54 protein-coding genes, 2 tRNA genes and 1 pseudogene (2 of these 57 only partly in view) are annotated in these 55,978 nt (G+C 58.3%); 40 read left to right on the top strand and 17 right to left on the bottom strand.

Annotated features, from left to right (window positions below; all coding sequences use genetic code 11):
- A protein-coding gene (locus ACO07N_RS17020) for a helix-turn-helix domain-containing protein (RefSeq protein ID WP_421982161.1) crosses the window boundary here: on the bottom strand, nt 1–120 show its 5' end (the start). The gene continues 840 nt to the left of window position 1, outside the view; the window shows 120 of its 960 coding nt (coding positions 1–120); it begins with the start codon at nt 118–120; its stop codon lies off the left edge, out of view.
- A gap of 383 nt (nt 121–503) precedes the next feature.
- Between ACO07N_RS17020 and ACO07N_RS17025 the strand changes: the two genes are divergently transcribed.
- The 9 genes from ACO07N_RS17025 to ACO07N_RS17065 all read left to right on the top strand — a co-directional run bounded on the left by ACO07N_RS17025 (nt 504) and on the right by ACO07N_RS17065 (nt 9,849).
- Nucleotides 504–2,069, top strand: a complete 1,566-nt coding sequence (locus ACO07N_RS17025) for an arylsulfatase (RefSeq protein ID WP_421982162.1) — start codon at nt 504–506, stop codon at nt 2,067–2,069.
- A 127-nt stretch (nt 2,070–2,196) separates the two neighbouring features.
- Nucleotides 2,197–2,394 carry a hypothetical protein gene (locus ACO07N_RS17030; protein ID WP_421982163.1) on the top strand — a complete coding sequence of 66 codons (198 nt, stop codon included), beginning with the start codon at nt 2,197–2,199 and terminating at the stop codon, nt 2,392–2,394.
- Entirely contained in the window at nt 2,391–3,842 is a 1,452-nt protein-coding gene (locus ACO07N_RS17035; protein ID WP_421982164.1) for a DUF1254 domain-containing protein, read from the top strand. Before ACO07N_RS17030 ends, ACO07N_RS17035 begins: the two co-directional genes overlap by 4 nt.
- 131 nt (nt 3,843–3,973) lie before the next feature.
- A complete protein-coding gene (locus tag ACO07N_RS17040; protein ID WP_421982165.1) occupies nt 3,974–6,265 on the top strand; it encodes an arylsulfatase in 2,292 nt (763 codons plus the stop codon).
- A 124-nt stretch (nt 6,266–6,389) separates the two neighbouring features.
- The gene (locus tag ACO07N_RS17045) at nt 6,390–6,764 is read left to right on the top strand and encodes a DUF3302 domain-containing protein (protein ID WP_421982166.1); all 375 of its coding nucleotides are present in this window, start codon (nt 6,390–6,392) and stop codon (nt 6,762–6,764) included.
- Complete coding sequence (locus ACO07N_RS17050) at nt 6,761–7,714, top strand: HlyD family secretion protein (protein ID WP_421982167.1); 954 nt, start codon at nt 6,761–6,763, stop codon at nt 7,712–7,714. Before ACO07N_RS17045 ends, ACO07N_RS17050 begins: the two co-directional genes overlap by 4 nt.
- 26 nt (nt 7,715–7,740) lie before the next feature.
- The gene (locus ACO07N_RS17055) at nt 7,741–8,598 is read left to right on the top strand and encodes a hypothetical protein (protein WP_421982168.1); all 858 of its coding nucleotides are present in this window, start codon (nt 7,741–7,743) and stop codon (nt 8,596–8,598) included.
- Nucleotides 8,599–8,760: 162 nt separating this feature from the next.
- Nucleotides 8,761–9,324 (top strand): HdeD family acid-resistance protein, encoded by a 564-nt coding sequence (locus ACO07N_RS17060; RefSeq protein ID WP_421982169.1) that lies wholly within the window; start codon nt 8,761–8,763, stop codon nt 9,322–9,324.
- A 78-nt stretch (nt 9,325–9,402) separates the two neighbouring features.
- The gene (locus ACO07N_RS17065) at nt 9,403–9,849 is read left to right on the top strand and encodes a hypothetical protein (RefSeq protein WP_421982170.1); all 447 of its coding nucleotides are present in this window, start codon (nt 9,403–9,405) and stop codon (nt 9,847–9,849) included.
- Here the strand turns inward: ACO07N_RS17065 and ACO07N_RS17070 are convergent.
- Both ACO07N_RS17070 and ACO07N_RS17075 read right to left on the bottom strand, forming a co-directional pair.
- On the bottom strand, nt 9,846–10,337 hold the full coding sequence (locus ACO07N_RS17070; protein ID WP_421982171.1) for a phage holin family protein: 492 nt from the start codon (nt 10,335–10,337) through the stop codon (nt 9,846–9,848). The genes ACO07N_RS17065 and ACO07N_RS17070 overlap by 4 nt on opposite strands.
- Nucleotides 10,338–10,346: 9 nt before the next feature.
- Nucleotides 10,347–10,655: a hypothetical protein gene (locus ACO07N_RS17075; RefSeq protein ID WP_421982172.1), complete on the bottom strand. Its 309-nt coding sequence runs from the start codon at nt 10,653–10,655 to the stop codon at nt 10,347–10,349.
- Nucleotides 10,656–10,800: 145 nt separating this feature from the next.
- Here ACO07N_RS17075 and ACO07N_RS17080 point away from each other — a divergent pair, with 145 nt between their 5' ends.
- From ACO07N_RS17080 to ACO07N_RS17105, 6 genes and pseudogenes are all read left to right on the top strand, one after another.
- Nucleotides 10,801–12,009 (top strand): AI-2E family transporter, encoded by a 1,209-nt coding sequence (locus tag ACO07N_RS17080; protein WP_421982173.1) that lies wholly within the window; start codon nt 10,801–10,803, stop codon nt 12,007–12,009.
- 18 nt (nt 12,010–12,027) lie between these two features.
- Complete coding sequence (locus ACO07N_RS17085) at nt 12,028–12,216, top strand: hypothetical protein (protein ID WP_421982174.1); 189 nt, start codon at nt 12,028–12,030, stop codon at nt 12,214–12,216.
- Nucleotides 12,217–12,242: 26 nt separating this feature from the next.
- Nucleotides 12,243–14,192, top strand: a complete 1,950-nt coding sequence (locus ACO07N_RS17090) for a multiheme c-type cytochrome (RefSeq protein ID WP_421982175.1) — start codon at nt 12,243–12,245, stop codon at nt 14,190–14,192.
- Nucleotides 14,193–14,796: 604 nt separating this feature from the next.
- A complete protein-coding gene (locus ACO07N_RS17095) occupies nt 14,797–15,033 on the top strand; it encodes a hypothetical protein (RefSeq protein ID WP_421982176.1) in 237 nt (78 codons plus the stop codon).
- A 152-nt stretch (nt 15,034–15,185) separates the two neighbouring features.
- A pseudogene (locus ACO07N_RS17100) lies at nt 15,186–15,861 on the top strand (transposase); the annotation flags it as partial.
- Nucleotides 15,862–15,927: 66 nt separating this feature from the next.
- The gene (locus tag ACO07N_RS17105) at nt 15,928–16,926 is read left to right on the top strand and encodes a DUF4105 domain-containing protein (RefSeq protein ID WP_421982177.1); all 999 of its coding nucleotides are present in this window, start codon (nt 15,928–15,930) and stop codon (nt 16,924–16,926) included.
- Between the two features lie 391 nt (nt 16,927–17,317).
- On the opposite strand, the gene ACO07N_RS17110 is transcribed toward ACO07N_RS17105, so the two are convergent.
- A complete protein-coding gene (locus ACO07N_RS17110; protein ID WP_421982178.1) occupies nt 17,318–17,533 on the bottom strand; it encodes a helix-turn-helix domain-containing protein in 216 nt (71 codons plus the stop codon).
- A 10-nt stretch (nt 17,534–17,543) separates the two neighbouring features.
- Here ACO07N_RS17110 and ACO07N_RS17115 point away from each other — a divergent pair, with 10 nt between their 5' ends.
- The gene (locus ACO07N_RS17115; protein WP_421982179.1) at nt 17,544–18,236 is read left to right on the top strand and encodes a hypothetical protein; all 693 of its coding nucleotides are present in this window, start codon (nt 17,544–17,546) and stop codon (nt 18,234–18,236) included.
- 250 nt (nt 18,237–18,486) lie between these two features.
- Here ACO07N_RS17115 and ACO07N_RS17120 read toward each other — a convergent pair whose 3' ends face one another.
- From ACO07N_RS17120 to ACO07N_RS17130, 3 genes are all read right to left on the bottom strand, one after another.
- Nucleotides 18,487–19,665, bottom strand: a complete 1,179-nt coding sequence (locus ACO07N_RS17120; protein WP_421982180.1) for a MalY/PatB family protein — start codon at nt 19,663–19,665, stop codon at nt 18,487–18,489.
- 43 nt (nt 19,666–19,708) lie between these two features.
- Nucleotides 19,709–20,746: a succinylglutamate desuccinylase/aspartoacylase family protein gene (locus ACO07N_RS17125; RefSeq protein WP_421982181.1), complete on the bottom strand. Its 1,038-nt coding sequence runs from the start codon at nt 20,744–20,746 to the stop codon at nt 19,709–19,711.
- 695 nt (nt 20,747–21,441) lie between these two features.
- Nucleotides 21,442–21,518: transfer RNA gene (locus ACO07N_RS17130), tRNA-Pro, on the bottom strand.
- Nucleotides 21,519–21,855: 337 nt separating this feature from the next.
- On the opposite strand from ACO07N_RS17130, the gene ACO07N_RS17135 reads away from it, so the two are divergent.
- Nucleotides 21,856–21,930, top strand: a tRNA-Gln gene (locus tag ACO07N_RS17135).
- A gap of 58 nt (nt 21,931–21,988) precedes the next feature.
- Here the strand turns inward: ACO07N_RS17135 and ACO07N_RS17140 are convergent.
- Together ACO07N_RS17140 and ACO07N_RS17145 are read right to left on the bottom strand one after the other, a co-directional pair.
- Nucleotides 21,989–22,495 carry a PilZ domain-containing protein gene (locus ACO07N_RS17140; RefSeq protein WP_421982182.1) on the bottom strand — a complete coding sequence of 169 codons (507 nt, stop codon included), beginning with the start codon at nt 22,493–22,495 and terminating at the stop codon, nt 21,989–21,991.
- Between the two features lie 113 nt (nt 22,496–22,608).
- On the bottom strand, nt 22,609–23,103 hold the full coding sequence (locus ACO07N_RS17145; RefSeq protein ID WP_421982183.1) for a PilZ domain-containing protein: 495 nt from the start codon (nt 23,101–23,103) through the stop codon (nt 22,609–22,611).
- A gap of 594 nt (nt 23,104–23,697) precedes the next feature.
- On the opposite strand from ACO07N_RS17145, the gene cysQ reads away from it, so the two are divergent.
- The 4 genes from cysQ to ACO07N_RS17165 all read left to right on the top strand — a co-directional run bounded on the left by cysQ (nt 23,698) and on the right by ACO07N_RS17165 (nt 28,653).
- Nucleotides 23,698–24,534, top strand: coding sequence for a 3'(2'),5'-bisphosphate nucleotidase CysQ (cysQ, locus tag ACO07N_RS17150; protein WP_421982184.1), 837 nt, complete (start codon nt 23,698–23,700; stop codon nt 24,532–24,534).
- A 73-nt stretch (nt 24,535–24,607) separates the two neighbouring features.
- Complete coding sequence (cysD, locus tag ACO07N_RS17155; RefSeq protein WP_421982185.1) at nt 24,608–25,537, top strand: sulfate adenylyltransferase subunit CysD; 930 nt, start codon at nt 24,608–24,610, stop codon at nt 25,535–25,537.
- 1 nt (nt 25,538) lies between these two features.
- Nucleotides 25,539–27,446: a sulfate adenylyltransferase subunit CysN gene (gene cysN / locus ACO07N_RS17160; RefSeq protein WP_421982186.1), complete on the top strand. Its 1,908-nt coding sequence runs from the start codon at nt 25,539–25,541 to the stop codon at nt 27,444–27,446.
- 193 nt (nt 27,447–27,639) lie between these two features.
- Nucleotides 27,640–28,653 carry a GDP-mannose 4,6-dehydratase gene (locus ACO07N_RS17165; RefSeq protein WP_421982187.1) on the top strand — a complete coding sequence of 338 codons (1,014 nt, stop codon included), beginning with the start codon at nt 27,640–27,642 and terminating at the stop codon, nt 28,651–28,653.
- Nucleotides 28,654–28,656: 3 nt separating this feature from the next.
- Here the strand turns inward: ACO07N_RS17165 and ACO07N_RS17170 are convergent, their stop codons facing one another.
- Nucleotides 28,657–29,133, bottom strand: coding sequence for a YbaK/EbsC family protein (locus ACO07N_RS17170; protein WP_421982188.1), 477 nt, complete (start codon nt 29,131–29,133; stop codon nt 28,657–28,659).
- A gap of 243 nt (nt 29,134–29,376) precedes the next feature.
- Here ACO07N_RS17170 and ACO07N_RS17175 point away from each other — a divergent pair, with 243 nt between their 5' ends.
- Nucleotides 29,377–29,565, top strand: a complete 189-nt coding sequence (locus ACO07N_RS17175; RefSeq protein WP_421982189.1) for a hypothetical protein — start codon at nt 29,377–29,379, stop codon at nt 29,563–29,565.
- A 101-nt stretch (nt 29,566–29,666) separates the two neighbouring features.
- Here ACO07N_RS17175 and ACO07N_RS17180 read toward each other — a convergent pair whose 3' ends face one another.
- Nucleotides 29,667–30,827, bottom strand: coding sequence for an NAD(P)/FAD-dependent oxidoreductase (locus tag ACO07N_RS17180; protein WP_421982190.1), 1,161 nt, complete (start codon nt 30,825–30,827; stop codon nt 29,667–29,669).
- Nucleotides 30,828–30,907: 80 nt separating this feature from the next.
- Between ACO07N_RS17180 and mnmD the strand changes: the two genes are divergently transcribed.
- Nucleotides 30,908–31,672 (top strand): tRNA (5-methylaminomethyl-2-thiouridine)(34)-methyltransferase MnmD, encoded by a 765-nt coding sequence (gene mnmD, locus ACO07N_RS17185; RefSeq protein WP_421982191.1) that lies wholly within the window; start codon nt 30,908–30,910, stop codon nt 31,670–31,672.
- Nucleotides 31,673–31,678: 6 nt separating this feature from the next.
- On the opposite strand, the gene ACO07N_RS17190 is transcribed toward mnmD, so the two are convergent.
- On the bottom strand, nt 31,679–32,554 hold the full coding sequence (locus ACO07N_RS17190; RefSeq protein WP_421982192.1) for a LysR substrate-binding domain-containing protein: 876 nt from the start codon (nt 32,552–32,554) through the stop codon (nt 31,679–31,681).
- A gap of 148 nt (nt 32,555–32,702) precedes the next feature.
- Between ACO07N_RS17190 and bla the strand changes: the two genes are divergently transcribed.
- Entirely contained in the window at nt 32,703–33,584 is an 882-nt protein-coding gene (gene bla, locus ACO07N_RS17195; RefSeq protein ID WP_421982193.1) for a class A beta-lactamase, read from the top strand.
- Nucleotides 33,585–33,632: 48 nt separating this feature from the next.
- Here the strand turns inward: bla and ACO07N_RS17200 are convergent, their stop codons facing one another.
- On the bottom strand, nt 33,633–34,586 hold the full coding sequence (locus ACO07N_RS17200) for a 2-hydroxyacid dehydrogenase (RefSeq protein ID WP_421982194.1): 954 nt from the start codon (nt 34,584–34,586) through the stop codon (nt 33,633–33,635).
- A gap of 307 nt (nt 34,587–34,893) precedes the next feature.
- Between ACO07N_RS17200 and ettA the strand changes: the two genes are divergently transcribed.
- From ettA to ACO07N_RS17220, 4 genes are all read left to right on the top strand, one after another.
- Nucleotides 34,894–36,543 (top strand): energy-dependent translational throttle protein EttA, encoded by a 1,650-nt coding sequence (gene ettA / locus ACO07N_RS17205; RefSeq protein ID WP_421982195.1) that lies wholly within the window; start codon nt 34,894–34,896, stop codon nt 36,541–36,543.
- Nucleotides 36,544–36,607: 64 nt separating this feature from the next.
- Nucleotides 36,608–37,573, top strand: coding sequence for an endonuclease/exonuclease/phosphatase family protein (locus ACO07N_RS17210; protein ID WP_421982196.1), 966 nt, complete (start codon nt 36,608–36,610; stop codon nt 37,571–37,573).
- Nucleotides 37,574–37,601: 28 nt separating this feature from the next.
- Nucleotides 37,602–37,979, top strand: coding sequence for a hypothetical protein (locus ACO07N_RS17215; protein WP_421982197.1), 378 nt, complete (start codon nt 37,602–37,604; stop codon nt 37,977–37,979).
- 58 nt (nt 37,980–38,037) lie between these two features.
- Nucleotides 38,038–38,865, top strand: coding sequence for an IS5 family transposase (locus ACO07N_RS17220; RefSeq protein ID WP_421979445.1), 828 nt, complete (start codon nt 38,038–38,040; stop codon nt 38,863–38,865).
- Nucleotides 38,866–39,216: 351 nt separating this feature from the next.
- On the opposite strand, the gene ACO07N_RS17225 is transcribed toward ACO07N_RS17220, so the two are convergent.
- Nucleotides 39,217–39,531 (bottom strand): DUF2834 domain-containing protein, encoded by a 315-nt coding sequence (locus tag ACO07N_RS17225; RefSeq protein ID WP_421982198.1) that lies wholly within the window; start codon nt 39,529–39,531, stop codon nt 39,217–39,219.
- 194 nt (nt 39,532–39,725) lie between these two features.
- Between ACO07N_RS17225 and ACO07N_RS17230 the strand changes: the two genes are divergently transcribed.
- From ACO07N_RS17230 to ACO07N_RS17250, 5 genes are all read left to right on the top strand, one after another.
- A complete protein-coding gene (locus ACO07N_RS17230; RefSeq protein ID WP_421982199.1) occupies nt 39,726–40,883 on the top strand; it encodes a hypothetical protein in 1,158 nt (385 codons plus the stop codon).
- Nucleotides 40,871–41,824, top strand: coding sequence for an FUSC family protein (locus ACO07N_RS17235; RefSeq protein ID WP_421984443.1), 954 nt, complete (start codon nt 40,871–40,873; stop codon nt 41,822–41,824). The genes ACO07N_RS17230 and ACO07N_RS17235 overlap by 13 nt, the downstream gene beginning before the upstream one ends.
- A 161-nt stretch (nt 41,825–41,985) precedes the next feature.
- On the top strand, nt 41,986–42,813 hold the full coding sequence (locus tag ACO07N_RS17240) for a hypothetical protein (protein ID WP_421982200.1): 828 nt from the start codon (nt 41,986–41,988) through the stop codon (nt 42,811–42,813).
- 430 nt (nt 42,814–43,243) lie between these two features.
- Nucleotides 43,244–43,861, top strand: coding sequence for an MOSC domain-containing protein (locus tag ACO07N_RS17245; RefSeq protein WP_421982201.1), 618 nt, complete (start codon nt 43,244–43,246; stop codon nt 43,859–43,861).
- A 46-nt stretch (nt 43,862–43,907) separates the two neighbouring features.
- Nucleotides 43,908–44,300 (top strand): RidA family protein, encoded by a 393-nt coding sequence (locus ACO07N_RS17250; protein WP_421982202.1) that lies wholly within the window; start codon nt 43,908–43,910, stop codon nt 44,298–44,300.
- 13 nt (nt 44,301–44,313) lie between these two features.
- On the opposite strand, the gene ACO07N_RS17255 is transcribed toward ACO07N_RS17250, so the two are convergent.
- Nucleotides 44,314–44,631, bottom strand: coding sequence for a DUF2293 domain-containing protein (locus ACO07N_RS17255; RefSeq protein WP_421982203.1), 318 nt, complete (start codon nt 44,629–44,631; stop codon nt 44,314–44,316).
- Between the two features lie 45 nt (nt 44,632–44,676).
- Complete coding sequence (locus tag ACO07N_RS17260) at nt 44,677–46,674, bottom strand: putative bifunctional diguanylate cyclase/phosphodiesterase (RefSeq protein ID WP_421982204.1); 1,998 nt, start codon at nt 46,672–46,674, stop codon at nt 44,677–44,679.
- Nucleotides 46,675–47,037: 363 nt separating this feature from the next.
- Here ACO07N_RS17260 and ACO07N_RS17265 point away from each other — a divergent pair, with 363 nt between their 5' ends.
- Nucleotides 47,038–47,682 (top strand): helix-turn-helix transcriptional regulator, encoded by a 645-nt coding sequence (locus tag ACO07N_RS17265; RefSeq protein WP_421982205.1) that lies wholly within the window; start codon nt 47,038–47,040, stop codon nt 47,680–47,682.
- A 119-nt stretch (nt 47,683–47,801) separates the two neighbouring features.
- Nucleotides 47,802–49,682: an ABC transporter ATP-binding protein gene (locus tag ACO07N_RS17270; protein WP_421982206.1), complete on the top strand. Its 1,881-nt coding sequence runs from the start codon at nt 47,802–47,804 to the stop codon at nt 49,680–49,682.
- 41 nt (nt 49,683–49,723) lie between these two features.
- Here ACO07N_RS17270 and ACO07N_RS17275 read toward each other — a convergent pair whose 3' ends face one another.
- Nucleotides 49,724–50,824: a hypothetical protein gene (locus ACO07N_RS17275; protein WP_421982207.1), complete on the bottom strand. Its 1,101-nt coding sequence runs from the start codon at nt 50,822–50,824 to the stop codon at nt 49,724–49,726.
- 290 nt (nt 50,825–51,114) lie between these two features.
- Between ACO07N_RS17275 and ACO07N_RS17280 the strand changes: the two genes are divergently transcribed.
- The 5 genes from ACO07N_RS17280 to ACO07N_RS17300 form a co-directional block, all read left to right on the top strand.
- Nucleotides 51,115–51,960, top strand: coding sequence for a helix-turn-helix domain-containing protein (locus tag ACO07N_RS17280; protein WP_421982208.1), 846 nt, complete (start codon nt 51,115–51,117; stop codon nt 51,958–51,960).
- 265 nt (nt 51,961–52,225) lie between these two features.
- Nucleotides 52,226–52,732 carry a hypothetical protein gene (locus ACO07N_RS17285; RefSeq protein WP_421982209.1) on the top strand — a complete coding sequence of 169 codons (507 nt, stop codon included), beginning with the start codon at nt 52,226–52,228 and terminating at the stop codon, nt 52,730–52,732.
- Between the two features lie 153 nt (nt 52,733–52,885).
- A complete protein-coding gene (locus ACO07N_RS17290) occupies nt 52,886–53,569 on the top strand; it encodes a PspA/IM30 family protein (RefSeq protein WP_421982210.1) in 684 nt (227 codons plus the stop codon).
- 2 nt (nt 53,570–53,571) lie between these two features.
- Nucleotides 53,572–54,330 carry a YqiJ family protein gene (locus ACO07N_RS17295; protein WP_421982211.1) on the top strand — a complete coding sequence of 253 codons (759 nt, stop codon included), beginning with the start codon at nt 53,572–53,574 and terminating at the stop codon, nt 54,328–54,330.
- 52 nt (nt 54,331–54,382) lie between these two features.
- Nucleotides 54,383–55,978, top strand: the 5' portion of a protein-coding gene (locus tag ACO07N_RS17300) for a flotillin family protein (protein WP_421982212.1). It continues 285 nt past the right edge of the window; the window shows 1,596 of its 1,881 coding nt (coding positions 1–1,596); the start codon lies at nt 54,383–54,385; its stop codon lies beyond the right edge, outside the window.

A 55,978-nucleotide genomic window follows, 5' to 3' on the forward strand; every position in this document is an offset into this window, starting at 1 on the left:
TCCTGAAAATTCACCAGGTGTCATTTTGTAATATTGCTGGTCCCAACCGGCAGATGCTTCCTCTAAATCTTCGAAATCATGCGTCTCGAATGAGACTGTCTGCACCAATTCTTTCGTCATGCCGATTGCCCCCTCTACTGATCGCCATGTGCATCAACGCTAAGCCTAGACCTTCCAATAGCACGCTGATGCACTTTTGGGATGTCGAATGAGCATAGGCACACCATCCACGGGATGCTTTGATTAAGCTCAAGAAAATTGAGGCAAACGCAAGCCTAAGTTCCATCAGGGAGTTGGAGTGGATCGCTACACCAGAGCGGACTTAGGCAACATCGGAGGGATTGAATGCAAAAACTAAAAATATTGCATTCGTTCTCGCACTGGCGGCCAGATGATTTGGCGAAACTGAACTGACATTAGAACTTTCATAGGGGCGGCGGCGGAAGCCGCCGTTTGCCTCGAAAATCCAAGGCTTCCCTGAAGTCCATAATGGAGGAAACACGATGCGATTGAAGAAGCTTATTCTCGCCGGCGCGTTCTCGCTGCTGTCGGCGTCGGTTTCAGCTCAGACTGACAAACCGAACATACTGGTAATCTGGGGCGATGATATCGGTGTGCACAATGTAAGCGCCTACAACCACGGCATCATGGGCTATCAAACGCCGAATATCGACCGGCTGGCACAAGAAGGCGCGATGTTCACTGATGCCTATGCGCAGCAAAGCTGTACGGCGGGCCGCGCTGCTTTTGCCATGGGGCAGCACCCTTTCCGAACCGGAATGCTGACCATCGGCATGCCGGGTTCAGAGCACGGCATTCCCGATTGGACACCAACCATTGCCGACATGCTGAAGGATCATGGATACATGACCGCCCAGCATGGCAAGAACCACTTTGGTGACCGGGATCACCACCTGCCAACAAACCATGGCTTCGATCAGTTTTTCGGCAACCTTTATCACTTGAATGCCGAGGAGGAGCCGGAAGGTTACTACTATCCGAAGGACCCGGCATTCCGGGAACGGTTTGGTCCGCGTGGTGTCTTGAAGACGACTGCCGATGGCCAGATCGAAGATACCGGACCCATGACCAAAAAGCGCATGGAAACGGCCGATGAGGAATTCATGGCTGCGTCCCTGGAGTTCATCGAGCGCGCCCATGAACAGGGCAAACCGTTCTTTGTCTGGCACAATTCTACCCGGATGCACGTTTGGACCCACCTGAAGCCCGAAGCGGTGGGCCGCACGGGGATTGGTCTTTATCCCGACGGTATGGCCGAACATGATGATCAGATCGGTACGCTTCTCGACAAGCTTGACGAGCTCGGGATCGCCGACAACACCATCGTGGTCTACTCCACCGACAACGGTGCGGAGACAGTGACTTGGCCAGACGGCGGGACGACCCCCTTCCACGGTGAAAAGGGTACGACCTGGGAAGGTGGCTTCCGCGTTCCGCTGCTGGTGAAATGGCCGGGCGTTATCGAACCGGGCACCAAATACAACGACATCATTAGCCATGAAGACTGGATGCCGACCCTGGCAGCCGCTGTTGGCGAGCCGGAGCTCGGCGAAAAACTCAAGATGGGTCACACCATGAACGGCAAGGAGTGGCGGGTTCATCTCGATGGCCACAATTTCCTTCCCTATTTCAAGGGTGAAGCTGAAAAAGGTCCGCGCGACACGATTTTCTATTTTGACCAGCCGGGCAACTTGAACGCGGTTCGGGTCAACGACTGGAAAGCGCATTTCGCGGTTTTGCAAGGGGATATCACCACGGCCATTCGCTTCGAGCCGTCCTGGCCGCGTCTGGTGAACTTGCGCGCAGATCCCTACGAAAAGGCCGGCCTTGAATCCAAGATGTACCTGGAATGGTACGTGCCGAACATGTTCACCTTTGTGCCCGTTCAGGCCCGCATCAAGGAATTTATCGCCAGCATCCCTGAATACCCGTTCCAAAAGGGCTCCACGCTGTCGGCTGCGGGCATCAATTACAGCCTCTTTGAAAAGCAGGACGCGCTGCGCCGGTTGCAACAGCTGGAAACAATCATGCCGCCGAACCGGCAGTAGGATGAGTTCGCCAAGGCGGTTCCAGACCGCCTTGGCCAGACTTGAACAGATATCAGTGCTGGGATCAATGAAACGGACAGCGACTCTCGCATTCACATTACTTTTCGCATCGGCCGCAGTGCCCTCAATGGCGCAAGACATGGCCGAAGACCAGTGGGACAGGTCCGTCCTGCCGATCCCCATGACGGAATTCAAGGGCCGCATCGGCCTTCGGACTGCCGAATCTGAACTGGACTTTCCGCGCCAGGTGACAGCACCGGATGGCGCGCCGAACATTCTCCTAATCCTGCCGGACGATCAATCCAACAGATGGAGCAATCGATGAAGATGAACAGACGCCACCTTTTGACCTTTTCGGTGTCGAGCCTCGCCTTCCTGGCGGGGAGTCCCGCTTTTACCAAGACGCTTCTGTCCGACTGGACGGCGGGCGCATCCGGCGACGTGAATATGAACCCTGAGTATGCGGCCTCCATCGCGCGCATGGCCTATGTGTGGGCGTACCCGATGGTCAACATGATCAATCGTCGTGCCACCTTAACAGCTGTGCCCGAGCCCGGCCGGGCCTATGGTGTGTTGCCAGCGGCCCCGAAGAACCGCATCGGCATGCTGAGCGACTACATCGATCCGGGCCAGAACTGGATCGCCTGCCCGAACCAGGATGTCGTATACGGGTTGGGGTTCACGACGTTGAACGAGACGTCGGTCGTCATTCAAGTGCCGGATTTCGGCGATCGTTTTTGGGTTGTCGCAATCTACGACCAGCGCACCGACCAGCTAGGGCAGCTCGGTCGGCAATACAATACGGAACCGGGTCACTACATGCTCGTCGGACCAAACTGGGACGGCGTCAGGCCCGAGGGCATCACCGACGTGATCCAGAGCGACACAGAGTTGGCACTTGTCGTGCCGCGCATCTTCATGGACGACACGGATGAAGACCGGGTTGCCGTGCAGCCGCTTGTTGACCAGGTGATGATGTATCCGCTTGCCGAGTTTACCGGAGAGATGATGACCACGGATTGGTCCGAGGCCCCATCCTTCGGTGAAGCCACAACGGGTGGCGAGAACAACTGGGTGCCGCCGGAGAACTTCCTCGCGCAGCTTGGCGATGTACTGGAGATGGTACCGCCGTTTCCGGGCGAAGAGGCTAATTACAGCCAGTTTGAGGCCTTGCTTGATGTTGTCGAACGGGACGACACCGTCAGAGCCGCGGTTCAATCCGCGATCGACGAACTGAATACCGACATGGTGCCGGATTTCCTTCGTTGGGAACGCAACGGCAAGGATGTTGGCAACAACTGGCACCGCAACCAGAATAATGCCCAATGGGGTGTCGACTATTACAATCGGATCGCCAGCTCTCGGTCCAACAAGTTCGAGAACCGCCCTGTCGAGACCCAGTATTTCTACACGGACCACGACATCGACAGCACCCAACTGGACGGCAACAACACCTACGCCGTGACGTTCAAGGCTGGCGAGCTGCCGCCGGTCAGAGGGTTCTGGTCACTGACGCTCTACAACAAGCACCACTTCTTCTATCCCAATGATCTGGGTCGGTACTCGCTGGGCACCAAGAACACCACGCTGCAATATGGGGAAGATGGCTCGCTGACCCTTTATGTGGGCAACACGTCGCCAGGAGCAGACCTCGAGAGCAACTGGATCCCGGCTCCCGCCGAAGAGTTCTCGATCTACCTGCGCGCCTATTGGCCCGAGGCCGCGATCAACAATGAAAGATGGACGCCACCGGAGGTCAACAAAATCCAGTAGCGATTCTACGCAACCGAGGCGGTTTCAAGACAGCCTTGCCGAGACATGAACAGAATTCAATGGTGGAAAAGATGAAACGGACAGCGACTTTCGCATTCACATTACTCTTCGCATCGGCCGCAGTGCCCTCAATGGCGCAAGACATGGCCGAAGACCAGTGGGACAGGTCCGTCCTTCCGATCCCGATGACGGAATTCAAGGGCCACATCGGCCTTCGGACTGCCGAATCTGCGCTGGACTTCCCACGCCAGGTGACCGCGCCTGAAGGCGCGCCGAACATACTTCTGATCATGCCCGATGATGTGGGCTTCGGCGCGCCGACAGCCTTTGGCGGCCCGGTTCCGACGGAAGCCTATGACCGGTTGGCCGAGGACGGCCTCAAATTCACCCAAATGCACACCACCGCGCTCTGTTCACCAACGCGTGCCGCGTTGATTTCGGGGCGCAACCACCATTCCAATTCCACCGGTGTCATCATGGAAATCGGCACAGGTTTTCCAGGCTACAACTCCCTGATGCCGAAAGAAAACGGCACGATTGCGGAGATCCTGAAGGGCAACGGTTACAACACGGCCTGGTATGGCAAGAACCACAATGTGCCGGATTGGCAATCAAGTCAGGCTGGTCCGTTTGACCTCTGGCCGACAGGCCTTGGGTTCGAACAATTCTTCGGCTTCATCGGCGGCGACACCAGCCAATTCACACCTGCCATCTTTGACGGCACCAAGCCGATTGAACCACCCAACACCGAGGACTACCACCTCGATGAGGACATGGCCGATCGTGCCATCAATTATATCCGCGAACAGCATGCGCTGGCGCCGGAAAAACCCTTCTTCGTCTACTACGCCCCCGGCACCAGCCACGCGCCGCACCATGCGCCGCAGGAATGGATCGACAGGTTCAAGGGCCAGTTCGATATGGGCTGGGACGCGATGCGCGAACAGATCCACGCCAACATGCTGGAAAAGGGCATCATTCCAGAGGGTACCGCGTTGACGCCGCGCCCTGCCCAATTGCGCGCCTGGGATTCGCTCAATGATCAGCAGAAAGAACTCTATGCCCGGATGATGGAGGTTTATGCGGCAGCCCTTGCCCATATGGACCACCAGATCAACCGGATTATCGACGCGATCGAAGAAACCGGCGAGTTGGACAACACGCTGGTCATCTACCTGATGGGCGACAACGGTGCCTCGGCTGAAGGCAGCCCGGACGGTCTGCTCAACGAGATGACCTTCTTCAACAACATTGCGGTGCCATTCGAAGAAACCTATGCCCGGATGGACGAGCTCGGCGGGCCGAACACGTTTGGTCACTTTCCGTCCGCCTGGGCTCACGCTATGAATACTCCGTTCCAGTGGACCAAACAGGTTGCCAGCCACTTCGGTGGAACGCGCAACGGCATGATCATCCGCTGGCCTGCGGGCATAAAGGCGAAGGGCGAGGTGCGTGACCAGTTCCACCACGTGATTGACATCATGCCCACGATCTTAGAGGCGGTCGGCCTGCCAGCGCCAACCTCGATCAACGGTGTCGCGCAATCTCCTATCGAGGGCACCAGCATGATGTATGCCTTCGACAATGCAGACGCTGACTCTACCCGCCGCACCCAGTATTTTGAGATGATGGGCAACCGTGCCATCTACAGCGATGGTTGGGTCGCAACAACAACGCCACCCGAGGCACCATGGATCAGCGTGACCCAGAAAAGTGACGTGATCAATGACTGGGCGTGGGAACTCTACAATGTTGAAGAGGACTTCTCGCAATCCAGGAATCTCGCGGCTGAGAACCCTGAGAAGCTGAAAGAACTTCAACTGTTGTTTTATGGCGAAGCAGCGAAATACAACGTCCTGCCGATCGACAACGACAAGGTTACGCGGCTGGACGTGTCCCTCCGGCCAAGCCTGACAGAAGGCCGGTCGGAGTTCACCTATTACGACAACATGACCCGTATCCCGGAAGGCACCGCGCCGGACTTCAAGAACAAGTCGCACACTATCACTGCGCATGTGGAAATTGGTAGCGGCGAAACAGACGGGATGCTGGTGACGCAAGGTGGCCGCTTCGGCGGTTGGGCGCTTTACGTGCTGGGCGGCAAACCCGTCTACACCTACAATGTCGCCAACCTCGAGCGGTACAACATCGAAGGTGACACCCTGCCGCCGGGCAAGCACACCATCCGGTACGAGTTTGAATATGACGGCGGCGGTGCCGGCAAAGGCGGCAATGGCAAACTGTTTGTCAACGACGAACTCGTTGGCGAAGGCCGCGTTGAGCGCACAATGGGGTATCGCATTTCGCTCGACGAAACTTTCGACATCGGCTCAGACGCAGGCGAACCGGTCAGCGAGGACTACCATGTCCCGTTCGACTTCCCCGGCAAGCTGGAGAGGGTCGAGGTCAAGCTGGGTAGCTAAACGCCTGATTTAGGAAGCGCGGGCAAGACGAAAGCGAGCTTTTTCTTCTCGTTTTGCCCGCGAAGCTGAAGGGCGCTGTACTCACCCTGAAGCCTCAGGGAACCGAACCGGATTGAGGGCATCAATGAATTGGGACTACTTCACATTCGGGATCATGGGCGTGATCCTTTTGCTCATCGTGTTCCTGATTTTCTTCTTTGGCGACGCGCCCGGCAAGATCGCCCGGGAGCGCGGCCACCCTCAAGCGGATGCTATCAACGTCTGTGCATGGATTGGACTGGCAGCTGGCGGTGTTGGCTGGGTGGTGGCTCTGGTTTGGGCCTATACGCGGCCTGTGGGCATCACTGTTACGCCGAAACTGGAACCGGCCAATGCCGAGACCATGGGGGCTCAGGAACTCAAGGCTGAAATCACCAATTTGAAGGGACGGCTCGCGGAGCTTGAACACCACCTGGAAGCCCAAACGGGACAGAAAGCAAAACAGGGAGATGCCTCATGATTATGGCCATGATCGCAGCTTACCTTGTCTTGCTGCATCTTCTTTTCAACGTCTTCAAGGTGGTCAAGGCGTCCGGCCGCAACCAGATCATTGTCACCATTGCCGGATGTATCGGCATCTTCATGTTCTGGTACGTGGTCACCTACAACCAGCCGCAATCGAACCAGCTTCTGGTCTACCGGACCACGGTGCAGATGGTTCCGCGCGTTGCCGGACGGGTCATCGAGGTCAATGTTGAACGAAACACACCGATCAACAAAGGTGATGTGCTGTTCAAACTCGACCCCAGAGCCTACCAGTATAAGCTTGACCGTCTCAACGCAGAGCTGGAACTCGCAAAAATCCGCCTAAACCAGGCAACAATCCTTGCGGAACGCAATTCGGGGCCCTTGGTCGATGTTCAAAGGCGGGAAGCTGAAGTCAACAGCCTTGAAGCGCAGGTCGACAGTGCAGAGCTGGATCTCGCGGAAACGGTCGTCTACGCGCCGAGCAATGGCTATGTGACAGCGATGCTGCTTCAACCTGGTTTTGTCGCGACGCAATTCCGCCCGGCGCTGACATTCATCGATACCGACAATGTTTACGTGGGCGCTGCTTTCAAGCAGCAATCCCTGCAATTGGCCCAAGTTGGCGATCCAGCAGAAATCGCCCTGGATCGCTATCCAGGCAGAATTTTTTCCGGGACGGTTAGCCGGATAACGGAGGCCAGCGGCTCCGGGATTTTGGCAGCAAATTCACCTGTTCCAACATTCACGGAACAAGGGACACCTCATGCTCGTTTCTTTGTTCAGTTCAAGCTAGACAATGCCGACTTGGCGCAAAGCCTGCCGCCTGGAGCGTCAGGAGCCGCAGCAATCTATTCCTCGAAAGGCATTCAACAGACTTCGATGATCCGGCGTGTCGCCATCCGCTTTTACACGTTCTTCAACTACATCCTGCCAGACGGCTGAGCAGGACTTAACTGGGGGAATTTGGAATGGAAAAGATTGTCACAGTTGTTTTCGATACGGAAGAAGAAGCATTCAAAGGCGGTGAAGCTCTGAGAGATCTTCATTGGAACGGGGATATAACCGTTTATTCCGCCGGAATAATCGAGAAAGATGCCAACGGCCAGATCTCGTTAAAAAAAGAAGCCGACGAAGGACCGATAAACACCGCGCTTGGAATGCTTGTCGGTGCCATGATCGGCGTTCTGGCCGGACCAGCAGCCGTTGCGAGCGGCGCTGCTGTTGCAGGATCTGCGGCTGCCGCTTCCGCTGCAACAGGCGGCCTTGCACTTGGCTCCCTGACTGGCGGCACGCTCGGCATGATTGGTGATCTCTACAAGTCTGGAGTCGACCTGGACATCCTGGACGAATTCAGCGCAGCTCTCGAGCCCGGGAAATTCGCTCTGATTGCATCCGTTGAAGAATATTGGACTGCGCCAACTGATGTGAAGATGAAAGCTGCGGGCGGCCAAGTGTTCCGCCAATCTCGCATCGACGTAGTCGACGACATGTTCGTCCGTGACATGGAAGCTTTCGACCGGGACCTTGCACAACTCAACGAAGAGCTGAAACAAGCGCATGAAGAAAACAAGGCTGCGATCAAGAAGAGCATTGACGACGTGAAGGCACGAATGAAGGCCGCAAATGAGAAGGTCGACAAGCGCCTCCATGAATTGTCTGACGATTTCAAGGAACGCACAGACAAACTCGACGCGCAGATCCACAAGGCCGCAGACGACGCGAAAGAAAAAATCGAGAAACGCAAAGCCGAAATCAAGGCCGATTACGAGGAACGATCCGCAAAACTGAAAAAAGCAGGCGAAATTGCGAAAGATGCCCTGACTTGAAGGCTTGGCAAGTGAAGCGGGCAATGAGACCGAGGAGACACGATCGGCTGCGTAGATGACGTAACCCTTCCTAACGGGAATTTCAGAACAGCCAATGTGAAACTTGCCCGGGCGCGAATTCATGCCGTCCGGGGTTTCGCAGATTAGAAAATGGGGGCCAACATGGCAGAGACAGCTACAGAACTTGCAACCGACTTTAAGCAAGCGATCAAGGAAGGCAAATCCAACCTAATGTGGGTTGGGATCATGATGGCTGTTGTAGGTGCAATCGCCATTTTTTTCCCGTTCGCGGCGACGATTACCGCGAACTATATGGTTGGATTTCTGTTCCTATTCTCCGGAGCGCTCGGCGTTTGGCATTCTTTTTCCATCAAAGGGACGGGACCATTCTTTGGTGCTCTTTTGATGGGTTTGATTACCGTCGTTGCAGGCGTTTTTCTACTAGCCAACCCTTTGGAAGGCGTCCTGATCCTCACGTTGACTGTTGGGATCGTCTTCATTTTCGAAGGTGCTTACCAGATCTTCGCTGCGTTTGAACTTCGCCCTACCAGAGGCTGGGGCTGGATGCTGGTATCCGCAATCATCAGTATTGCTGCTGGTCTTCTGATCGTCAGCAAACTGCCAGGCACCTCCCTCTTTGTGCTTGGTTTGATCATGGGGATCAACTTCCTGTCCACCGGCATCTCGATGATCATGCTGTCAAAGGCTGTCGAAGACGCTGAGTAGTATTGCGAATGGGCGGATGCACAGACGACCGCATCCGCCCAGTTTTATAAAATCTCAGACTTAGGATTGGATGTTGTGATGCGGATCTGGAAGACAGTTGTGGTGGCGGCCGTGGGCGGCGCGTGGTCGTTGTTTGTTCATGGCGGAGCACCGGCATATGCTGATATGATGGCCGCCTGCAAATCCGAGATTTCGGCTCAATGCAATGGCGTTCGAAAAGGCCGCGGGCGGATCGCTGCTTGCCTTTATGCACATCCGAACAAACTGTCAGCGCCTTGCGCGGCAGAAGTTGAAAAGGTTTCAAACAGCCGCACAACCAAGGCTGTAATTCCAGCGGGCGTCCAAAAACTCAGTGGCTCACAATATGAGGGCGACCTGGTAAAAGCCTGTGGCAATGATGCTAGAAAACTCTGCCCTGGCGTGAGTGGTAATCAACGGAATCTTGCGTGTCTTTATAGCCGCTCGAACCAGATCAGTGGAAGTTGCAAGAAAACAGCAGACCGTGTCTTGAAACTGCTGCGCTAGCCTTTGCTTTTGGTCAGGGACTTAATCAGCAAGGTCAGGATCGGCGTGAGAAGCGAGTTCAGCGTGTTATCAAGCGGGTTCCGGCCAAATGAAACAAGACTGTTCTTGAGCGCCAGCAATTCATCGCGAACCGCTTCAACTTCGTCCTGGATGTCTTCAGCTTTGGCTTCAAGTTCCTGTAAGCCTGCATCGCGAACATCACGCGCCAACTCCAGCTCAGGTCCGGTTGTCAGGCGAGAGGCCCAAAGGAGCAACAAAATGGCCACCAGGAAATCAGCAATTGCGACACCTAATGCTGCGTATATCGGGCCCCAGACATCTTCCAGGGCAAAGAAACCCGCGACATTGAGCATGGCGAGACCGAATACGAAAATCAGCCCGGCAAATGCCGTTGCCCCGATCCGCTTGGTCGCAACATTCAACTTAGCCTCGATTATAAGAAGTTCAGCCCGCCAGATAATCCGCAGTGTGCGCACGATACTTTCCATCAATCTCTCCTACCGCCGCAACACGGCACCAACAATGATGCCGAGCGCGAACGCACCCAGAACCATGGTGACCGGATGGTCTTTAATTTCTTGCTCAGCATCATCGGCGAATTCTGACAACTTCTCTGCCAGAACATTGAGGTCTTCTGGAAAATCCGGGGTCTCCTCAGTGGTGACATCCTCTTGCGGGGCAGCCTCTTGTGCGGTTTGTTTTTCTATAGTCTTCCGCTTTCTCGCCCGCGTTGATTTGGCGGTCTTCGGCTCGGCTTCGGACGCGAGTTGCGAGATTTCCGCTTTTAAGTCCCGGGATGTCACCATGGGAGAAGTCCTTTGCAGATATTCAAGAAACCGTAGCGTAAAAGATCCTGCATTTGAAGCCGCCTTGAGTTAGTTGAGGTCAAAAGGCGGAATGATTCCGATAACTTGCTGTAAACTCGCCACTTAATTCAAACAGGGTGATACAATGACGACCACTTCGCATGGCGAGACCGGCTCCCAGGTTACAAAACGACGCTTTCAGATGTCTCTGATCGGGCTCGCCGCATTCGCCATTGCGGCCGCGTTTTTAGGGTTGATCTGGGACTATTTGATCGCGCTTTTCATGGCCGCAGTCATCAGCATACTCGCAGCTCCACTATTTCAGCGGATCAACACTCTTGTTGGTGAGCGCAAAAATCTCGCGGTTGCCCTGACACTTCTAAGTCTTGGTGTCGGTGTCCTCATCCCGCTGATCATAATTATCGTCTTAAGCGCACATCAGGCTGCCAGTGTCGCCTCCAATCTGACAGACTGGACCAAAACTGTAGATCTAGAGATCCTTCAGAACTCACTCCCTGCATGGATCCCGTTCAAGGTGGATTTTGCAGAGATTGGGGCTTTGGTCGCCACCAAGATTACAGAAGCAGCCGGACAGATTGCTGATTTCTTTGTTTCGGTCCTTTCCCAGGCCACCAAGGGAACGGTTAGCTTTTTTCTGAACATGTTCATCATGGTATATGCGATGGTGTTCTTCCTGCCCCAAAACCCCAACGTCTTCCGGCAGTTTTTATCGCATTCCGCTTTGCCAAATACTGTGCAGCAACAGCTGTCCGACCGTGTCGTATCAATCAGCAGAGCCACGATAAAAGGGACCTTTCTGATCGGAGTTGCACAGGGATTCCTCGGCGGGTTCGGATTCTGGATGGCCGGGCTAAACGGAGCTGCCTTCTGGGGTTGCGTTATGGCCGTCTTATCGATCATCCCGGGTATCGGACCGGGTCTGGTCATCTTTCCCGGTGTTATTTATCTCGCAATAAACGGAGATTTTGTAGCGGCTGTGGGCCTGACTGTCTGGACCGTACTTGTTGTCACGACAGTCGACAACTTCTTGCGGCCGGTGTTGGTCGGCCGGGACACCAAAATGCCGGATCTGCTCGTCTTGATCAGCACATTTGGAGGCCTTGCGGCCTTCGGGGCGGTCGGCCTCATACTCGGACCGGTAATTGCCGGATTGTTTCTGACAATTTGGGCCGTATTGGAAGAGTTTTTGCGCAGCGATGGTCTCGCCGATGATCCTGCAACAGAAACAGATGAAACGGTGCCTGGCGATAAAACAAACGATGCAGTTTCGGAGGAAATCCAGGAGTTACGGAGGGAACTTGACGCCCTTAGACAAGATAGACAGGGTCATTAAATTCAGCGGACGTCCCAAATGAAACTCAAAGACGTTTTCATAACGCTCATCATGTTGTTGGCGCTCGCGGGCATGGGTGTCTTTCTTTTCAATATCCCAATCGGGATGGACACGAGAACCTTTGGCGCATGGACTTTCAGCGCCATTCTCTTGTTCGGCATTATCAACATTTTGATGGTCATCATCGACAGCATCAAGCGGAAGTGACACGATCCAATGCGGTTCCGAGGCATATGAAAAAACTCTGGCTCCCAGTCGCTCTTTGGGCAATCAGTCTTGCGATAACGTTATCAATCGCAAAGGCGGATGCGAGTCCGGGATATGTCGGATCCGAGACCTGCCAGTCCTGCCACGAGGGCGCATATTCCGCCTGGGCGAAGAGCCATCATGCGAAAGCTTGGATGGAGCCATCGCCCGACACAGTGTCGGGTGATTTCAACAATGCCGTCTTTGAACATTTGGGACGGGAAACCCGATTTTTCGAGGAAAACGACCGGTACTTCATAGAAACTTCGGACGTGCAGGAAGGCCCGAAGGTTTTGGAGATAACAGGGGTTGGCGGCATTGCCCCCCTGCAACAGTATCTGGTTGAGATCGAACCCGGGCGACAGCAATCCCTGGACATCGCCTGGGACCAGGTGAAGAAGCGCTGGTATCACCTTTACCCGGATCAAAAACTTCCTCCTGATGACGCGTTTCACTGGAGCGGGCCTTACAAAAACTGGAACGCGCGTTGTGCGGAATGCCATGCGACCGGTTTTGAGAAAAACTATCTTGCCAAGGAGCGCCGCTACCAAAGCACGCAGGCGGAAATCGGTGTTGGCTGTGAAGCCTGCCACGGACCGGCTGAAGAGCACCTGAAGTGGTCGGAAGCTCCACAGACTTATGCTGCCTCTCCTTTTCCCGGCACCAATGACTTTGGACTTCTGATCTCCTTTTCAGAGGAGGTTGCAGAAAGGGAAATCCAGCAGTGCGCAGGCTGCCACTCACGGCGCGAACCATTTTTGGATGGTAACCCTCTACCGGGAACGCCTTACCATGACAGCTACCGGCTGGCGCTGCTGCGAGACGGGCTTTATCACGCCGATGGCCAGATCCTGGATGAGGTCTATGTCTACGGATCCTTCCTTCAGTCAAAGATGTATGACAAGGGTGTCCGCTGTTCAGACTGCCATGAGCCGCATTCGGCAAGCCTGAAGGCAACCGGAAATGCGGTTTGTACCCAATGCCACTCTGAAGCAGGCAGTGACAGGTTCCCGACCCTGACCACCAAGGCCTATGATGATCCTGCTCACCATTTTCACGAGCCCGGCTCACAAGGCGCGCAATGCCAATCGTGTCACATGATCGAGCGCATCTACATGGGTATCGATGGCCGCCGTGATCACTCGTTCCGCATCCCGCGTCCTGACATGTCGGTCTCTTTGGGAACGCCCAATGCCTGCACCGATTGCCATGCAGACAAAACCGCAGCCTGGGCTGCTGGCGTTCTTGAAACAAGGTTTCCGCAAAGTGCTAGCCGCGGGCCTCATTTTGCGGAGGCCTTCTCTGCTGCCAGGAATGACCGCGCTGGGAATTCTGAAGATCTAATCGGGATCGCTAAGCACGCAAAATTTCCCGCAATTGTCCGGGCATCGGCAATTGACTTGCTTCGAACCCGTGCAACGCCCGAGATCCTCAAAGAGCTACAATCCTTGCTGTTAGATGAAAGCCCGGTTGTTCGTGAAGCCGCCTTATCCTTGCAATCACAGCTTCCGCCCCAAGAACGGTTTGCGGCGGTCGCAGATGCATTGAAAGATCCTTTGCGATCGGTGAGAATAGCCGCCGCCCGGCAACTCATCGGCGCACCACCGGTTGGTGTGAGTGAAGAGACCAAGCGTGCCGCTCAGGCTGCGAACAAGGAGTGGCAAACTGCCTTGATCGCGAAACTGGACTTTCCGGAAACACATACAATCATTGGCGGTACGGCCTTAGCCCTAAGGAATCCGCAGGCCGCAATCCGCGCGTTTCAGGAAGCCACAAACCTGGATGCACAATTGGTCGATGGCTGGATCATGCAAATCCGAATTCACATGGCCCTTCAGGACTTTGCAGCCGCTCAATTCACCTTGCAAAAGGCCCTGCTCGCCAATCCAGCCAATCCGGTGCTTCTCGATTTCAAGCGTCAGTTTACCCAGCAATAATCCACCCGATACTGATCATGTTCAATTGCGATGTCGCGCCGCTAAAATTCGCTATCCCAAACCTGCAAAAAGATGAGGAATGTTGAAGGGAAATCCTGCGGAAATTCATAAACAAACGGCAGAAACCAGCGGAGTTTTACTGCGCGTTGGAGATCAAGTCCCTTCCACCTTTTTCGATTGACGTCGCGCAATTTCCGGGCTGTCATCAAGCCGGCAGGGGGCAGGCTTTGAGTAAAAGCCAATCCATTGTTTTCATTGTTTAACAGGAGAAACGACGAGCCATACATCTTGATATGAAGCCGTTTGCCAAAGAACTGGTAAAATGCACCGTCGGGGCTCTGGCCCTGGCCTGTGTTTCACCTACGTTTGCGCAATTAGATAGCAACCCGAACATCCTGATGATCCGGAGTGATACCATTGAAAAATAAAACCTCTCAACCGACACCTTCGGCCTAATAGGCTAGCGTGTTTTTTCCTGGTTCCGGCCCGGCGATAGGTGGCAAGTTTCTCGATTGCTCAAGTCGCGGAATTGGCCAGTTCGAAACAAACTTCAAATACAACATGGCAGCAAAGGCTGCCGCTTTAATCCAATAGGAGGCAATTCATGGCTGATATCAATGCGCTGATTAACGAGCTCAAGCAAACCCGGGACGAGGTCAAACTCAAAATCCATTTGGGCAGCAAAGAACTTCAAGACGAGTGGAACGAGCTTGAAGGCAAGTGGGACGACTTCGAAGCCAAGGCCAAACTCGGGGATTCTGCTGAAAATATCGGTGAAGCCACGTCCATGCTCGGCGACGAACTGTCGAAGGCCTTCAAGAAGATCAAGTCAGCGCTCTGATCACGATGCAGATTAAGGCGTGATGGCCGACCGGGCCATCGCGTTTTCAGCTTGGTTGCTGTCCTATGTCCGACTTCAGCACCGGTGGGACAAATTGAAGTGTTTGCATAGGGGAGGACTCATGGCTCATCGTAGCTGATCAAGGAGCGAAGATGAGACGTAAATCCGGGCCGGGAAAAGAACCGTTAGAGAAAGTTAACAAGGACATTCGCCGTGTGAGCCGGCAGCGTTTTTCAGCAGAAGAAAAATACGCATTGTTCTGGAAGGCCTACGGGGTGAAGAGAGCATTGCTGCCCTGTGCCGCCGGGAAGGCATAGCCGAAAGCCTCTACTACAACTGGTCCAAGGAGTTCGTTGAAGTGGGGAAGAAACGTCCGGCCGGAGATACGACCCGCTCCGCCACCAGCGATGAAGTCAAGACCCTGCGCCAGGAGTCCAGGGATTTGAAGGAGGTGGTGGCTGAGCAGGCATTGGCACTGCGCCTACTCAAAAAAAGCATGCTCGGGGCTGGAGGAGACGAGGAATGAGGTATCCCGTATCCGAAAAACTGGAGATCATCCGCCTTGTCGAGCAATCCCATCTCCCGGCGAAGCGAACGCTGGAGACCCTCGGCATTCCCCGTTCGACCTTCAATCGCTGGTATGATCGCTTTCTGGCGGGCGGTTTCGACGCGCTCGAGGATCGCAAGCTGCAACCTCAGTCTGTCTGGAACCGGATCCCCGATGAGATCCGGCAACAGATTGTCGACTTTGCATTGGAACAGTCGGAACTGTCTCTGCGCGAGCTGGCGGTAGCCTTCACTGATACCAAAAGCTTCTTCGTGTCCAAACGGGGAAACACAGAATGATACGGGACTTTTGCTCGAGCAGGGTTTGAGGCATTTGATGGGGGGCAGATGGTCCGCAAGATCGTATACTTTGCCGCAGGCGTGAGTATCGTCCTTACAGCCGCATTTGCCGCAGCTGCCAGCTACTATTGGTTGGGCTGGCCAGACATGGTTCGGAATGGCCTCGCACTCCTTTGGGTTCCCGGCATTGTGGGGCTTTGTTTCCTGCCCGGGCGTTTTCAGACCTTTCGACGGTTCGTAGCGATCGGTTGTTTAGCTGTTTTCTTCTGGGCCTATTTCAGCAAATCGCCGGTCCCGCAGACCTTTGTTCCGCTTCATGAAAAAGTTGCCAACGTGGACTTTGACGGCGACATGGTGACAGTCACGAATTTCCGCGATGCGATTCATCCGATCGGCGCCCCGGCACAGCCTCGGTGGACCACTAAGAAGTTCGATCCGACCACCGTGACTGGCGCACAGTTCATCTTGCAACCGTTTGGTAATTCCCTTGCAACAGTGCATGTCATGTCCAGCTTCGACTTCGCAAACGGGGATCACCTCGCGGTATCCTTTGAAGCGCGCCGCACCAGCTGGGACCGCTTCGACATGCTTGCCGGGTTTTTCAGGCATGACGAGCTCTATGCCGTCTTGGGCACCGAACGGGACCTGTTTTGGAAACGCCTTGCACATGTTCCGCCGAACGATCTTCATATCCTCGAGATCACTCAGCCACCTCGTGAGATCGCAGCCTATTTGCGCCGGCTCCTGGAGTTCTCGGCCTCGCTGCACGCCACGCCGCAATTCTATTCCACCATCACCGAAAGCTGTTTCACAACGCTGCTGAATCTCAGCCCAACCATTCAGAAAGCCGTGCCCTGGTACGACCTGCGCCGCTGGGTGCCCGGCGCATCGGTAGGTTTGTTTCAAGAGCTTGGTATCGTCGACGGTAGCCTTCCAGCGGGTGATTTGCTGCAACGACAAAAACTCGGATCCGGTGTCAAACCACCCTGGATGTTCGAAACATCAAATGAGTGGAGTGAACACTTGAGGTCACAGATCGGTCGCTAAGACAGGCGGCAGATAGGAATGCAAAATAATGCGAACACGCCCTTTGAACAGAAAGCAACCTAGTCAAGAACCACCCATTCCGATCATTTGTTCTGACCGCAGCGAATTCTCGCTCTCCGCCCATCCTGTAAATTTGTGAAGGTGCGACATCTTGCGGAAATAATTTCCGGATTGGGCAGGGCAGTCTGTCTGGCCACGCCGTTACCATCCGTAACGTTCGTTCCAAGAATTGAATCGAGTTTATTGAGAACGGCGTTCCCCAATGGAACGCTCGCACTTGGTTTTGAATCGGGAATCTCAGGTTCTGAATCGAAAGAGCGTAACTTGAGTTACGTTTTTCCAACTTGTGGCGAATTTGAATCGCCTTGCATGACATTGCTGGCAAAGTGTTTCAGCTCAAATCAGAATTTTCCTGCGTTTCCTGCAATCCAACTCCCCTTGCACCATCCATCAAGAAAGTGATCCCGGCATCTTCGAGCGTCCTTTGGATATCACGCAGTGTCCGGTCAAAGGGAACGGATTTTTCCTGCTCGAATGCCGCTATGGTCCGACGAGCACATTCGGCCTTCTCAGCCAAATCATCCTGAGACCACTCGGGTGCGGACATTGAAAAACTCGTGCGCGACGCCCGCCGGGTTGCACGAAAGGAAAGGCGAAACCTGCAACGTGATGACCTCGTCGCGAGGCTTCCAAAACGGATTGCCTTCAGTCAGGAAGACCTGAGGCGCATTGCCGTTCATGAGGCGGGACATGCGATTGTCCAGGCCAAGGTCGGTGACGGCGAAATCGTTCAGCTGAGGATCAAACTGGGCCTCAATCCGCAGGGGCAGGTCGCAGAGGTTGGTTTTCTGGAAGTCGCAAAGTCGGAATTTAGGGGGCGAACGCGCCGCGATTACGAAGCGCAACTGATGGTGCATCTGGCGGGACTGGCCGCGGAAGAGTTGGTACTCGGCGAGATTGCTGACGGAGGTGGCGGAAGCACGGGAACCGACCTGGCTAACGCTACCCAGATTGCAACGGAAATGGAAGCAAGCCTTGGCCTGGGTGACAGTCTGGTTCACCTGTTCCCGAGCGGATCAAGGCAGATCCCGGAACTCCTGCTTGCCGATCGAATCTTGCGCCAACGCGTCGAAGTGACACTAGACAAAGCCTATGAAGACGCGTGCGCGATCCTGGAAGAGCACAAATCCGCGCATGAAGCGCTGGTCGATGCCCTCATGCAGCGACACAAGCTTGAGGGCAGGGAGGTGCTGGAAATAATTTCCGGGGTCGGTGAGGAGGATTGTCAGAGGGTTGTTGGAAACAAGTAGCATTCGCAAGGCATGCAGACATTAAGGAATGACTGAAAGGGGCCGACAGCTGAAGGGCGACTTCCGGTTATGAAACCAGAGAAGCGGACATTCACGGACGTCGAGTTAGACGGCCATATTGGGCCGGAATCTAAAGTGCTCATAAGTATGCCGGAATTCACTAAGGACCAAACGGCGTCACTGAAGATAAATCAGTGGGTCATTCGGGGCTTAGACCCTGCGATTCACGGTCTCTTCCGATGAGCAACTCTCACGAGCGGGAGATGACCGCGGCTTCAAGCCGCTCCAGCGCAGAAGCAAGTCGCGATCTTGGGCAGGCAAAGTTCAATCGAGCGAAACCCGCGCCTTCCTCCCCAAAAGCACTCCCTCTGGTGATCGCCCACCCGGCTTCTTCCCGCAAGAACGCGGTAAGCTGGTCGGTGTCCAGTTCCATCCTTCGAAAATCCAGCCACGCAAGAAAGGTGCCTTCCGGTTCGACAAGATTGACAAGCTCGAGACCTGAAATACGCGCGCGCAACAGGTCGCAGTTTCCGGTCAGATAGGCGATTGCAGCATCAAGCCACGGACCACCCCCGCGATATGCGGCTTCCATCGCAACAGAGGAAAAGGCGTTGTTCTTGTTCACGGTCAGGCGGCTGTTCTCCGCCTGCAAAGCTGCGCGTTTGTGATTGTCCGTCACGAGTGTGAAGGCCGTGCAACAAGACGCGATGTTGAAGCTCTTGGCTGGCGACAAACAAACAACTGAGTTACGTGAATTTTCCTCGCCAAGAGAGGCGAAGGGGACATAGCTATGACCCGCAAATGTCAGGTCACCGTGAAGCTCATCAGATACCACCAGCACGCCGTGGCGGCGGCAAATTTGCCCCAATTGCTCAAGTTCGGCGCGCGTCCAGACCCTGCCGACCGGATTGTGAGGATTGCACAGGAACATCATCTGCGTGCTTGGATGTCTGGCAACCGCCTCCAGCCCATCGAAGTCCATCTTGTAGCCGTTCTCTTGCAATCGCAAAGGGTTGAGCACGACACGTCGGCCATTTTCGCGAATGATGTCCTGGAAGTCAAAAAAAACAGGCGGTTGGATGATGACACCCGCACCTTCATCCGTGAACGTGTTGAGAACCATCGCCAGAGCGTTCAAAACATTGGGTGACCGCAAGATATGTACCGGATCAACGCGCCAGTTATGTCGCCGATCGAGCCAGTCAATGAGTGCGGGAAGAAGTCCGTCAGGAACGGCCTCATATCCGAACACGCCATGCGCCAGGCGTCTGTTCATCGCTTCGGTGATGCAGGGTGCAACCCGGAAATCCATGTCTGCGACACCGGCGGCGAAAAGCGTGGACGCATTTGATCCCAGGACCCGGTTGTGCCATTTGAGTGTCGGCACGTCGGCCCGGTCGACAACCTCGTCAAAGTTCCATTCGGTCATTCTCAGATCCACTCAGCTACCGTGCAAGACTTGGGCGGAGCAGTCACGCGGCGTCCGAGGCGATCTGGAACAGCGCATCGCCCCTGACGGCATGCGCCATTGCCCGCCGCGCCAGAATCATGCCGGTGTAGGGGGAAACCACCACATCTGCTGCGCGTCCCGGTGTTTCAGGATGATGAATTAGCGCGAGGGTCTCCCCCTCGGCGACGTCTTCAGCAATCTCTTTGACGGGCTCAAACACGCCGGGTTCATAGCAGTACACCGATCCTTTTACATTCAGAACGCGGCTGCCGAGCGCAGGGTCAGGGACGTAATCTGTAATCATGCCCAGTGCGCCCAGAATGCGCTGCAAGCCACGGCTGGTTCGGCTCAGGATGTCTGGCGTGACGCGGGCGCCGCCGCCCAGCTCGGCCATCACATTTATCACCCCGTTGCGGTTCGCCGCCCCCATCGCCGTCCGCGCTGTGCTGCCCGTGCCGCCACCGCCCGTGAATTGCCAAGTGTACGGAAGATCAAAGGCGTCTTGCAACACTGTCAGGCCAGCGTCTTCTTCCGGCGAATGCGCGGGTCCTCGCAAGAGCGTCGCCGGATACTCGAGTGATGTGCCCCCGGAATGCAGATCGACGGCGTAATCCGCCATCGGCAGCAGGACGTCCTCATACCAGTGCGCGAGCATTTCGCTCGGGGTACCGGCAGGACTGCCAGGGAAAAGTCGGTTGAGGTTGCCATGGTCAATGGGAGATGTCCGCATGCCCGCCTCGGCAGCCGGGAAATTCAGCATCGGCAACAGAATCAGTCTTCCGTGTATGTCTTCTGCATTGAGAGACCGGGCCAACGTTGACACGGCAATTTGTCCTTCATACTCATCACCATGAACCCCTGCTGTGATGACAAGCGTTGGCCCCACGTTGTTCTGGATTATGGTGACCGGAACCGGGATCCAGCCGTATGCGGACCGATGCACGGAATGGGGCACCCTGAGGTAACCTTGCTGCTTCCCGTTCGCGTCGAAGTCGACTTCGCTTACAATAGCGCTTGTTGGCATGGAGATCCCAATTCTAAGCTGCTCGCTGGGGTCCATTGCTACTATTTCACCCGCGGCCACTCAAGGCAGCATTTCTGTGACATTGTCAACGTACCGGTTGTCTTCACCCCCGCCCTTGCGCGCCCTTCAAGCTGGAAGCGCTGTTGATCAGGCGCATCGCCAGAGCGAACCAAGAACCTTCACCAATTATCCTTGCTTTGACGCCGGAGTGCTTCAGCCTGATCAATATCGTCGCTGTCAGAGACCCAACCCGATACGGCAGCTCAGACCCCGAAATGACCATGTCAAGCAACGGCCCTGAGCGGTCATTCGTTCCGACCGCAACAAACGTCCGCTTGCCGCCCACCTGTGAAATTGCTGCGCCTCAAATGGACGTCCGCTTTGGGGTGCAGCCTTCAATGTGGCGAACGACCGAAATGAGGACGCAAAGCGGATGTCGACGGAATGGGCGTTTGACTTCTGGTTTGGCTGTAAACGACGCTGTCTTCTGACTATCTGATTTCAATAATGCCGCTTGGCGCGCTGCTTGGACTTGAGATTTTGAAACGCCGCTTTTTTATCCAAGCGGTGTAGCTGCTGTCTGCCAACATTCGGAAAACGTGGAAAATCAAGGCCCAAGGAAACCAGCCGAAACGTTGGCCCAATCATTGGCCCAAAAATCCGGGAAATTCGGCAGTTCTCGCGAGAATGCGAAAATATCTTTAAAATCAATGTTGTAAAAGGGAGAAAAATGGTCGGAGTGAGAGGATTCGAACCTCCGACCCCCTCGTCCCGAACGAGGTGCGCTACCAGGCTGCGCTACACTCCGACACTTTTACCGGGTTTCAGGATAAACCCGTCGGGAACAGCGCGACAAGGTCCCGCTGCGTGGAGGGTCGTTTAGCAAAGCTCAGCTGATCCCGCAAGCGATTTGAAAAGGATCGGACGCTTTTTTTGTCGCGCGCAACAAGCCTTGGACCAGGATGGATGAGAGACGGAAAGCGGGGCTGTGATTTGCAGAGCTGCAAACCGGATTGACCCTTCTGCCATTGTGTACAGATTTGTCTTCAGGAGCTTGGGGAAAACCCGGGATGGGATCGAAAAGATAGGCGGGTGGGAGGCTTGCGCTTCGGAAATCTCCTCGCTATACAGCGTTCCCACGGCCTTGGGGTGTAGCCAAGCGGTAAGGCAGCGGTTTTTGGTACCGCCATGCGCTGGTTCGAATCCAGCCACCCCAGCCAGTCTCCTCACGATTTCAGTTGAAGGTCGAACCGGGTGAAAGCAACGGCGCGCGCGATGTCAGCGGCGCCGTCCGAAGCCCTTTACGCTGCTTGCCGCCGGGCGGTTGTTTGCCGCAGCGTCCTCCGACTCATCCGGGCGCTTCCGGTCAAGAACCCGTTTGCGCGAAAAGAAATTGTCCGGCGAGTCCCTGAGTTCGTCGATTTCTTCCGTCAATGCGTCGTCCGACGACTTCAGCGTCTGCGAGCGCATCTGACCGACAGCGCGTTTTCCGGATATGAACTCGACGCCGCAACGAAGCCCATCTTCCCAGCGTCTCTGGCAGGTGACTTCGAAGTCTTCCAGGTCGATCTGAAGCACGAATTCCTGGGGCAGCAGGTAAGCCTGCTCGAATTCCAGCTTTGCACCGCTGTCGGACAGGTTGCGGACAATGCAGGGGATTGACCGCAAGCCGCGATTGAAGATCAGTTTTCCCTTCTTGAGGGCACGTGACCGGCGGGCGCGCTCGTTCTGCTCGGTTTCAAGTTCGTCGGAGGGCGACTGTGCTGCGTTTTCGGTGTCGGGCATGTCTGTTTCGCTTCTCGTGTTTTTTGGGGTGTGCGGGACACCCACAAACATGCCGTTTCTATCAGGAAGTCCTTGTCATTCCGTGAATCCGGCCCTGAAACAGGAAAGAGGCGTCAGCGCCGACGACCGAAGGACGGCTTGCCGCCGTGCGGCAGGGTTTCTGCATCACCGGGTGCGTCCACCGCGTCTTCGCCCTCTGCCTCGGGGTCGGAATCTTCCTGATGCGCGTGAAACGCGTCAAAACCGTTCGACAGGGCAGCATCCGACGGGTTGAGGGTCTGGTAGCGCTTTTGCGGCACGTGGCGTCGTTCGCTCGTGAACATCACGCCGCATTTCAAACCCGTTTCCCATCTGCGCTCGCACGTGACTTCATAGTCTTCAAGATCGATGTAGAGTTCGAAATCCTTGGGCAGTATGTAGGGTTGATCGAACTCGAGCATGGCGCCCCCGTCCGAAATGTTCCGGACCACGCAGGGAATGGATCTGAGGCCGTTCTGAAAGACCATCTTGCCTTTCTTGTAAACGCGCGCCCGGCGCGCGCGCGGCGTGAAATCCTCGTTGTCTTTGTTGTCCGCGTCTTGCTGCGGTGCAGGGTCGACAGTCGACATGGTCATCTCGCATAGGCTCGCAAAAAAGTTCAGCCGATTTTGAATTTTAAGCCTAGTTTAAAGCTGTTTCCAAGAAGTGAATTTGAATGAATAAATAAGGAAAAACGGCTCGAATTGAATTTTTTCAAGTTCACATAGTGAGTTGTTGCAGCTTTTGGATGTAGAAATTCTGGAAAGAAATCAAAATTAACGTAAAAATATAAAATTGTATTTAAATTCAACATAATTTCCGGTCGAATTGGCGCGCCGGGCCTCAGTTTTCTGAAGAGATTTGTTGCGGAATGAGCAAGTCGAAATTAGAGTGCTCACGCAGAGTGTTTTGCAGTGCGATATATTCAGGTCCGACAACAACGAATTTGAGGGGGCCTGATGGAAGGGACGTTACAGGCAGGTTTCAGGGCTGATTGGAAAGTAGATCTCGCGCACGCAACAAACACCCTCTAGTCACGAATGGCAGGTTTGACGCATTCCCCTAACAGGTGAATCCGTGGAATTCCATTGCTTGAACTGGTGCACGTGTTTCCTTTATCTACCTGCCGGTAAGACCGGTAAACCCGACCGGAACCGCCAGGTTTCGGCGTATTCGAGGCGTTGATGACAGAAGAGCAGATATCCTTATTGTGCCAGCTGGCCGTGCGGGCCGGCGAGGAAATCCTGAAAATTTATGCCGAACCGTTCGAGGTGGAGAGCAAGGCGGACGGGTCGCCGGTGACCAAGGCCGATGCGGCGGCCGAACGGATCATTCTGGCCGGTCTCCGGGATGCCTTCCCGAACGTACCGGTGGTGGCAGAGGAGTCCGTCGAAGCAGGAAACCTGCCGGCGGTCGGCGACGTCTACTTTCTGGTGGACCCGCTTGACGGCACCAAGGAGTTCCTGAAGAAGAACGGGGAGTTCACGGTCAACATTGCACTCATCGACAAGGGTGTACCTGTTTTCGGCGTCGTCGCGGCACCGGCGCTTGGCGAGATCTACTGGGGTGACCTGACATCTATTGAAAACGGTGTACGTCGGGCCTTCAGGGCTAGAATTGCCGAAAGAAGCCTTGTCGATGTTGAACCGGTCAGGGTCCGGACACCGCCGGCGGGCGGACTGAGCGTACTCGCAAGCCGCTCACATCTTTCGGAAGAGACCTCGGCCTTGATCGATCGTCTGAACGTTGCAGAACGGCTTTCTGTCGGGTCGTCGCTGAAACTGTGCTGGGTGGCGGCGGGCAAGGCGGATCTCTACCCGCGGCTTGCTCCGACGATGCAGTGGGATATCGCGGCGGGTGACGCGGTCGTGCGCGCTGCGGGCGGCGCAGTGGTGCTGGCGGCGGATGGCAGCGATTTCGTTTACACGGTTCCTGCGAATGCCACCAAGGACGATCTGCTCAATCCGCACTTCATTGCCGTTACCTCGAAAGAACTGCTGCCGGAACCGACGGCAGCCTGAAAATACCTTGCCACAAAAAAGACAGGGCATATCCAGATAAAGCCGGTTCGCCGGTCAGAACGGAAAAGCGAACATGAACATGCAGTCTCACGGGATCACACCGGAGCGTCTCAGCAATCTGAAACGCCTTGAAGCGGAGAGCATCCACATCATCAGGGAAGTGGCAGCGGAGTTTTCGAACCCGGTGATGCTCTATTCCATCGGCAAGGATTCGGGCGTCATGCTGCATCTTGCGATGAAGGCATTTTATCCCTCGAAGCCACCGTTTCCGCTGCTTCACGTGGATACGACCTGGAAGTTCCAGGACATGATACGGTTTCGCGACGAAACCGCGAAACGGCTTGGCCTGGACCTGCTTGTCTATACCAATCCGGAAGGTGTTCAGAAAAACATCAATCCGTTCGATCATGGCTCTTCGGTCCACACCCATATCATGAAGACCGAAGCTCTGAAGCAGGCGCTCGACAAATACGGGTTTGACGCGGCATTCGGTGGTGCGCGCCGCGACGAGGAAAAATCCCGCGCCAAGGAGCGCGTGTTTTCGTTCCGGAATTCCAACCACGGTTGGGACCCGAAAAATCAGCGTCCCGAACTCTGGAACCTCTACAACGCGCGTGTCGCGAAAGGGGAGAGTATCCGGGCATTCCCGCTGTCCAACTGGACCGAGCTGGACATCTGGCAGTACATCCTGACGGAAAACATTCCCATGGTCCCTCTCTACCTGGCAGCGCGCCGTCCGGTGGTCGAAAGAGACGGCATGCTCATCATGGTCGATGACGACCGCATGAAGCTGCAACCGGGCGAAATCATCCAGGAAAAAAGCGTCCGGTTCCGGACCCTCGGCTGCTACCCGCTGACCGGCGCAATCGAATCGGACGCCGACACGCTTCCGGCAATCGTTCGGGAAATGCTGATCGCTCGCACGTCCGAACGGCAGGGCCGCCTGATCGACAAGGATGAAAGCGCGTCCATGGAAAAGAAAAAGCGGGAAGGGTACTTCTAAGATGACTGCAAATGTCACAGAAGCTGCAGAAGCAGCGGTCACGGACTATATCCTAGCGCAGGAATCCAAGGATCAGCTCCGGTTTCTCACATGCGGTTCGGTCGATGACGGCAAGTCGACGCTGATCGGACGCCTGTTATACGACACCAAGCTGATCTTCGAAGACCAGCTCGCAGCGCTGGAGCGCGATTCCAAGAAACATGGCACCGTCGGCGAGGATATCGATCTTGCCCTCCTGGTCGACGGCCTGGAGGCCGAGCGCGAGCAGGGCATCACGATCGATGTCGCCTACCGTTTCTTTGCGACCGACAAGCGCAAGTTCATCGTGGCCGACACGCCCGGGCACGAACAATATACGCGCAACATGGCGACCGGCGCCTCCACGGCCGATCTGGCCGTACTTCTGGTGGATGCCCGCAACGGGTTGCTGGTGCAGACCCGCCGCCACGCCTTCATCGCGTCGCTGCTCGGAATTCGCCACGTGGTGCTCGCTGTCAACAAGATCGACCTCGTCGAGTATTCACAGCACCGTTTCGACGAAATCCGTAAGGAGTTCGAGGTATTCGCAAACGGGTTCGACTTCGAAACCCTGGAAGCGATCCCGATGTCCGCGCGCTTCGGCGACAACGTGACGGCCAGAACCGAACGCATGGCCTGGTATACGGGTCCCACTCTTCTGGAGCACCTGGAACGCGTCGAAGTCGGAGAACATGCCCTCGAAGCGCCTTTCCGTTTTCCGGTGCAGTGGGTCAATCGGCCCAATCTCGATTTCCGCGGTTATTCGGGAACGATTGCCAGCGGCCGCGTGTCGATCGGGGAAGAGCTTGTTGTCGCCGGACCGGCCAAGACGTCCCGGGTCAAGACCATCATCGGTGCCGCTGGCGAGATATCGGAAGCGCGGGCGGGGGAGGCCGTCACGCTGACGCTTGAGGATGAAATCGACATCTCGCGCGGAGATCTTCTGTCCTCCGCGGCCCACCGTCCGGACGTCGCAGACCAGTTTGCCGCACATGTTATCTGGATGAGCGACGAGCCGCTGCTGCCGGGACGCCCCTACCTGTTGAAGATCGGGACGCGCACCGTGACCGCAACGGTTTCGGAGATTAAGCACAAGATCAACGTGAACACATTCGAGCACGCCGCCGGCAAAACGCTGGAGCTGAACGAGATTGCGTTCTGCAACTTCGCGCTTTCCGCAGCCGTCCCTTTTGATCCCTACGAAGCCAACCGGTCGACGGGGTCCTTTATTCTGATCGATCGGATGTCCAACGCCACCGTCGGTGCCGGAATGGTCTGGTTTGCGCTTCGCCGCGCCAGCAACATTCACTGGCAGGCACTGGACGTGGACAAGACCGCCCGCTCGGAGAAACTGGGCCAGAAGCCTGCCGTTCTCTGGTTCACCGGCCTGTCCGGATCGGGCAAATCCACCATCGCCTCGATCGTGGAAAAGAAGCTGCATATCGACGGAAAGCACACCTACACGCTTGACGGCGACAATGTGCGCCATGGGCTCAACAAGGATCTCGGCTTCACCGATGCGGACCGCGTGGAAAACATCCGCCGCGTGGGTGAGGTTGCGAAACTGTTTACCGACGCTGGCCTGATCACGCTCGTTTCCTTCATCTCTCCCTTCATCTCCGAGCGCCGGATGGCGCGCGACCTGTTGGGAGAAGGAGAATTCGTGGAAGTGTTTGTCGACACCCCGATCGAGGTCTGCCGTCAGCGCGATCCGAAGGGCCTTTATGAGAAGGCGGACAGGGGCGAAATCAAGAACTTTACCGGGATCGACAGCCCGTATGAGGCGCCGGAGCATCCGGAAATCCACATCCGCAATGTCGACCGGGACCCCGAGGACGTGGCCGAGGAGATCATCGGTTATCTCCGGCAGAACGGTTACCTCGGCACCTGATATCCTCGTAACGAGAAACCGGGACATTATCTTAAGGACGCGGCCTCACCAGGTGGGGCCGCGTTTTTTCTGGAGGCTTGAACTTGTTGGGCAGGCTGTGGCCGGGAGCGGACTTTGCCGTTGCCCGTGCAGCCGAAGCGCTATAAGACCCAGGCGACAACTTTCCCTCTCGGCTCAAGGGTGACACGCGCAGATGAAAACCGTTTTGGTAACCGGTGCGGCCGGATTTATCGGATACTTCTTGTGCACGCGTCTGTTGAGAGACGGTTTCCGGGTCATCGGTCTCGATGCCATGACCGACTACTACGATGTCCGGCTGAAGGAACGCAGGCAGCAGATGCTGCTTCAGCACGAGCACTTCGAACCCGTGAACGAACGGGTCGAGACGCCGGACCTGCTCATGTCGCTGTTTCGTACGGAAACGCCTGATTTCGTCATCCATCTGGCGGCGCAGGCAGGGGTGCGATATTCGATTGAAAACCCGCGATCCTACCTGGAAAGCAACATCTGCGGCACGTTTGAGCTGCTTGAGGCAGCCAGAGCGTTTCCGCCCGAACACATGCTCCTGGCTTCGACTTCGTCTGCCTATGGTGCCAACGACGTGATGCCTTATACGGAAACCGATAAGGCCGATCATCAGGTGTCCTTTTATGCCGCGACCAAGAAGGCGACGGAATCGATGGCGCACTCCTATGCCCATCTTTACGATCTTCCGATCACCATGTTCCGTTTCTTCACTGTCTACGGGCCCTGGGCACGGCCCGACATGGCGCATCACAAATTCGCCAAGGCTATCCTCGAGGAACGGCCCATCGACGTCTACAATTACGGTGACATGAAGCGGGACTTCACCTATGTCGAGGACCTTGTCGAAGGCATTCGCCTGCTCATGGACGCGGTTCCCGTTCGCCCCGCTGAAGGCGAGGCGGTCGCCGAGGGAGACAGCCTGTCGCCGGTCGCGCCCTGGCGCATCGTCAACATCGGCAACTCGACAAGCGTGCAGCTGACGGAGTTCATCGACGCGATCGAGGAAGCGACCGGCAAAACGGCCGACCGCAACCTCATGCCGATGCAGCCCGGCGATGTCGTTGCCACCTGGGCGAATGCCGACCTGCTGCAAAGACTGACCGGCTACACTCCGAAAACGTCGGTGCGCGAGGGAATTGCGAAATTCGTCGCCTGGTACAGGGAATACTACCAGGTCTGATCCTCAACCGGCCTCCGGCGGCGGCTGGCACACGTCCACCCAGTGCGCGTCGGTGATGTCCGCGAGGCGTTCCGGACTGATCCTGACGGCGGCGTTTGTCGCCCCGGCAGCCGGGATGACGATGTCGAACGCCTTTAGGGACACATCGCAGTAGACCTGTAGAGGCTGGGCAAGTCCAAAGGGGCAGACGCCCCCGACGGGATGTCCGGTCAGCTTTTCCACGTCTTCAAGCCCGAGCATTTTTATTTTTCCGCCGAAGGCCGCCTTGGCCTTCTTGTTGTCCAGGCGGGCGTCTCCGCGGGCCACGACGAGAAAGATCTTGTCCTTCAATTGAAAAGACAGCGTTTTTGCGATCTGGCCGGGGGCCACGCCATGCGCCTCCGCTGCCAGGTCCACGGTTGCGCTGCTTTGATCCGTTTCGATGATCGTCAACTCCGGCGCTGCAATCGCAAGGTGTTGACGTACGCTGGTGAGGCTCATTGGTTCCGGACATCCCTAGTTAGTAACGAGATCGTAAAAATTGACATTATTAAGGCCTGAGAACAATCAACAGGCACGAAAACTACTTGTGAATTAAATTAAAATTCACCTGTTCGAAATTAACAAAGCGTTCATACTGAATTTAAACGAGAGTTAAACACTTGCTCCATAATGCTTATTGATAATGTGACGGAGAAATACGTGAAAGCGTCTTGAAGGCGCAATATGTCGAGGAACGCCAACATGGCCAGAGCGATGACAGCCGCCGGAGAAGTTCACAACCCCAAATTGGGCGGGCGTGAAAAGGCTGCCGTTTTGAAGGATCACGACGGTGTGGCAACCGTTCCGTTCCTGCTCGCAAAGAACCTCCTGTTCTGGGGGTCGATCTCCCTGAGCCTCTACGGCATCTACACGCTCGCGACGCTCTTGTGAGCCGCTGATCGTTTCCCGAACCGTCCAACCTTGAAATCCGATATTCAGGCGCGCATACATCAGCCCTTCCGGGACGGTGGAGTACACGCCTGCATACCAAGCTAAAACCCGTCGGCATCCAGGCGGTTTTCGCCAAAATGATGTTGTGGCGCAAAGGTTTGCGGCAATTCATGTAGCGCGCGCTCGTGCAAGATCTCCGACACAAGGCACTCCGCCACCAGGTGCGCGATCCCGAAGGAAATCTTGTAGCCGCCTGTGGCTGCAAAGATCGAGCGATGGCCCGGCAGACGGCCCACGAGGGGGTCCCGCTTGTGACAACGCGGTCTGATACCGGCCCATTCCGACAGAACTTCGCGGTCCTCAAGCGCAGGACAGAAACGGGTCGCGCGTTCGACAAGTTCGGCGCTGCGCACCGGTGATGGCGCCGCGTCGGCATAGTCCCGGTCAGCGGTGCTGCCGACGGCAATGGTGCCGTTTCCGTGCGGCACAACGTAGAGCCCGTCGCAGTAGATGGCCGGCTTGTCTTCCAGACCTTTGCCGTCCATCAGCAGGGCCTGACCCTTTTCCCCACGACCGATTCGTTCACCCGTAAGCTGTTCGATCAGGTCGAAAGTGGAAAATCCGCCCGCAAGAACGACTATTTTCGCCTTTGCCGTTTCACCACTGGAAAGGTGAAGCGTCCCGGATGTCTCGTCGTAACCTGTGACTTTTGCGTTTTCGGCAAGGCGTCCGTGACGGCGAACGTATGCCGCAAGCGTGGCAAGATAGTCGCGCGGCGACGTGCGTGCCGCGAGCGTCTCGTAAACGAGGCCGAAAGGGGCCGCTGATGCGTCCAGCCAGTCCGATCGGCTGCCGGCCGGTTCGACGTCATAGGTGAACCCGGTCGCCTCCGGATGCCAGCGCAGCTTGCTTTCCTCGGCGCGTTCCAGGTGGTGATCCAGCTTGTCTTTCGTTGTCAGCGGCAGGATGCGGCCGCAGCGCGCATAGCCGCAGCTCAGGCCGGTCTCTTCCTCGAGCTGCCGGATGTGGTTCTCCAGCGAGCGCAGGGCCTGGAACTGGAATTCCTTCTTGGGATTCCAGCGTGCCGGCATATGCGGCATCAGCGCGCCGAGCAGCCCGCCACTGGATCCGGCGCCGACATGTGAGGCCTCCAGAACCAGCGTGCGCAGACCCTTCCCGATCGCGCGGTGCGCGACCGAAAGCCCGAAAATTCCGGCACCGGCAACCGCTATGTCGAAAGGCGCGTCGGACGGGGATGGCATGGTCAGGCAAGGTCCCGGGATTGAAAGCGATGGACGGCTCTCTTATGAGAACAGATCGGATTTGGCAAAGAGTTTAGCGCATGCCTCAAGAGACTGGTGCGGGAAACAGCAAGACGGACATGAAGCCGAACGGGGCACCCGAGCTGGAATGGCTGGACGGCGACGTGCCGCGCGCACCCGGTTTCGGCGACACCTATTTCTCCAAGGCCGGTGGGCTTGAGGAAACCCGGCATGTGTTCATCGGCGGCAACCGGCTGCCGGAACGCTTGCCCGGCAGAGAGCGTTTCACCATTGCTGAACTCGGCTTCGGAACCGGACTGAACTTCCTGACGACACTTGAAATGGTGGCCGCCTTGGAAACAGCGCCAAAGCTCGTGTTCCTGTCGTTCGAACTTTACCCGCTGTCGGCTGATCAGCTGGAACGCGCGCTCGCCGCCTTTCCGGCGCTTTCCGCAACGAGTAACGAACTGCTTCGCGCGTGGGCACCGGCCCCGGGTTGGAACCGGGTGACAATTGCCGGTGCGGAGCTGTTGCTCGGCGTCGGCGATGCGCGGGAATTGATAACGGATCTCGTCGTTGAAGGTGCACCCGAAAGGGACGGTAGCCCTGTCATTCCGCCGGTTGAGGCCTGGTATCTCGACGGGTTCAGCCCTGCGAAGAACCCGGAGCTGTGGGACCCGGACCTCCTGGCGAAAGCCGCGGACCTGACTGCGCCGGGTGGAACCCTCGCGACCTATACCGCCGCAGGCTGGGTTCGCCGCAACCTTCAGGCAGCCGGGTTCGGAATCGAAAAGAAACCGGGTTTTGCCGGCAAACGCGAGATGATTGTTGGCCGGAAACACTGAGCCCGTTCACGGCTGCGCCGTCGCCGTTACCGTGAGCCAGTCGCGAAAGGCACGCATGGCGCTGGTTTCCGCGCGCGATTTCAGCCAGGTCAGCCAGTAACTGCCTGTCACGATGCAGGCCTCGAAGGGTTTGACGATCCGTCCGGTCTCAAGGTCGCGTTCGAACAGGCGAACCGGAACGAGGCCTACTCCGGCACCTTGTGCGGCCGCCTCGACGATGGAGAGCGACGAATCGAACATCCAGCCGCGGCTTCTGGGCGGTGGCAGGGCCGCTGCCTGGAACCAGAGCGCCCATTCGTTCTGTCTGTAGGATCGCAGCAGGTTTTCGTGCAAGAGATCAGCCGGTTCGTTCAGGCGGTCGGCAGTCGCGGGTGAGCAGACCGGACAGAGTTTGGCCTCGAACAGGTTGACGGCTTCCGTTCCATGCCAGGCGCCGTCGCCGAAACGAAGGAAACAGTCCAGTCCGTCCTCAAGCAGGTCGGCGCGATTGTTGTTCGTCTTCAGCCGGATGTCGATCTCAGGATGCTGGTTCGAAAAAGCGTCAAGCCGGGACAGGAGCCAACCCGTGGCAAAGCTGTTGACGACCCCGACGGTCAGGACATCGCGGAAGTTTCCGTCCTCGAACCGGCTCAGCGCATCACTCATGCGCCGGAAGGCATCGGACAGGACCGGCAGCAGTGCCTGGCCTTCATCGGTCAGCGTGACGCCGCGCGCGCCCCGCTTGAAGAGCGACACCCGCAGCGTTTCCTCAAGCAGTTTCGCCTGGTGGCTCACGGCGGTCTGCGACACGCGAAGCTCGAGCCCTGCACGGGTGAAACTCTGCAGCCGCGCCGAGGCTTCAAACGCCCGGAGCGCGTTGAGCGGTATTCTCGAAAAATCCATGAATCATGACCAAGTTTTTCTCATGCCTGACGTTATCAATCATCATTTGTATTATGAGAAGGGCAAGAGCAATCTCCGTCGCGCCTGATGCGGTTCGCCAGGGGGGCAGGACGCAGCGGGTGAGATTTCATACTGTCTGGAGACGATGATGATTTTGAGCAATCGCAGGTTTGCCCTCCTGGGTGTTTTGTTGCCACTCCTGTCGGGTATCCCCGCCGAAGCGGCCGGTTTTGACCCGGCCCCCGTCGCAAGAGCGGTTGAGGACGTTGAAGCGCGTCTGTCCGCAAGGGTAGGGGTCGCGATCATCGACACGCAAACGGGTAAGATCTGGTCGAACAGGGGCGACGAGCGCTTTCCGCTCAACAGCACCTTCAAGGCGTTCCTGTGTGCCGCGCTGCTGGATGCCGCGGAAAAGGGAACCGCGGATCCGAAGCGCGAAGTGGTGATACAGGAGAGCGATATCGTGTCCTATTCGCCCGTGATGGAAAAGCATGTCGGCGGCAATGGGTTCTCGATCGCGGAACTCTGCGAGGTCACGGTCACGATCAGCGACAATGCGGCCGCGAACCTTGTGATGGCCGAACTCGGCGGCCCAGACGGTGTGACGGCCTACCTGCGGCGGATCGGCGATGACAAGACCCGGATCGACCGCTGGGAACCGGACTCGAACACAGGCATTCCGGGCGACGAAAGGGACACGACCACGCCGTGGGCAGCCGCCGAAACGCTCCGCAAACTGGTTCTGGGCGATGCCCTGGACCCTCAGGCGAGGGCGACGCTCACATCCTGGCTGGAAGGCAACAAGGTTGGCAACGCGACCCTGCGCGCCGGCATCCCGGAAAGCTGGCGCATCGCCGACAAGACGGGGGCAGGGGCCAATGGATCGCGCAACAACATTGCCGTCATCTGGCCGGAGGGCCGTGATCCGGTTGTTGTCGCGATCTACATCACCCAGACAACCGCCGCGTTCCAGACGCGCAACAAGGCAATTGCCGAGATTGGCGCGGCGCTGGCTGAGAGCGTCGACTGAAGATGAGGGAAAACCATGCGCCGGGGCGCGGTCTCCGGCGCGTGGCCGCTATTTCATTTCCGGAACCGCCGTCAGCGGTTTGCCGTCTGCGAACCAGCTTTTCAGATTGTCGACCACGAGCTGGCCCATGGCGTTGCGGGTCGCCTGTGACGCCGAGCCGACATGGGGCAGCAGCGTGACGCGCGGCAGCTTCATCAGCCGTTCCGGCGTGCACGGTTCCTGTTCGAATACATCCAGCCCGGCACCGTAGATCGTGCCGCTTTCCAGCGCGTCGGCAAGGGCGTCTTCATCGATCACCGACCCCCGGCCGATATTGAGGACGATGCCGTTCGGGCCGAGCGCCTTCAAGACGTCCGCATTGACCGCATGCTGGGTTTCGGCGCCACCCGGCGCGACCACCATCAGCGTGTCGCAGGCCTCCGCCAGAGCGACCAGGCTTGCGTGATAGGGATAGTCGACCCCAGCCTGCTGCGAGCGGCCGTAATAGGCGATCTTGAGCCCGAAGCTCTCGGCGCGTTTGGCGATCGCCTTGCCGATGCGCCCGAGGCCGAAAATCCCGAGTGTGCGCCCCTGAAGCGTTGCCTGGCTGAGCGGGTAGCCGCCCTTTTTCGTCCAGTTGCCGTCCCTGAGCCAGGTTTCGGCCTGTCCGAGCTCGCGCACCGTCATGATCATCAGGCCGATGGCGGTGTCCGCCACTTCATCCGTCAGCACGTCCGGCGTGTGCGTGACCATCACCTTGGCACGCAGGCAGGCATCCGTATCCACGTGGTCATAGCCGACGCCGAAACTGGAGACGATCTCCAGGTTCGGAAATTTCGCCAGAAACGCGTCGTTGACCTCCGCCCAGGAAAGCGCCACGCCCCGGATCTTCGGACCGATTTCCGCCAGCATCGCATCCGGGTCGTCCGCCGCATGCAGCCGGTGCACGGTAAAGGCGGTGTCCAGCTGCTCCTCGACCACGGGAAGCATGGGTTTGGTCATGAGAATTTCGGGTTTTTGCATGGGATATCCGGCGGGAAGGAAGCTTTGAGGAGAGTGGGTTTCAGCCGCCGGACTTTACAAGAAATCGCGTCTCAGAAAAGAGGAAAAGCGTGGGGGGCAACTTCGCCTGCTGCAGCCTGTAAGGCTGAAGATGCATGCGACGGTGGCCGCATCGAATACGGATGTCCTGCAGCTTATGCTGTGTCATTCGGAAAATGACGCCGTTTGAACATTTCCCCCCATTGCCCCCGGCGCGCATTTCCCCTAAAAGACCCGGCAGAATTCCTAAGAATCCCGTCAGTTTTCGAAAGTGGAGAAGCGGAGCCCCATGGCGCGCCAGTTCATCTATCACATGCATGGCCTCTCCAAGGCCTATAACGACAAGAAAGTTCTCGACAACATCCATCTCTCCTTCTACCCGGACGCCAAGATCGGCATCCTGGGCCCGAACGGGGCGGGCAAGTCGACGCTTCTGAAGATCATGGCCGGCATCGACAAGGAATACTCCGGCGAAGCCTGGGCCGCCGAGGGCGCCAAGGTCGGCTACCTGCCGCAGGAGCCGCAGCTCGACAATTCCAAGACGGTCATGGAAAACGTCATGGAAGGCGTCGCCCACAAGCAGGCCAAGCTCGACCGCTACAACGAACTGATGATGGACTATTCGGACGAGACCGCCGAAGAGGCCGCCACGCTTCAGGACGAGATCGACGCCCAGGACCTGTGGAACCTGGAAAGCCAGGTCGAGATGGCGATGGAAGCGCTGCGCTGCCCGCCCTCCGACAGTGCCGTCGACAATCTCTCGGGCGGTGAACGTCGCCGCGTCGCGCTCTGCAAGCTGCTCCTGTCCGAGCCGGACCTTCTGCTTCTCGACGAACCGACCAACCACCTGGACGCGGAAACCGTCCACTGGCTGGAACGGCACCTTAGAGAGTTCAAGGGCTCGGTCCTGATCATCACCCACGACCGCTACTTCCTCGACAACGTCACCGGCTGGATCCTGGAACTCGACCGGGGCAGGGGCATTCCCTACGAGGGCAACTACTCGGTCTACCTGGAAAAGAAGACCAAGCGCATGGAGCAGGAAGGCCGCGAGAACATGGCCCGCTCCAAGGCGATCGCCCGCGAACGCGAGTGGATGGGCATGAGCCCGAAAGGCCGCCAGACCAAGTCCAAGGCGCGTATCCGCGCCTATCAGGATCTTGTCGCCATGCAGGAAGAGCGTCAGCCGTCCATCGAGCAGATCCTCATTCCGGTCGGCGAGCGCCTCGGCGCCAACGTCATCGACCTGGAGGGCGTCTCCAAGGGCTTCGGCGACCGTCTTCTGATCGAGGATCTCTCCTTCAAGCTGCCGCGCGGCGGCATTGTCGGCGTGATCGGCCCGAACGGCGCCGGCAAGTCGACCCTCTTCAAGATGCTGACCGGTCAGGAAAAGCCGGACAGCGGCAATGTCGTCATCGGCGACAGCGTCCAGCTCGGCTATGTCGACCAGTCGCGCGATGCACTCGACCCGGACAAGACGGTCTGGGAAGAAATTTCCGGCGGTGCCGAGGTGATCTATCTCGACGACAAGGAAATCAACTCGCGCGCCTATTGCTCGTCCTTCAACTTCAAGGGCCCGGCCCAGCAGGCCAAGGTCGGCGACCTCTCCGGCGGCCAGCGCAACCGTGTGCACCTGGCGAAGGTCCTGAAAAAGGGCGCCAACGTGCTCCTGCTCGACGAACCGACCAACGACCTCGACACCGAAACGCTGGCGGCCCTGGAAGATGCGCTGGAAAACTACGCCGGCTGCGCCGTGGTCATCAGCCACGACCGCATGTTCCTCGACCGTCTGGCCACGCACATGCTCGCCTTTGAGGGCGACAGCCACGTGGAGTGGTTTGAAGGCAACTTCGAGGACTACGAAAAGGACAAGGTCCGCCGCCTCGGCGCCCACGCCGCCGACCCGCGCCGGATCAAGTACAAGCCGCTCACGCGCTGAATTTGCACAAAAAATACTGAAAGGGCAGTCGAGGGACTGCCCTTTTTTCATTTACGGGTCGTGCATGACTTCAATTGAAAGATTTTTATCTCTGGGTCTTCTGGTGTGTGTATGCGCAAGTGCGGGGTCCGTTCTGGCGGCTGTCGGATGGCCTCTGGATTTGCTGGCGCATTTCCAGGCCCAGATCGCGTTGGCGGGCGTCGTGCTGCTCGTGCTGTTGTGGGTGATCCGGCGACGGGCGCTGGCGCTTGTGGCCGGTCTTCTTTGCGGATTTTCCATCTGGCAGATGGACGTCGCAAGCACGACACGCTTCGCCGAGGCGTCTACATCCGATGGTGTCGAGGTCAAGCTTGCCGCGGCAAACCTGTTCGGTAGACCGGGCGCACTTGGGCGTCTGTCCGAGGCGCACCAAAACGAAGCATTCGACATTCTGGTGCTGACGGAGTTGCCGGCCGACGCAGATGATACGCTTCTTTCAAGTATTCCGGACATGAGACACATTGCCGGATCACCGCGACAGGCAACCTTTGGCCGGCCGAGCGCTGTCATCCTGTCCCGCTCGCCGCCAACGGATGTCGAGAACGTCCGCGTCGGCCAGAACGCCGCCGCAATAACGAAGGCTAGTTATTGCCTTGAGAACCGGCGTTCGTGTTTGACGGTATTTGCGATTCACCCGCTCCCGCCGATTACACCTGCTCTCTACGAGCGCCAAAAGTCGATCCTCGAGGAACTCGCGCGGCAGCTGCAGGAGACGGATGGTGCGGCACTGGTTGCGAGCGATTTCAACGCGGTTTCCTGGTCGCCTCTCATGACGGCGTTTCAGGGTCGGGCCGATGTTCGGAAAGTCGCATGCGGCGCACGCTGGAGCCCGACATGGCTCGCGCCCGTTCCAGGTTTCGGCCTCGAACTGGATCACCTCTTCATCAAGGGAGCGCTGCGGAAGAAGACCTGCAAGGTCGGCTCATTTCTGTGGTCGGATCATTGGCCGATCATATCGGAGCTTCTGCTCGTCGACACTGGCGCCGACTGAGACGGGATCGAGAATAAGGACGGGTTTTTTGCCGCGTCATCCCGGACGAGCAGAGGGAGATCCGGGACCGGAGAACCGGAAGTGTCTGGATAAATCGCTAAAGCCCGTGGCTCCCCGGTTCCGGCTCGCGCTGCGCTTGGCCGGAATGACGATCTGGAAGCAGATCGTGCGATTTCGCAAGGCCAGGATATGGATCTCTTTCCTTGTCATCCCTGCGCAGGCAGGGATCCAGTATTCTCTTGCCTTTCCGTCTTGCCCATTTGCCGCCGATACAGCTTACTGGATCCCGGTCTTGCCGCGCGCGGCAAACCGGGACGACAAGGAGGAGGTGTTCTCTGTCCGGCGGGTGTCGCCGATCCGGCTGCTGGAAAAACAACCTCATCCTGAGAGACTGGCCCGAAATTAGTTGAGTGATCCCGGTCGCATGTGATTCCGTTTTTGCGCTAACAGAACGGAGCTTCGCCATGTGGACCGAGACCACCCGCGCCAACTATGACCGTCGCAGCTTGCGTTACGCAAGTGATCTCACGGACGAAGAATGGAGGTTCATCTGTCCCCATCTGCCAGCCCGACGAGATCGAGGTCGTCCGCGCACCACGTCGCTGCGGGAAGTCGTCAATGCCATTCTCTATCTGCTGCGCACAGGCTGTCCCTGGCGGTTTCTGCCTGCCGACTTCCCACCACGTTCCACAGTGCAGAGATACTTTTATGCGTGGCGTGACAATGCGTTATGGCCAGCGCTGAACCGGCGGCTGGTTGAGCGGCATCGCCAATCACAAGCGCGCAATGCTACTCCGACCGCCGGTGTCATTGACAGTCAGAGCGTCGCAACAATCCAAGTCGGCGGTCCTCGGGGACTTGATCCATTCAAACGCATCAAAGGTCGCAAGCGCCACATTGTCACTGATACGGACGGGCTTCTTTTGGACGTTCTGGTTCATCCCGCCAACGTCCAGGACGTCCACGGAGCGGTGCCATTGCTACGCAGCCTGCGGCAGACCTATCCCAACCTTGCTCATATCTTCGCCGATCGGGTCTACCGAGGGCCGAAGCTATTGAAAAAGATCGAGGATTGTGGACCGTGGACGATTGAGATCGTCGAACGGCCAACCGGGGTGAAAGGATTCGCGCTTCTGCCAAGACGATGGGTCATTGAGAGAACATTTGCCTGGTTTGGGCGACGGCGGCGTCTTGCAAAGGACTTTGAAGTCAAACAAGAAACACAGACCGCTTGGCTGTACATCGCTAGCATCGAACTCATCATCAGGCGCTTGGCAAAGGCTCAAGAATGAATTTCGAGTCAGACTCTGAGGAAGCGCGCAGCGCTGTCTCGAAGGATGGACCGCTTGTCCTGAGACCGCCGCAGTTCCTTCGAGACGGACCTGTCGGTGCTCATCGGCAACCTTGTGGTGCTAAGTCTCGGTCCGTTTCCTCTCTTTCGTCATCCCGGACGACCAGAGGGAGATCCGGGATCGGGGCGGCAACGACTTGGCGGGTTTTCGGGTGTCCTCTCCGGGGCTTTCCGGCCCCGGGTCTCACGCCGTTCGCCCAGGGTGACGACGGAGCGGTTTTCACATTGCCTGCCGGCTTCCGAACCTTGCTTTGGAGGTCCCGACAATCTTCGGCTTCACTGCCAAAGTCTTTTATTCGCGCTCGCTTTCACGTTCCCGAAGCCACAGGTAAAGCGGCAGGGCGAGCGACAGGCCGACGAGCCAGACCGCCGGGATTGTGAGCCACCAGCCGCGTACACCGGTTTCGCGTGCATCGCGCCACGACCAGATCCAGAAGACGGCGCAGCAGATCAGGAGATCCGCGGCGAAACCGCTTGCCGGTTTCGTTGCAAAGATCATGGCAACAAAGAGCGGAAGGTTGATCCCGTTTTCCGCTATGAAACCGCCGAAAAAGATCCAGGGCACCAGGGTTCCGATGACGGCGGCGGCAAGATAAAACGATTTCATGCGGCTATCTCTCTCTCTCTCTGCTGAACGTGTGTGAGAGATGCGGGAAACGGAGGCGCATCTCAATTCCCCTGGAAGGAATGGGCTGTCCCGACCGTCAGGCAGCCACGGCTTTTGCTTTACGGCAGCATGAATTCAAGGGCATTCTTCAAAGAGAAATCAGTTCCTTGGCCAAGGTGTTTCAAGTTCCTCCGATGCTTCAAGTCGTCTCCCGTACGCTGCCGCGCCTTTATCGCTACGACCCGGGTGCCCTGCGCCTCGTCAGGGGTATCCATCTGACGATTGCGGTCGTTGCCGCCGCGCTGTTCGCCGATCATGCCGGCAGCCTTGCACAAGGCGTACCGGGCTTTGCCCTTGCCGTCATCTGCGCGTCGGCGGCCGCACATGTGCTGATGTTTACGCCGGTCTCGATCCGGCGGCGCGAGGCCGGCGAGCTGGTGCGGTTCGGCGCGGTTCTGACAGGCCTGGCGGCCACCGGTGCCCTGATCGGCACCTTGTCCGGCAACGCTGCGCCCGTGGTGCTTCAGCTGATCTGGATCGGCGTGATTGCGCTCGGTTTCGCGCTGGATGGTCTTGGTCCCTTCTGGCTGCGTGCGGGGCGCATGATTTCGATTTTCTGGCTGTTCGTGATCATGTCCAGCACGCCCCAGTCTCCGGGCTTCTGGCTGCCGCTCATGACGGCGCTCGGCGTTTTGATTGCAGTCCTGGCGCGGATCGGTCTCTGGCGGCCGTCGGCACGGCGGACCTACGAGCGCGTCGCCGCTGCCAACCGCAAGGCGATTGCCGATTATCTTGACCGTGCCGCGACCGGCCGCTCGCGGAGCGACAAGACCAGCCGGGCCGCCCTTCACGACCTTGCCGGACTGCGTGCCGAACTGGAACTCTCCGCGGAACTGGCAGGTGCGGAAGGTGAGCTGCGCGGCCTGTCCGCGGAAGCCGTGGCGATGATGCGGCTGGCGCTGGAGGTGGTCCGCAATGCCCTTGAAGCGCTCTCTGCGGACGTTCGGCGCGATCTGATCGCCAATGAAACCTACCGGTCGTCCCTCAAGGAGGTCTTGCGGCGCATTGAAACCGGTCGGGTCGGACCGGACGCCAAGCAGCCTGATCTGGCGTGGGCGCGCGGCGCTGCCAGGTTTGGTCGGCAGGACACGTTCCAGGTCCTCCGGATTGCCCAGGCCTTCGACCGCTTGTGGCAGCTTGCCGAGGGAGACGAGGTGATCGAAGCCGCGCAAAGGATGCGCCTGCCGGAGGGAAGGGGTCAGGTCTCTGGAACCGCATTTCCTGGCGGCTTGCGGCGCAGGCGAGTGTCGCGGCCGCCGTCGGCTATGGCATCGGCCACATCTTTCAGTTGAGCCACGCCTACTGGATCACGATCACCGTCATCGTGGTTCTGTGCAGCAGCCTCGGTGCGACCATTCACAAGACGGCACAGCGGACCGCCGGAACGCTGGCCGGGTTTGTGGTGGCGATGCTGATGGAACCGCTTCTGTCGAAGGTGCCGGAATTCAGGCTGTTCCTGATCGTGGCGCTGCTGCCGCCGATCATCATCCTGTTCGAGCGCAACTACGGCATCGCCGTCGGCATCATCAGTTTCATGGTGCTGATCGGGCTGGAAGCCATGACCGGCCTGCCGGTTTCCGAGTTCTGGGACCGGCTTTACGACACCCTGATCGGCGCGGGTGCCGGTCTGGCGGCAGCCTGGCTGCTGTTTCCCAAGCGCAGCGGCGAGGGGGTCAAGGGACTTGCGGGCGCCTATCTGCTCTCGTGCAAAACCTTCCTGAGCGAAGACGGAGACACCTCCGGGACGGACCAGGCCGCCTATGCGTCCTTGAAGGACAAGGCCCGGGACCTGATGGGTGCTGCGCAGAACTACCGTGCGGAGCAGATCCCCTGGGCTTCGAGTGCGCGCACAAGTGGGGATCTCGATGTCCTTGTGATTGTTCTTGCAGATTACGTCATCCTCTACCGCCAGGCGCGCAATGCCATTCGAACGGAAGTGGCGCAAAACCGCCGGGAGCCTTCGGTTGGCGATCTTCTGGAACGCATGGACAAGCGCGTCCTTGAGGAGTTCGATGCCGTGCTGCAGAACCGGGCGCAGCAAACGGTGCCGGGCCTGGCGGAAGAGTGGCTGGCCGCGATGCCGGCCCCCGAAACGGCGGACATCGATCTGATGACCGACTGGGTGGCAACTCTCTATTACGCCCGGAAAGTCGTCCGCTGCCTGCAAGGGCTCCGGCAGGAACACATCTGGAGTGCGACGTCGGACCTGAACGCAAGTGACCCTGAAACCTGAGCCTCGGACGTGAGCCTTACCGAATATTAATTTCAGGGCCTTGATCCGGCTGCAATTGCCCGCAAAGACTGTGTTTTATGTCACAATTTCAACCGGCGCTTTGTGCAAGATTTGCGTGTCAGCAATCGGGCACCCCGCTTGGCCCGGAGGAGGAACAACACATGCAGTTTAAACGAATTCCGCGCGGCCTCACGGTCTGCGCCGGCCTGTTGGCAATGATTGCAGCCGGACCGGCAAGCGCTCAGACGGCCCAACCGGTCAACGCCGATCCGACGCCGCCGCCAACCTACGACTTCGTCCAGCAGGCGGGCGAGATGTCCTATGACGGCACCTCCCTGACACTCTCGGATGCCAACACGGGTGTCCTGTTTTTCTCCGACAGGCCGTATCGCGTGGGCGGCCAGATCTCGAACGCCGATTTTGCGGACTACTGGAACTCCGATGATGGGTTCAAGGGCGATCCGCCCAATGCGGTTGTCTCGGTTCTGAGCGAAACCGGAAAGGCGCCTGCGCTCGTCGAACTGACTTCGGCCAAGTCCGATGGATCATCGATGGTCTACGGCGTGACGGTTCTGCGGGGCGACTTGCCGGAAACGGCAAAAGGCGTCGCGCTCTTTATTGACCGCAGCGCCCGCCAGCCGCACCACCATCACGGCCGGGCAACCGCAACTGCGCCGGGATCGGTCGGTTTCGAGCCCTACGGACCCTACTGCTACCACTCGCCGCAGGACCCGCGCTGCCGCGCCTGGCATCATCCCTATCACCCGTATCATCCCTACTATCCGCCCTATCGTCCTTACTACCCGCCGTATGGCCCCTACTATCATCCGGGTGCCTATGCCGCCGGCGTAGCGACCGGCGCGGCGATTGCCAACGCGGCGAACCAGCCGACCTACTACTACTATCCGATCCCGACCGGACCCTTGCCGCCCAACTGCTGGATCAATTCGCAGCACACACAGATGGTGTGCACCGTGAAGCTCCAGTAACCGGGGAAACGTGGTTCAGGGCCCGCACAGTGCTGCGGGCCTTTTTGCGTTGTGCGGGACGGGCTGGATCCTTACGGCCGAAAAGATCAACACGTTTGATGCGTTGATCAATTTGATTTGCTGGTGTCCTTCGTCCGGCGGGCCTATACCAACCTCAACAAGTAAGACCCTATTCGACCGGGACATGAGCGTGTTCCGCGAGGAGCGTGCCGCAGGGCGATGTGGGGCATCGGCCAAGATGCGCAACGCTCTTATGTCGCGGCCTCCGGTGGTTTTTTCAGGCCCGCCGGACTGCGTCGCGCCGCTTGACCGGCCAACCAGGCCGACCTGCGCACCGCTCCTTGCCGGCGACCCTGAAAAAGACCATCGAACAGGGTCTTACTTGTTGATGTTGGTATTACCCCTCGGTGTCAGAAAACAGGAGCCGACAATGACTGACCAGCCTGCACTGATGCCGGAAGAGATCCGGATTGCACGCAAGTTCAAGGTGGACGGGAAGGTTCAGGGCGTCTACCGCACGCCGTCCCCGGATGATTTTCAGACGGCGCCCGCCGAGCGCCTGGAGCTGAGCTTCGAGGGGGTTCCCGGAGACCGGCACGCCGGTTTCACCCGCAAGTCCGGAGGACGGGAACCCTGGTATCCGCGCGGCACGGAAATGTGCAACGAACGGCAGGTGTCGATCCTTTCGGTCGAGGAACTTGCCGAAGTCGCGGCCAGAATGGAGATCGGGGATCTGAAACCGGAATGGATCGGCGGTAATATTCTGGTTGCCGGAATTGCCAACCTGACTCGCATCCCGCCCCGCACCCGGCTGGTCTTCGAAGGCGGAACGGTGATCCGCGTGGACGGCGACAACGCCCCGTGCCGCTTTGCGGGTGCGGCGATTGCCGCGAACTACCCCGATCGCGAGGGTCTCGACCTGCTGTTTCCGCAGGTGGCGCGCGGCCTGCGCGGCCTTGTCGGCTATGTTGAAAAGCCCGGAGTGATCGAAGCCGGCGAGACCGTGACGGCGCATATCCCCGAACAGTGGATTTACCCACGGTCGTGACGCTAGTCTGGCTCCGGTTCAAGACTGAAAATTACCGGAGACGCTCATGCTTCCAATCCATCACATGGTCGGCGACGCGCCGCAGCCCGTTGCCCCGTTTTCCCATGCCGTCGAGGCCGACGGCTGGGTCTATGTCACCGGCCAGATGCCGACTTTTCCGGACGATCCCGAGGCGCCGCTGCCGGACGGCATCGAGGCGCAGACCAGACGGGTGATGGAGAACCTCAGGCTTGTGCTGGCAGGCGTCGGTCTCGGGCTGGAGCACGCGGTCTTTGCGCGTGTCTATCTGACCGAGTTCAAGCGCGACTATGCCAGGATGAACGAGACCTACAGGGCGTTCTTCCCGCCCGACAAGCTGCCGGGCCGCACCTGTGTCGGCGTCTCCGGTCTTGCAGTGGATGCCCTGGTCGAAATCGATCTGGTCGCCAAACGGCCTTAGGGTATAACCCGGATCAGCCGGACGGGTCCGGGTCGGCCGAGACTTCCTTGTTGCAGCCCCAGTCGCTGAGAATGTCGTTCATCGTCTGGACAACAAAGAAACGGGCGGCATCCCGGTCATAGCCTTCTTCAAGCAGGGTGTCGTACTCGGTCAGCGCGTGCCGGACGTGACTGGTGGTCGCCTGCCACAGTGCGATCGACGGCGGCAGATGGCGCAGGTGAGCGGAAAGCGCGATGCCGAGTATCGCTTCCGCGTCGCTCATCGGGATCCTGGGTGCAAGGCTGCGCAGGGCCTTGCGCATCTCCTTCTGCCGCTTTGTGCCGCCGCTCAAGAATGGCTCTCCCGGTCATCGCGGATGGCGCTGACATGTACATGGTCAGGCGCTGGACAGTCTCAGTTCTTCCATGCCGTCCGTGCTGGAGAGCGCGAGACCGGCAACCGTCCCGTTTGCGCGTGCGCTTTCCAGGATCTGGTCGAACGGCAACGGCGGGGCGAAGTGGTAACCCTGAACAAGATTGCAGCGCAGGGCAGACAGCAGGTCGAGCTGTGTCCGGTCCTCGACACCTTCCACGACACAGAGCATTTCCATCGAGCGGCAAAGGTTGATGATCGACGTGATCACGCCGCTCGCGACGGGTTCGTGGATACCGGCAACAAAACTGCGGTCGACCTTGACACAGTCGATCGGCAGGCGGTGCAGATAGCCCAGGCTCGAGTAGCCGGTTCCGAAATCATCCAGTGCCAGTTTGACGCCTGCGCTGCGCAACGTCTGCAGGCACTCTTCGGCTGCTTCGTAACTGCCGATGACCGAGGTCTCGGTGATTTCGAAGGTGATCAGCCTGGGATTGACGCCGTGGCGTTCGATGGCGTCGAGCAGCGCATGGACGGTCACCGCCGACGTGATGTCCTGGGCGGACAGGTTGAAGGAAAGACTGAGGTCTCCGGGCAGGTCCTTGATCTGCCGGACAGCCTTGTCAAACAGGGACAAGGTGAGGCGGTTGATCTGCCCGGTCCGTTCCGCAACCGCAATGAAACGATCCGGAGGGACGCTTTTCAGGACGGGACTGTGCCATCGCGCCAGGGCTTCGAACCCGACCACCGTTTTGTCGGGCAGGGACACGACCGGCTGGAAATAGACCTGAAACTCCGCATCCAGATTGGCGTTCTGCAGGGCTGTTTCGATCGCCCGCTCCGAGCGTATCCGCGCCTCGTGCTCTTCCGAATAAACGGTCGTATGGCCGCGCGAGGTTGTCTTGGAATTGTAGAGCGCATAGTCGGATCGGTCGAAAAGGGCGTGCGCGCTTTTTCCGGCGTCCGGATAGACCGCAATGCCGCAGGACGCGCCGACGGACAACGTGAGATCTCCGATCTTGTAGGGCTCGGTGATCAGGTCGCAGATCGACTGACCCGCGTTCGCCGCCTCGTTGGTATCGCCGTGGAACAGGAAGCCGAATTCGTCACCCCCGAGCCTGCAGACCTCGACATTCTGCGCGTCCAGTGCCTTGAGCCGGTTGCCGACCTCCATCAGAAGCTGGTCACCAAGCTGGTGCCCGTAGGTGTCGTTGATCGGTTTGAACCGGTCCAGATCGACGACGCCGACGGCGAACCTGGTTTCACTTCCCCCAACGTCCCTGATCAGCGCCTCGAGCCGATTGAAGAAATAGCGGCGATTGGGAAGGTCGGTAAGTGCATCCGTCTGGGCAAGCCGTGCATTTTCCGCATTCAGGCGTTCGGTTTCCTGCTGCTTGGCGGCTAGGTCGGACTGCGACTGCACCAGCTTGCAAAAGCCCCGGTAGCCGCTGATCAGAACCTGAAGAACGACCAGGCAGACCAGAAAGATGTTCATCGCGATTGCGAAGTAGACGTCCTGATCCTGGCGGATGTAGTAGACCAGATAGGGCACTGTGACGATGAACATGACCGCGAATGCGGCCTGGGGCAGGTTCATCAGGCAGAATATGCAACCGATCACCGTGATCGCTATGAAGAGCGCCACATGGCCGCGTTCTTCCGGACCGCCATAACCGTCGAGAGCGAGCGACCAGGTGATGTAGATCGCGGCCATCACGCTGCCCAGAATGACGGTCTGACGCATTTTCCGAATGGCGTCTTCAGGACCCAGGGTGACATGCCTGGCGCGGATCCAGGCGACCATGCGAATGCTCGTCAGAACGAGCATCGGCACCAGAACGCCGACGGTGAGGTAGACGGGCGCCACGTCGTAATGGGTATACGCGACGGCAATCGCGTTCACCATGAGCAGCGCGTAAAGGGAGGGGATCTGGGTTTTCAGTTCGTTGTACTGCGCTTGCGCGATTTCCGGATGGCGCGGGTCTATCGACATCCATCTCAGAAAAACCCGGATTTTTTCCATCAACTCCTCCAATTGGACTATCTCTTAACGGAAGAAGCTAAAAGAAAGGTTAGAGTACCTACTTTTAGTTTAGATAAAAGAGTGAATTTGCTTCCGATTGTATTTTGTCAGAACTCATAAAACCAGAACTGTTTCTTGCGGCAACCTGTGATAATCGCGCTGACAATCAATCTGAAGGGGATCGGGCATGCTTTTGCAGAGACTTTTCTGAAATTTCATGAATGTCAGTGGCTTACGCCAATCACTGGAATCAATTTCGGAACCCGCCGGCCGTTGAAGATCGCGGTCCTTTTTCTCTCTCGTTGAACGATAATTTGATAAGAGAACTATTTTTTAATGCGAAGCCAGCCCTATATTGGAGCCATGGCCGACCGTACGAGAACCCGCCTCCTAAACGCACTCAAGTCATCGGGCCCGCAGACGGCTGCCGATCTTGCGGACAACCTGAACGTGACGTCGGTCGCGGTCCGGCAACATCTTGACGGAATGCATGGCGAGGGACTGGTCGATTTCGAGGATGTCAAAGGCTCGGTCGGGCGCCCGAAGCGCGTCTGGGGGCTGACGGCCGCCGGGCACCAGCAATTTCCCGACAGCCACTCGACCCTGATTGTCGGGCTGCTGGAAGGGCTGTCGGACCTCTATGGCGAAGACGGCCTGGAAAACCTGATTGCGCACCGCGAAGCGAAAACAGGCCAGCTTTACAAGTCGGCCATGAGCGGTGCGCAAGATTTGCACGGCCGGGTCGAGATACTGGCGGATCTGCGCAGCCGGGAAGGCTACATGGCGGAGGTCATCCGCGAGGACGGCGCGTTCCTTCTGGTGGAAAACCATTGTTCGATCTGCGCCGCGGCGACGGCCTGCCAGGGATTTTGCCGCTCGGAGCTCACGCTCTTCAAGGACGTCCTCGGCCCGGAGGCCACGGTTGAGCGCATTGAGCATCTCTTGTCCGGCGACCGCCGGTGCATGTACAGGATAACACCTTGCGAACGCGCCGATACCGGCAAGTAGACCGCCAGGGAAATACTCTGTTGAGCGGCGATGCGACCCGGTTGGGGCTTGGCCGGAGCCCGGTACACATTGTCACCCGGGCATCGCGGGTATTGGAAGACCATTCAGGAGTACGAGGCGTGGCTTTTGCCAGACCGATTTTTGCCGGCTTGATCGAGCGTTACTTCCGTCCGTTCGAAACGCACTTGAAGCCGCTGGAACTGCCGGTCACCCCGATGCCCGACAAAGGGCCGTTGAGACTGGTCTGGCATTTCGCAAGGATGTTCCGCAGGCAACTCGTCATAGTCTCGATCCTGGCAATGATCTCGTCGCTGCTCGGACTTCTGGGGATCTGGGCGATCGCCTTTGTCGTTGACGGCGTGACAGCCGAAGGGGCGCGCGCGTTTCTTCTCGGACACATGTGGATCCTGGCCGGTTTCTTCGTCCTGTTCGTCATCGTCAGCCCGCTGGTGTTTCTGTTACGGCAGACATTCGCCTTTCAGACCGTCCGCATTCTCCTGCCCGCCGCCATGCGCTGGCAGGCGCACAAGGCCGTCGAGATGCAGGATCTCGCCTTCTTCGAGGACACGTTCGCGGGGCAGGTCGCCTCGCGCATCGCCCAGGTGACGATGTCGGTCCATCGCCAGATGATGCTGGCGATCGAGACGATCCCCTTTCTGATCATCCAGTTCGGCGGGTCGTTCCTGTTGCTGCTTGCACTCGCCTGGCCGCTTGCGGTCCCGGTCTTCTTCTGGATCGCCGCAAATGTTCTGGTCGCCTGGCTGGCAATCCCGACCTACATGCAGCGCTCCGCCAAGGTTGCCGCCGCCAACTCCCGGGCGACCGGCGCGATGACCGATGTCTATTCCAACATCGCGATGGTCAAGCTGTTTGCCGCAGAAGACTCCGAAGCCGGTGCGATCCGCAAGGTGATCGGCGAAACGATCGATACCAGGCACAGTGAAAACCGGTCCTATATCCTGACCGACAGCAGCGTCTATTTCCTCAACGTGCTCCTGATGCTGGCGGTTGCCGTGATCGGCTTCTGGGGGCTTGTCGGGAACTGGGTCACGCTCGGCGACTTCGTGGCCGGGCTGACGGTAACAAGGTCGCTGTCGGCAGCCTCTTCCAACTTCATCAGTGTCGGGCAGTCCATCACCAGCACTCTCGGCACGATCAAGGATGCGATGCCGATCATGACCAGCAGGCCCGAGATCAAGGACCGTTCGGGCGCCGGGGACCTGAGCGTAACCCAGGGACAGATCCGTTTCGACGCGGTCTCGTTTGCCTATCAGAAGGATCGCAAGCCGGTTCTGGAAAACTTCGACCTGACCATCGCCCCGGGAGAGCGCGTCGGTCTGGTCGGTCTTTCGGGCGCCGGCAAGTCGACGGTGATTGCGCTGCTCATGCGCCTGAGGGACGTGTCGCAAGGCAGCATCGCGATCGATGACCAGGATATCAGGGACGTGACGCAGGAATCGCTGCGCCGGCAGATCGGGGTCGTCACCCAGGACATCTCGCTGCTCAACAGGTCGATCCGCGACAACATTCGCTACGGCAAACCCGCAGCGAGCGACGCCGAGGTACTGGCCGCTGCGCGTGCCTCCGAGGCCGAGGTATTCATTGCGGAGCAAAGGGACAGCAAGGAACGGGTCGGGCTGGACGCGCATGTCGGCGACAGGGGGGTCAAACTCTCAGGCGGGCAGCGGCAACGGATCACCATCGCCAGAGTGCTCCTAAAGGACGCACCGATCCTGATCCTCGACGAGGCAACATCCGCGCTTGACAGCGAGGCGGAACTCGCCATCCAGCAGAACCTGGCTCAGATGATGGAAGGCAGGACAACGCTCGCGGTGGCCCACCGGTTGTCGACCATCGCGGCAATGGACAGGCTCGTCGTCATGGACGGTGGCCGCATCATCGAAGAGGGAACGCACCGCGATCTTCTGGCACGCGGCGGTCTTTACGCCACGCTGTGGGAACGCCAGTCGGGCGGTTTCCTGGCGCACGCGGCCGAGTAGGGCGGCGGCAAGGCGCATGCGGGCGAGCCGTTGATGGCCGGTCAGTTTTCTTTTCGCCTCAGGATGACCTTGAGATGCCACTGTTCAAGGGCATAGGCCGTCGTTTTCTCGCGGTAGAGGTCCTCAAGGCGTCTGAAGAATTCGTTCTCCAGCCATGTCGTGTTCTTGCCTTCCCCAAGGGTCGCTTCGAACAGGCCGGCGCGCAATGAGCTTGCCGCAAAGGCCTTGGTGTAGCCGGCATATTTTCTGGCGTAGTCCGCAGGATCATTCAGAGAGGACGCAAAGACATCACCGCCACCGTCGACACCGGCAACATCGATCGTGTCGACCTCATAGAGATCGGCAAGACCCGACCCCTCCTCGAAGGGTTCCCGCGCTTCCTGCGCGGTCAGGAACCAGAGCCCGAAAACGAAATTGTCTGCGGCGTTGCGGTCAAGCAGGCCGTCTTCGGCCATGGATGCGGTTACGGCCTGCATCGCGCGGTAGATCCCGCGTCCGGATGCGGCCGTGCCGTTGATTTCACCGGCTTCCGGAACGGCGCCGATGGTCGATACGAACAGGTATCCGCCCGGCTGAAGTTCTTCTGAACGCAGGCGCAGGAACCGGATCCAGTCGTCCTTTGCCTTTTGCCACATCACCTGCCTTGGGTCGCCGGTCAGGTCGGCAAACCAGACGGTGTCGGGTGCGTGCAGGCTGACGGTCGACCTGAGCCAGTGACTTGCGAAGAAACAGGTGCCCAGGGAAACGGAGCGATCGGGGACCATGCGGTCGTAAAACGAGCCGACGGCCGCTGAAACCAGGGGTGGATGCGGCCGGTTCAGGTAACCGCTCTTTCCCGAGACAAGGTTCATGAGCGTGTTCCAGTCGTTGCCATGCTGGTCGGCATGACAGACGGAAACGGATTTCAGGGCACTCTCACGGCTCCAGGCGTCGAGTGCGGGCCGCACCGTCTCGACGGCGCTTTGTCCGGGGCCGCAACCGTAATCGGTGATGTTCAGGTCATGCGGAAGGTTCGCGACACGCCGCGCCAGGTCCGCGATGATCTCCGAGTTTCCGAGCGCATGTTCCTTCTGAGCCCGCGAGTTCGCGTCATAGTCGACCATTCCTTCCGTTGATGGCGATGTTTCCTGGTCTGTTGCCATGTCGGTCCCCCTAAAAAGCTGTTCTGCGGCAATCGCCGTCGGAACCCGCACAGGATCGCCCACTTTGATGGCGGCGTGAAGACCCGATTCGATCGTCGTGAACGCGCCGCCGGATCAGCGCTCGCTCACGCTTTTCCACCGCGCGGTGTCGCGAACAAGGTGAATTCCTCATTCAGCGAGGTCGGCGGAGCCGGGACAGAGGGCGCACAGCATGTGGAGGGCGCTCGTAACTTGCCGACTTTGGTCAACGCTGTGTTGATTTTGAAAAATCCGGCAGACAATAATCAACGATGGACAAGCGAGAACGCGCAGAACTCTTCCGTGAACGGCTTTCAGATGCCATCCGCAGCCGCGACATGAACCGTAGCGATCTGGCGCGCGGCGCAAATCTGGACCGCTCCACCGTATCGCAACTCCTGTCCGAGGAGGCACCGCGCCTGCCGAATGGCCAGGCGCTGGCGTCGATCTCCACGGCTCTTGGCGTGTCCGCGGACTGGCTTCTCGGTCTGTCGACACATCGCGGGGCCGCGGCGGAGATCCTTGATCAGGCGGTTCAGATTGCCGAAACCGACCGGCATCCGGTCGATGAACACCTTCTGGCCTGGTACCGCGACGCCGTCGGGGCGAAGATCCGGCACGTTCCCGCAAATCTGCCTGATGTTCTGAAAACGGATGCGGTGCTGGCCTATGAATATGCCGGCGAGACGCTCCGGACAGCAGACCAGGCCATCACCGGTACACGCGATCAGAGAGCGCTGCTCGGACGTGCCGAATCGGACATGGAAATTGCGCTTTCCAAGGAAGCCCTTGAGGCGTTTGCGCGCGGCGAGGGACTTTGGTCCGGTCTTTCACCCGACGAACGCAGGGAACAGTTGGAGGTCATGGGAAAGAGCCTCTCCGATCTCTATCCCTCCCTGCGCCTGCACCTGTTCGGTGCAACGGACCGGTATTCGTCGCCTTTCACGGTTTTCGGCCAGAAATGGGCGGCCCTCTATCTGGGTCAGCGCTATCTCGCCTTTTCCAATACGCGCCACATTCAGCTCTTCGCCAGCCATTTCGATGATCTCGTGAGACATGCCGTCGTCAGGTCGCACGAGGCCGGGGCATTCGTGTCTCGGCTCGCGGAAGATGTCTGAGAGGGCCGGGCCCGTCTTTCCTGAACCAGTTGCAGGCATGACCCGCGCACGCATCAGTGGCCGCAGCCTGCCGGCCTGCGATTTTCCGACGGTTTCGAAAGGGAAATTCCGGGAATTGACGCGCGGCATGGACGGATAACTCTCTTGAATCCCTGACGTGTAATTGCCAAATCCTGCACTTGATGGTCGATTTTTCTTGACAAATGAAAACTTTTGTGTACATATGTAAACATATTAATACAAACGAAGACGATTGGTGACGTCTATGCCGAAGAGTATTCCGATCAGCGTCAGGCTCAGTGACGACGATGTGGCCTTCCTAGCGGGCTATGAGGTTCAGGGCGCCCGAACTCCGAGCGACAAGATGCGCGAAATCCTGAAAGCGGCCCGCGAACGAGAGGAAGGCGTTCAGGACGTCGCCGCGTGCGAAGACCTGCTCCGCTCGATGGTGCGGCCTGCGGAAAGGGGCTTGCGGCAATTGCAGAGGGAAACCGGGATAAGGTCCGACCTTGTCATGAAATTGTATGAACGATTGCCCGAAATGCTCGCGGAACTGATCGCTTCGGCACCCGGACCTGAGCAAGGTGAACAGGATCTGGTAAAATTCGAAGCCGCCTTGTCTGCGGAACTGTTTTCGGTGATCGAGGAGATTTTCGACCTCGGGCTGACAACGCCGAGCCGGACGTATGATCCGGCGCTGATGGACAAGAGGCTGGAGCCCATTCTGGAGGTCGCGCGGCTGCTGGATCAGAGGCGCGCGGCGAGAGACTGAAAGTTGCCCGGCAGCAGATTCATGGCGCCGGTGATTGGAGAAAGGGGCCGATGAGGCCGGCCGGCGATTGCCGTCTGCATCGCAATGCGTGATGCCCCGGATGTATTTGTTTTTTGAATTACGGACGAAGATGAACGGAAAGGAAGGAAAAAAATGGCAGAAGGTCTCGTAGCACGCGTAACGCGTCTGGTCTCCGGCGGTGTGAACCAGTTGGTGGACTCCATTGAAAACACTTCCCCCGAAACCGTCATGGCGGAGGCGATCCGCGAAGTCGACCGGGCCGTCGACCAGGTTCGCGATGAACTGGCCGGTGTGCTTGCGAACAAGCATCTTGCGAACACGCGCCTCGGGGAAACAACCTCGCGTCACGAAGAACTCCAGGGTCAGATCGCCCTGGCGGTGAAAGAGGGGCGCGACGATCTCGCCGAAGCGGCGATCGCGCGGCAGCTCGATCTGGAAGTTCAGATCCCCGTGCTGGAATCCGCTGTCGCGGATGCCAGCCGTGAGGAAAAGGAACTGGAGGGCTACATAGGTGCGCTTCAGGCCCGCAAGCGGGAAATGGAAGCCGAGCTCGACAACTTCCGCCGCGCCCAGCAGCAAAGTGCGGCGGACGGTGCAGCATCGGGTGCAGCCGCACCCAGGGACAGTGTCGAGGGCAAGACCCGCAAGGCGGAAGAAGCCTTCGATCGTGTCATGCAGGGCGCGACCGGCCTGCCGGGCACGCAGACGCCCGACAGGGCCGATGCAACCAAACTTGCGGAGCTTGAGGACCTTGCCCGCAAGAACAGGGTGTCGGAACGCCTTGCAGCATTGAAGGCGTCGGCGAAAGACGGTTGAACATGTTCGAGTTCATCCTAGCCGGGCCGAACACGCCTTTTGCGGTCGCTCTTGGCCTGATGATTGCGATCGCGCTCGCCGAAGGTGTGGGCACGCTCATGGGACTGGGCCTGTCGAGCATGATCGACAGCCTGCTTCCGGAAGTGGACCTGCCGGATGTGGACCTCCCCGAAATCGACGCACCGGAGTTCGACGCGGACATCCAGGGAGGCGTGCTGCCGGGAGATCTTGAAACAGTTGCCGCGGGAACGGAGATTTCCGGGCCGGGACAGGGGCTCTTCAGCCAAATCCTTGGCTGGCTCTGCTTCGGACGGGTGCCCGCACTGATCATCCTGGTGATCTTTCTCACCGGATTTGGCCTCGTCGGCTATGTGCTGCAGGGCCTTGTGCAATCGGTGACCGGTTTCCTCCTGCCGGGCATCCTGGCATCTGCCGGCGCGTTCGCGGGGGCACTGCCCTTCACACGGGTGACGGCGCTGGGGCTGTCACGGGTCATGCCCAAGGACGAAAGCGATGCCGTCTCGCGGCAGACATTCGTCGGCAAGCCCGCCGTCATCGTTCAGGGCCACGCCAGGCAGGGACTGCCTGCACAGGCGCGCCTCAGCGATCCGACCGGACAATCTCACTACGTGCTGGTCGAGCCGGACGTGGAGGGCGAGGTGCTTGAGCAGGGGACGGACATCATCATCGTCCGCCAGCAGGGCCCGCATTTCACCGCGATACGCAACACGAACGCGACTTTGACCGGCGCTGACAGCTGACGCCCGCGCCGGGCTCTTGAATTTCATCAAAAGAAAAAGGGAGTTGTAAGTTATGGACCAACTCATAAGCATTTTGATTCTCGTCGGCATCGGCTTCGTGGCCCTGCTGGCAATCGGTTTGATCATTTCCCGCCTCTACCGCCGGTCTTCAAAGGAAGTCTCCTTCGTACGGACCGGTTTCGGTGGCCAGCGCGTGATCATGAATGGCGGAACACTCGTGCTGCCGGTGCTGCACGATGTCATTCCCGTCAACATGAACACGCTGCGCCTTGAGGTGCGCCGCTCCAACGACCAGGCCCTGATCACCAGGGATCGCATGCGCGTCGACGTTCTGGCGGAATTCTATGTCCGCGTTCAGCCGACCATCGAATCCATTGCCAACGCTGCACAGACGCTTGGTCAGCGGACCATGAAACCCGAAGCCCTGCGCGAACTGGTCGAAGGCAAGTTCGTCGACGCCCTGCGCGCCGTTGCCGCTGAAATGGCGATGGAAGAGCTGCATGAGCAGCGCGTGAACTTCGTCCAGAAGGTGCAGGCTGCCGTTTCCGAAGACATTCTGAAAAACGGTCTCGAACTGGAATCCGTATCGCTCACCGGCCTCGACCAGACCAACCGGGAATACTTCAATCCGGAAAATGCCTTCGACGCCGAAGGTCTGACCAAGCTGACCCAGGAAATCGAGGAGCGCCGCAAGAAGCGCAACGACATCGAACAGGAGACCGAAGTCCTGATTCAGCGCAAGAATCTCGAGGCGGAGCAGGAGCGTCTGCAGATCAGCCGCGAGGAAGAATTCGCCAAACTCGAACAGCAGCGCGAAATCGAGATCCGCAGGGCCGAGCAGTCATCGCTGATCGCCAAGCAGCAGGCCGAGCGCGAGCGTGAGGCCGAAGAAGCCAAGATCCTTGCAAGCCAGAAGGTCAAGGAGAAGGACATTGAGTCCAACCAGGCTGTCACAGAGCGCCAGATCGCGATGGACCAGCAGGTCCGCGAGCGGGAGATCTCCAAGGAGCGGACCGTCGAGGCAGCCAATGTCGACAAGCAGAAGCTGATCGAACTTGCGGAGCAGGATCGCGACATTGCCGTTGCTGCAAAGTCACGTGAAAAATCCGAGGCGGAGGCCGAGGCAGACGAGGCCAGGGCCATTGCGGCGCGTGCGGCCGAACAGGTCGCGACCGCCCGGGAAACCGAGGTGGCAGAGCGTGACAAGCAGATCGAACTGATCGAAGCCCGCAAGGCTGCCGAAATGGACGCGGTCGCGGTCACCGTTGGCGCGGAAGCCCAGAAACAGGCGGCCGCCGATCATGCCGAGGCCGTTCGTATTTCGGCGGAAGCGGAAGCCGCGAAGCTTCGCATCGAAGCGCAGGGTTCCGCGGAAGCCGACAAGCTCCGGGCGGAAGCCGAGAAGGCTCTCTACGAGGTGGAAGCCGCAGGTCAGCGCGCGATCAACGAAGCGGCCAATCTGTTGTCGCCGGATCAGATCGCGATGCAGGTTCGTGTCAAGCTTCTGGAGCAGCTGCCTGAGATCATTGCAGAAAGCGTCAAGCCGATGGAGCAGATCGACGGCATCAAGATCATCCAGGTCGATGGCATGACCGGAGGCGCTGGTGCGGCCGCCGGCGGCGTGGGCCCGAACGGGGGCGGTGGTGGA

The sequence above is a fragment of the Roseibium sp. genome (genome assembly GCF_965229775.1).
Taxonomy (GTDB): domain Bacteria; phylum Pseudomonadota; class Alphaproteobacteria; order Rhizobiales; family Stappiaceae; genus Roseibium.

What these genes read in the sequence shown, in the direction of transcription:
- ACO07N_RS17275 (WP_421982207.1), bottom strand. Translation starts at nt 50,824, where the DNA reads ATGGCAACAGACCAGGAAACATCGCCATCAACGGAAGGAATGGTCGAC.
- cysN (WP_421982186.1), top strand. Translation starts at nt 25,539, where the DNA reads ATGACTGCAAATGTCACAGAAGCTGCAGAAGCAGCGGTCACGGACTAT.
- bla (WP_421982193.1), top strand. Translation starts at nt 32,703, where the DNA reads ATGATTTTGAGCAATCGCAGGTTTGCCCTCCTGGGTGTTTTGTTGCCA.
- ACO07N_RS17110 (WP_421982178.1), bottom strand. Translation starts at nt 17,533, where the DNA reads ATGTCCGCACCCGAGTGGTCTCAGGATGATTTGGCTGAGAAGGCCGAA.
- ACO07N_RS17065 (WP_421982170.1), top strand. Translation starts at nt 9,403, where the DNA reads ATGCGGATCTGGAAGACAGTTGTGGTGGCGGCCGTGGGCGGCGCGTGG.
- ACO07N_RS17095 (WP_421982176.1), top strand. Translation starts at nt 14,797, where the DNA reads ATGGCTGATATCAATGCGCTGATTAACGAGCTCAAGCAAACCCGGGAC.
- ACO07N_RS17250 (WP_421982202.1), top strand. Translation starts at nt 43,908, where the DNA reads ATGCTTCCAATCCATCACATGGTCGGCGACGCGCCGCAGCCCGTTGCC.
- ACO07N_RS17265 (WP_421982205.1), top strand. Translation starts at nt 47,038, where the DNA reads ATGGCCGACCGTACGAGAACCCGCCTCCTAAACGCACTCAAGTCATCG.
- ACO07N_RS17285 (WP_421982209.1), top strand. Translation starts at nt 52,226, where the DNA reads ATGCCGAAGAGTATTCCGATCAGCGTCAGGCTCAGTGACGACGATGTG.
- ACO07N_RS17075 (WP_421982172.1), bottom strand. Translation starts at nt 10,655, where the DNA reads ATGGTGACATCCCGGGACTTAAAAGCGGAAATCTCGCAACTCGCGTCC.
- ACO07N_RS17125 (WP_421982181.1), bottom strand. Translation starts at nt 20,746, where the DNA reads ATGGACCCCAGCGAGCAGCTTAGAATTGGGATCTCCATGCCAACAAGC.
- ACO07N_RS17105 (WP_421982177.1), top strand. Translation starts at nt 15,928, where the DNA reads ATGGTCCGCAAGATCGTATACTTTGCCGCAGGCGTGAGTATCGTCCTT.
- cysQ (WP_421982184.1), top strand. Translation starts at nt 23,698, where the DNA reads ATGACAGAAGAGCAGATATCCTTATTGTGCCAGCTGGCCGTGCGGGCC.
- ACO07N_RS17080 (WP_421982173.1), top strand. Translation starts at nt 10,801, where the DNA reads ATGACGACCACTTCGCATGGCGAGACCGGCTCCCAGGTTACAAAACGA.
- ACO07N_RS17030 (WP_421982163.1), top strand. Translation starts at nt 2,197, where the DNA reads ATGGCGCAAGACATGGCCGAAGACCAGTGGGACAGGTCCGTCCTGCCG.
- ACO07N_RS17210 (WP_421982196.1), top strand. Translation starts at nt 36,608, where the DNA reads ATGACTTCAATTGAAAGATTTTTATCTCTGGGTCTTCTGGTGTGTGTA.
- ACO07N_RS17245 (WP_421982201.1), top strand. Translation starts at nt 43,244, where the DNA reads ATGACTGACCAGCCTGCACTGATGCCGGAAGAGATCCGGATTGCACGC.
- ACO07N_RS17120 (WP_421982180.1), bottom strand. Translation starts at nt 19,665, where the DNA reads ATGACCGAATGGAACTTTGACGAGGTTGTCGACCGGGCCGACGTGCCG.
- ACO07N_RS17220 (WP_421979445.1), top strand. Translation starts at nt 38,038, where the DNA reads ATGTGGACCGAGACCACCCGCGCCAACTATGACCGTCGCAGCTTGCGT.
- ACO07N_RS17295 (WP_421982211.1), top strand. Translation starts at nt 53,572, where the DNA reads ATGTTCGAGTTCATCCTAGCCGGGCCGAACACGCCTTTTGCGGTCGCT.
- ACO07N_RS17045 (WP_421982166.1), top strand. Translation starts at nt 6,390, where the DNA reads ATGAATTGGGACTACTTCACATTCGGGATCATGGGCGTGATCCTTTTG.
- ACO07N_RS17260 (WP_421982204.1), bottom strand. Translation starts at nt 46,674, where the DNA reads ATGGAAAAAATCCGGGTTTTTCTGAGATGGATGTCGATAGACCCGCGC.
- ACO07N_RS17175 (WP_421982189.1), top strand. Translation starts at nt 29,377, where the DNA reads ATGGCCAGAGCGATGACAGCCGCCGGAGAAGTTCACAACCCCAAATTG.
- ACO07N_RS17040 (WP_421982165.1), top strand. Translation starts at nt 3,974, where the DNA reads ATGGCGCAAGACATGGCCGAAGACCAGTGGGACAGGTCCGTCCTTCCG.
- ACO07N_RS17180 (WP_421982190.1), bottom strand. Translation starts at nt 30,827, where the DNA reads ATGCCATCCCCGTCCGACGCGCCTTTCGACATAGCGGTTGCCGGTGCC.
- ACO07N_RS17140 (WP_421982182.1), bottom strand. Translation starts at nt 22,495, where the DNA reads ATGCCCGACACCGAAAACGCAGCACAGTCGCCCTCCGACGAACTTGAA.
- ACO07N_RS17200 (WP_421982194.1), bottom strand. Translation starts at nt 34,586, where the DNA reads ATGCAAAAACCCGAAATTCTCATGACCAAACCCATGCTTCCCGTGGTC.
- ACO07N_RS17025 (WP_421982162.1), top strand. Translation starts at nt 504, where the DNA reads ATGCGATTGAAGAAGCTTATTCTCGCCGGCGCGTTCTCGCTGCTGTCG.
- ACO07N_RS17055 (WP_421982168.1), top strand. Translation starts at nt 7,741, where the DNA reads ATGGAAAAGATTGTCACAGTTGTTTTCGATACGGAAGAAGAAGCATTC.
- ACO07N_RS17240 (WP_421982200.1), top strand. Translation starts at nt 41,986, where the DNA reads ATGCAGTTTAAACGAATTCCGCGCGGCCTCACGGTCTGCGCCGGCCTG.
- ACO07N_RS17290 (WP_421982210.1), top strand. Translation starts at nt 52,886, where the DNA reads ATGGCAGAAGGTCTCGTAGCACGCGTAACGCGTCTGGTCTCCGGCGGT.
- ACO07N_RS17060 (WP_421982169.1), top strand. Translation starts at nt 8,761, where the DNA reads ATGGCAGAGACAGCTACAGAACTTGCAACCGACTTTAAGCAAGCGATC.
- ACO07N_RS17090 (WP_421982175.1), top strand. Translation starts at nt 12,243, where the DNA reads ATGAAAAAACTCTGGCTCCCAGTCGCTCTTTGGGCAATCAGTCTTGCG.
- ACO07N_RS17085 (WP_421982174.1), top strand. Translation starts at nt 12,028, where the DNA reads ATGAAACTCAAAGACGTTTTCATAACGCTCATCATGTTGTTGGCGCTC.
- ettA (WP_421982195.1), top strand. Translation starts at nt 34,894, where the DNA reads ATGGCGCGCCAGTTCATCTATCACATGCATGGCCTCTCCAAGGCCTAT.
- ACO07N_RS17230 (WP_421982199.1), top strand. Translation starts at nt 39,726, where the DNA reads ATGCTTCAAGTCGTCTCCCGTACGCTGCCGCGCCTTTATCGCTACGAC.
- ACO07N_RS17035 (WP_421982164.1), top strand. Translation starts at nt 2,391, where the DNA reads ATGAAGATGAACAGACGCCACCTTTTGACCTTTTCGGTGTCGAGCCTC.
- ACO07N_RS17165 (WP_421982187.1), top strand. Translation starts at nt 27,640, where the DNA reads ATGAAAACCGTTTTGGTAACCGGTGCGGCCGGATTTATCGGATACTTC.
- ACO07N_RS17225 (WP_421982198.1), bottom strand. Translation starts at nt 39,531, where the DNA reads ATGAAATCGTTTTATCTTGCCGCCGCCGTCATCGGAACCCTGGTGCCC.
- ACO07N_RS17170 (WP_421982188.1), bottom strand. Translation starts at nt 29,133, where the DNA reads ATGAGCCTCACCAGCGTACGTCAACACCTTGCGATTGCAGCGCCGGAG.
- cysD (WP_421982185.1), top strand. Translation starts at nt 24,608, where the DNA reads ATGAACATGCAGTCTCACGGGATCACACCGGAGCGTCTCAGCAATCTG.
- ACO07N_RS17070 (WP_421982171.1), bottom strand. Translation starts at nt 10,337, where the DNA reads ATGGAAAGTATCGTGCGCACACTGCGGATTATCTGGCGGGCTGAACTT.
- ACO07N_RS17190 (WP_421982192.1), bottom strand. Translation starts at nt 32,554, where the DNA reads ATGGATTTTTCGAGAATACCGCTCAACGCGCTCCGGGCGTTTGAAGCC.
- ACO07N_RS17145 (WP_421982183.1), bottom strand. Translation starts at nt 23,103, where the DNA reads ATGTCGACTGTCGACCCTGCACCGCAGCAAGACGCGGACAACAAAGAC.
- ACO07N_RS17280 (WP_421982208.1), top strand. Translation starts at nt 51,115, where the DNA reads ATGGACAAGCGAGAACGCGCAGAACTCTTCCGTGAACGGCTTTCAGAT.
- ACO07N_RS17050 (WP_421982167.1), top strand. Translation starts at nt 6,761, where the DNA reads ATGATTATGGCCATGATCGCAGCTTACCTTGTCTTGCTGCATCTTCTT.
- mnmD (WP_421982191.1), top strand. Translation starts at nt 30,908, where the DNA reads ATGCCTCAAGAGACTGGTGCGGGAAACAGCAAGACGGACATGAAGCCG.